The sequence below is a fragment of the Labrys sp. Lb11 genome, assembly GCF_057554225.1.
Window position 1 is genome coordinate 285,101 of sequence record NZ_BAAJOT010000007.1, and the last position, 56,823, is coordinate 341,923.

The 56,823-nt window shown below is 66.7% G+C and carries 51 protein-coding genes (2 of these 51 only partly in view); 30 read left to right on the forward strand and 21 right to left on the reverse strand.

The genetic code is table 11. The annotated features are described in order from the left end of the window. A protein-coding gene (locus AC27L4_RS26315) for a MarR family winged helix-turn-helix transcriptional regulator (protein WP_487145510.1) crosses the window boundary here: on the forward strand, positions 1 to 187 show its 3' portion. The gene continues 302 nt to the left of window position 1, outside the view; the window shows 187 of its 489 coding nt (coding positions 303–489); its start codon lies off the left edge, out of view; its stop codon occupies positions 185 to 187. Positions 188 to 508: 321 nt separating this feature from the next. Here AC27L4_RS26315 and AC27L4_RS26320 read toward each other — a convergent pair whose 3' ends face one another. Next, complete coding sequence (locus tag AC27L4_RS26320; RefSeq protein ID WP_487145513.1) at positions 509 to 916, reverse strand: cupin domain-containing protein; 408 nt, start codon at positions 914 to 916, stop codon at positions 509 to 511. A 47-nt stretch (positions 917 to 963) separates the two neighbouring features. Then, on the reverse strand, positions 964 to 2,061 hold the full coding sequence (locus tag AC27L4_RS26325) for an SDR family oxidoreductase (protein ID WP_487145514.1): 1,098 nt from the start codon (positions 2,059 to 2,061) through the stop codon (positions 964 to 966). Positions 2,062 to 2,469: 408 nt separating this feature from the next. On the opposite strand from AC27L4_RS26325, the gene AC27L4_RS26330 reads away from it, so the two are divergent. From AC27L4_RS26330 to AC27L4_RS26380, 11 genes are all read left to right on the forward strand, one after another. Further along, entirely contained in the window at positions 2,470 to 4,269 is a 1,800-nt protein-coding gene (locus AC27L4_RS26330) for a sigma-54-dependent Fis family transcriptional regulator (protein WP_487145516.1), read from the forward strand. 189 nt (positions 4,270 to 4,458) lie between these two features. Continuing rightward, positions 4,459 to 5,247 carry a glucose 1-dehydrogenase gene (locus tag AC27L4_RS26335; protein WP_487145517.1) on the forward strand — a complete coding sequence of 263 codons (789 nt, stop codon included), beginning with the start codon at positions 4,459 to 4,461 and terminating at the stop codon, positions 5,245 to 5,247. A 38-nt stretch (positions 5,248 to 5,285) separates the two neighbouring features. Further along, entirely contained in the window at positions 5,286 to 6,866 is a 1,581-nt protein-coding gene (locus AC27L4_RS26340) for a sugar ABC transporter ATP-binding protein (protein WP_487145518.1), read from the forward strand. Then, positions 6,802 to 7,794: an ABC transporter permease gene (locus AC27L4_RS26345; RefSeq protein WP_487145520.1), complete on the forward strand. Its 993-nt coding sequence runs from the start codon at positions 6,802 to 6,804 to the stop codon at positions 7,792 to 7,794. The genes AC27L4_RS26340 and AC27L4_RS26345 overlap by 65 nt, the downstream gene beginning before the upstream one ends. Positions 7,795 to 7,839: 45 nt before the next feature. Continuing rightward, on the forward strand, positions 7,840 to 8,811 hold the full coding sequence (locus AC27L4_RS26350) for a substrate-binding domain-containing protein (protein WP_487145521.1): 972 nt from the start codon (positions 7,840 to 7,842) through the stop codon (positions 8,809 to 8,811). A gap of 60 nt (positions 8,812 to 8,871) precedes the next feature. Next, positions 8,872 to 9,618 carry an SDR family NAD(P)-dependent oxidoreductase gene (locus AC27L4_RS26355; RefSeq protein WP_487145522.1) on the forward strand — a complete coding sequence of 249 codons (747 nt, stop codon included), beginning with the start codon at positions 8,872 to 8,874 and terminating at the stop codon, positions 9,616 to 9,618. 199 nt (positions 9,619 to 9,817) lie between these two features. Further along, positions 9,818 to 10,144: a hypothetical protein gene (locus AC27L4_RS26360; protein WP_487145524.1), complete on the forward strand. Its 327-nt coding sequence runs from the start codon at positions 9,818 to 9,820 to the stop codon at positions 10,142 to 10,144. Positions 10,145 to 10,508: 364 nt separating this feature from the next. Next, the gene (locus AC27L4_RS26365; RefSeq protein WP_487145526.1) at positions 10,509 to 10,820 is read left to right on the forward strand and encodes a hypothetical protein; all 312 of its coding nucleotides are present in this window, start codon (positions 10,509 to 10,511) and stop codon (positions 10,818 to 10,820) included. A 283-nt stretch (positions 10,821 to 11,103) separates the two neighbouring features. Further along, positions 11,104 to 11,409 carry a hypothetical protein gene (locus AC27L4_RS26370; RefSeq protein WP_487145527.1) on the forward strand — a complete coding sequence of 102 codons (306 nt, stop codon included), beginning with the start codon at positions 11,104 to 11,106 and terminating at the stop codon, positions 11,407 to 11,409. A 239-nt stretch (positions 11,410 to 11,648) separates the two neighbouring features. Continuing rightward, positions 11,649 to 12,380, forward strand: coding sequence for an META domain-containing protein (locus AC27L4_RS26375; protein ID WP_487145528.1), 732 nt, complete (start codon positions 11,649 to 11,651; stop codon positions 12,378 to 12,380). Between the two features lie 280 nt (positions 12,381 to 12,660). After that, positions 12,661 to 13,329, forward strand: coding sequence for a class I SAM-dependent methyltransferase (locus tag AC27L4_RS26380; RefSeq protein ID WP_487145530.1), 669 nt, complete (start codon positions 12,661 to 12,663; stop codon positions 13,327 to 13,329). Positions 13,330 to 13,386: 57 nt separating this feature from the next. Here AC27L4_RS26380 and AC27L4_RS26385 read toward each other — a convergent pair whose 3' ends face one another. Beyond that, positions 13,387 to 14,343: an NAD-dependent epimerase/dehydratase family protein gene (locus tag AC27L4_RS26385; RefSeq protein ID WP_487145531.1), complete on the reverse strand. Its 957-nt coding sequence runs from the start codon at positions 14,341 to 14,343 to the stop codon at positions 13,387 to 13,389. 64 nt (positions 14,344 to 14,407) lie between these two features. Between AC27L4_RS26385 and AC27L4_RS26390 the strand changes: the two genes are divergently transcribed. Continuing rightward, positions 14,408 to 15,004 (forward strand): TetR/AcrR family transcriptional regulator, encoded by a 597-nt coding sequence (locus AC27L4_RS26390; protein WP_487145532.1) that lies wholly within the window; start codon positions 14,408 to 14,410, stop codon positions 15,002 to 15,004. A 175-nt stretch (positions 15,005 to 15,179) separates the two neighbouring features. Here the strand turns inward: AC27L4_RS26390 and AC27L4_RS26395 are convergent, their stop codons facing one another. From AC27L4_RS26395 to AC27L4_RS26415, 5 genes are all read right to left on the reverse strand, one after another. Then, positions 15,180 to 15,935: an SDR family NAD(P)-dependent oxidoreductase gene (locus AC27L4_RS26395; RefSeq protein ID WP_487145533.1), complete on the reverse strand. Its 756-nt coding sequence runs from the start codon at positions 15,933 to 15,935 to the stop codon at positions 15,180 to 15,182. Positions 15,936 to 15,948: 13 nt separating this feature from the next. Continuing rightward, positions 15,949 to 17,034 (reverse strand): tartrate dehydrogenase, encoded by a 1,086-nt coding sequence (locus tag AC27L4_RS26400; protein WP_487145535.1) that lies wholly within the window; start codon positions 17,032 to 17,034, stop codon positions 15,949 to 15,951. A gap of 12 nt (positions 17,035 to 17,046) precedes the next feature. Then, entirely contained in the window at positions 17,047 to 18,018 is a 972-nt protein-coding gene (locus AC27L4_RS26405; RefSeq protein WP_487145537.1) for an ABC transporter permease, read from the reverse strand. 11 nt (positions 18,019 to 18,029) lie between these two features. Continuing rightward, positions 18,030 to 19,544 (reverse strand): sugar ABC transporter ATP-binding protein, encoded by a 1,515-nt coding sequence (locus AC27L4_RS26410; RefSeq protein ID WP_487145538.1) that lies wholly within the window; start codon positions 19,542 to 19,544, stop codon positions 18,030 to 18,032. A 65-nt stretch (positions 19,545 to 19,609) separates the two neighbouring features. Next, a complete protein-coding gene (locus AC27L4_RS26415; RefSeq protein ID WP_487145540.1) occupies positions 19,610 to 20,845 on the reverse strand; it encodes a sugar ABC transporter substrate-binding protein in 1,236 nt (411 codons plus the stop codon). A gap of 129 nt (positions 20,846 to 20,974) precedes the next feature. Between AC27L4_RS26415 and AC27L4_RS26420 the strand changes: the two genes are divergently transcribed. Together AC27L4_RS26420 and AC27L4_RS26425 are read left to right on the forward strand one after the other, a co-directional pair. Beyond that, the gene (locus tag AC27L4_RS26420) at positions 20,975 to 22,012 is read left to right on the forward strand and encodes a LacI family DNA-binding transcriptional regulator (RefSeq protein WP_487145542.1); all 1,038 of its coding nucleotides are present in this window, start codon (positions 20,975 to 20,977) and stop codon (positions 22,010 to 22,012) included. A 76-nt stretch (positions 22,013 to 22,088) separates the two neighbouring features. Continuing rightward, positions 22,089 to 23,066, forward strand: coding sequence for an asparaginase (locus AC27L4_RS26425; protein WP_487145543.1), 978 nt, complete (start codon positions 22,089 to 22,091; stop codon positions 23,064 to 23,066). Positions 23,067 to 23,184: 118 nt separating this feature from the next. Here AC27L4_RS26425 and AC27L4_RS26430 read toward each other — a convergent pair whose 3' ends face one another. Continuing rightward, entirely contained in the window at positions 23,185 to 27,135 is a 3,951-nt protein-coding gene (locus AC27L4_RS26430) for an AAA family ATPase (protein ID WP_487145544.1), read from the reverse strand. Between the two features lie 330 nt (positions 27,136 to 27,465). Between AC27L4_RS26430 and AC27L4_RS26435 the strand changes: the two genes are divergently transcribed. Together AC27L4_RS26435 and AC27L4_RS26440 are read left to right on the forward strand one after the other, a co-directional pair. Beyond that, on the forward strand, positions 27,466 to 28,719 hold the full coding sequence (locus AC27L4_RS26435; protein ID WP_487145546.1) for an IS256 family transposase: 1,254 nt from the start codon (positions 27,466 to 27,468) through the stop codon (positions 28,717 to 28,719). Between the two features lie 449 nt (positions 28,720 to 29,168). Then, on the forward strand, positions 29,169 to 29,870 hold the full coding sequence (locus tag AC27L4_RS26440) for an asparaginase (protein WP_487145548.1): 702 nt from the start codon (positions 29,169 to 29,171) through the stop codon (positions 29,868 to 29,870). On the opposite strand, the gene AC27L4_RS26445 is transcribed toward AC27L4_RS26440, so the two are convergent. Together AC27L4_RS26445 and AC27L4_RS26450 are read right to left on the reverse strand one after the other, a co-directional pair. After that, on the reverse strand, positions 29,855 to 31,429 hold the full coding sequence (locus AC27L4_RS26445; RefSeq protein WP_487145550.1) for an EAL domain-containing protein: 1,575 nt from the start codon (positions 31,427 to 31,429) through the stop codon (positions 29,855 to 29,857). The genes AC27L4_RS26440 and AC27L4_RS26445 overlap by 16 nt on opposite strands. Positions 31,430 to 31,717: 288 nt before the next feature. Further along, positions 31,718 to 32,002: a hypothetical protein gene (locus tag AC27L4_RS26450; RefSeq protein ID WP_487145552.1), complete on the reverse strand. Its 285-nt coding sequence runs from the start codon at positions 32,000 to 32,002 to the stop codon at positions 31,718 to 31,720. Between the two features lie 462 nt (positions 32,003 to 32,464). Here AC27L4_RS26450 and AC27L4_RS26455 point away from each other — a divergent pair, with 462 nt between their 5' ends. Continuing rightward, complete coding sequence (locus AC27L4_RS26455) at positions 32,465 to 34,786, forward strand: bifunctional diguanylate cyclase/phosphodiesterase (RefSeq protein ID WP_487145554.1); 2,322 nt, start codon at positions 32,465 to 32,467, stop codon at positions 34,784 to 34,786. A 204-nt stretch (positions 34,787 to 34,990) separates the two neighbouring features. Then, positions 34,991 to 37,561, forward strand: coding sequence for a magnesium-translocating P-type ATPase (gene mgtA, locus AC27L4_RS26460; RefSeq protein ID WP_487145556.1), 2,571 nt, complete (start codon positions 34,991 to 34,993; stop codon positions 37,559 to 37,561). Positions 37,562 to 37,703: 142 nt separating this feature from the next. On the opposite strand, the gene AC27L4_RS26465 is transcribed toward mgtA, so the two are convergent. After that, complete coding sequence (locus AC27L4_RS26465; RefSeq protein ID WP_487145558.1) at positions 37,704 to 38,222, reverse strand: DUF6428 family protein; 519 nt, start codon at positions 38,220 to 38,222, stop codon at positions 37,704 to 37,706. A gap of 42 nt (positions 38,223 to 38,264) precedes the next feature. Here AC27L4_RS26465 and AC27L4_RS26470 point away from each other — a divergent pair, with 42 nt between their 5' ends. Both AC27L4_RS26470 and arsK read left to right on the forward strand, forming a co-directional pair. Further along, on the forward strand, positions 38,265 to 38,633 hold the full coding sequence (locus AC27L4_RS26470; protein ID WP_487145559.1) for an ArsR/SmtB family transcription factor: 369 nt from the start codon (positions 38,265 to 38,267) through the stop codon (positions 38,631 to 38,633). After that, positions 38,602 to 39,819 (forward strand): arsenite efflux MFS transporter ArsK, encoded by a 1,218-nt coding sequence (gene arsK / locus AC27L4_RS26475; RefSeq protein WP_487145560.1) that lies wholly within the window; start codon positions 38,602 to 38,604, stop codon positions 39,817 to 39,819. Before AC27L4_RS26470 ends, arsK begins: the two co-directional genes overlap by 32 nt. 100 nt (positions 39,820 to 39,919) lie before the next feature. Here arsK and arsB read toward each other — a convergent pair whose 3' ends face one another. The 4 genes from arsB to AC27L4_RS26495 are packed head-to-tail and all read right to left on the reverse strand — an operon-like array spanning position 39,920 to position 42,311. Further along, the gene (gene arsB, locus AC27L4_RS26480; RefSeq protein ID WP_487145561.1) at positions 39,920 to 40,978 is read right to left on the reverse strand and encodes an ACR3 family arsenite efflux transporter; all 1,059 of its coding nucleotides are present in this window, start codon (positions 40,976 to 40,978) and stop codon (positions 39,920 to 39,922) included. Continuing rightward, the gene (locus AC27L4_RS26485; protein ID WP_487145562.1) at positions 40,978 to 41,505 is read right to left on the reverse strand and encodes an arsenate reductase ArsC; all 528 of its coding nucleotides are present in this window, start codon (positions 41,503 to 41,505) and stop codon (positions 40,978 to 40,980) included. Before AC27L4_RS26485 ends, arsB begins: the two co-directional genes overlap by 1 nt. Positions 41,506 to 41,520: 15 nt before the next feature. After that, positions 41,521 to 41,961, reverse strand: a complete 441-nt coding sequence (gene arsN2 / locus AC27L4_RS26490) for an arsenic resistance N-acetyltransferase ArsN2 (RefSeq protein ID WP_487145563.1) — start codon at positions 41,959 to 41,961, stop codon at positions 41,521 to 41,523. Further along, positions 41,958 to 42,311, reverse strand: a complete 354-nt coding sequence (locus AC27L4_RS26495; protein ID WP_487145564.1) for an ArsR/SmtB family transcription factor — start codon at positions 42,309 to 42,311, stop codon at positions 41,958 to 41,960. The genes arsN2 and AC27L4_RS26495 overlap by 4 nt, the downstream gene beginning before the upstream one ends. Before the next feature lie 49 nt (positions 42,312 to 42,360). Here AC27L4_RS26495 and AC27L4_RS26500 point away from each other — a divergent pair, with 49 nt between their 5' ends. The 7 genes from AC27L4_RS26500 to AC27L4_RS26530 all read left to right on the forward strand — a co-directional run bounded on the left by AC27L4_RS26500 (position 42,361) and on the right by AC27L4_RS26530 (position 48,441). Continuing rightward, entirely contained in the window at positions 42,361 to 43,125 is a 765-nt protein-coding gene (locus tag AC27L4_RS26500) for a hypothetical protein (RefSeq protein WP_487145676.1), read from the forward strand. After that, entirely contained in the window at positions 43,122 to 43,946 is an 825-nt protein-coding gene (locus tag AC27L4_RS26505) for a universal stress protein (protein WP_487145565.1), read from the forward strand. Before AC27L4_RS26500 ends, AC27L4_RS26505 begins: the two co-directional genes overlap by 4 nt. A gap of 214 nt (positions 43,947 to 44,160) precedes the next feature. Further along, positions 44,161 to 44,907: a CBS domain-containing protein gene (locus tag AC27L4_RS26510; RefSeq protein WP_487145566.1), complete on the forward strand. Its 747-nt coding sequence runs from the start codon at positions 44,161 to 44,163 to the stop codon at positions 44,905 to 44,907. A gap of 9 nt (positions 44,908 to 44,916) precedes the next feature. Beyond that, positions 44,917 to 45,771 carry a universal stress protein gene (locus AC27L4_RS26515; RefSeq protein WP_487145567.1) on the forward strand — a complete coding sequence of 285 codons (855 nt, stop codon included), beginning with the start codon at positions 44,917 to 44,919 and terminating at the stop codon, positions 45,769 to 45,771. Positions 45,772 to 45,839: 68 nt separating this feature from the next. Then, entirely contained in the window at positions 45,840 to 46,289 is a 450-nt protein-coding gene (locus tag AC27L4_RS26520; RefSeq protein ID WP_487145569.1) for a hypothetical protein, read from the forward strand. A 95-nt stretch (positions 46,290 to 46,384) separates the two neighbouring features. Next, on the forward strand, positions 46,385 to 47,368 hold the full coding sequence (locus tag AC27L4_RS26525; protein ID WP_487145570.1) for a zinc-dependent alcohol dehydrogenase family protein: 984 nt from the start codon (positions 46,385 to 46,387) through the stop codon (positions 47,366 to 47,368). Positions 47,369 to 47,607: 239 nt separating this feature from the next. Beyond that, positions 47,608 to 48,441 (forward strand): universal stress protein, encoded by an 834-nt coding sequence (locus AC27L4_RS26530; RefSeq protein WP_487145571.1) that lies wholly within the window; start codon positions 47,608 to 47,610, stop codon positions 48,439 to 48,441. Positions 48,442 to 48,539: 98 nt separating this feature from the next. On the opposite strand, the gene AC27L4_RS26535 is transcribed toward AC27L4_RS26530, so the two are convergent. Continuing rightward, complete coding sequence (locus AC27L4_RS26535; protein WP_487145572.1) at positions 48,540 to 49,607, reverse strand: calcium-binding protein; 1,068 nt, start codon at positions 49,605 to 49,607, stop codon at positions 48,540 to 48,542. Between the two features lie 700 nt (positions 49,608 to 50,307). Here AC27L4_RS26535 and AC27L4_RS26540 point away from each other — a divergent pair. Both AC27L4_RS26540 and AC27L4_RS26545 read left to right on the forward strand, forming a co-directional pair. Next, positions 50,308 to 51,285, forward strand: a complete 978-nt coding sequence (locus AC27L4_RS26540) for a helix-turn-helix domain-containing protein (protein WP_487145573.1) — start codon at positions 50,308 to 50,310, stop codon at positions 51,283 to 51,285. 363 nt (positions 51,286 to 51,648) lie between these two features. Further along, complete coding sequence (locus tag AC27L4_RS26545; RefSeq protein ID WP_487145574.1) at positions 51,649 to 52,668, forward strand: NAD(P)H-dependent flavin oxidoreductase; 1,020 nt, start codon at positions 51,649 to 51,651, stop codon at positions 52,666 to 52,668. A 444-nt stretch (positions 52,669 to 53,112) separates the two neighbouring features. On the opposite strand, the gene AC27L4_RS26550 is transcribed toward AC27L4_RS26545, so the two are convergent. The 4 genes from AC27L4_RS26550 to AC27L4_RS26565 all read right to left on the reverse strand — a co-directional run. Then, a complete protein-coding gene (locus AC27L4_RS26550) occupies positions 53,113 to 54,039 on the reverse strand; it encodes a calcium-binding protein (RefSeq protein WP_487145575.1) in 927 nt (308 codons plus the stop codon). Positions 54,040 to 54,610: 571 nt separating this feature from the next. Then, a complete protein-coding gene (locus tag AC27L4_RS26555) occupies positions 54,611 to 54,913 on the reverse strand; it encodes a hypothetical protein (protein WP_487145576.1) in 303 nt (100 codons plus the stop codon). Between the two features lie 157 nt (positions 54,914 to 55,070). After that, positions 55,071 to 56,603, reverse strand: a complete 1,533-nt coding sequence (locus tag AC27L4_RS26560; RefSeq protein ID WP_487145577.1) for a sugar ABC transporter ATP-binding protein — start codon at positions 56,601 to 56,603, stop codon at positions 55,071 to 55,073. 54 nt (positions 56,604 to 56,657) lie between these two features. Continuing rightward, positions 56,658 to 56,823, reverse strand: partial view of a sugar-binding protein gene (locus tag AC27L4_RS26565; protein WP_487145578.1) — the 3' portion only. 776 nt of this gene lie beyond the right edge of the window; only the last 166 of its 942 coding nucleotides appear in the window; the start codon falls outside the window, past its right edge; it ends in the stop codon at positions 56,658 to 56,660.

Below are 56,823 nucleotides of genomic sequence, written 5' to 3' on the forward strand. Positions count from 1 at the left end.
CGTCCTGACCGAGCGCGGCCGGCAGGCCTACGACGCCGCCCTGCGCCTGCAGGCCCCCTGGGCGGACGCGCTCGCGGAGGGCCTCGCGGCCGGGGACATCGAAGCGGCACGCCGCGTCATGGGCGTGCTGCGCCGCCGGCTGGAGGGCGACGATCCGCCGGAGAGGCAGGAAGCCGCGAGCGGCTGATCCCGCGCCCGCCCCGCCGCAGGACGGAGCAGGCCGCGGCGCGGCGTACATGCCGGGAGTGCGACCGCTCGGGAACGGGACGGATCCGGCGAAGGGAACGCCAGCCCGCCCCGGACGTTTCCCATGGGAGAGCGGCGGCGCGTCAACCGGACGCGGTGGCATAGGGAACGGGTCGGTTTTTCCGGTTTCCCGGCCCGGCCGACGAAATGGCAGCCGAGCCCTTGTCCCACCCGCCCCGCATCTCGCCCGCTTCGGCGCAGGGCGCGCCATGCGGCGGGGCTCGGGACGACACCGTCCCGGGCCCCGTCGCCCCACCGCGCTTCAGACGTCGAGAGGCGCGTTGGCTCCCGTCTTCGTCTCGACCGTCACGAAGACGAGGGGTTCGGTGCCGACATTCTCCAGGTCGTGGATCATCGACTCGCCCGCCCCGAACCTGAAATGCCTGGTGTCGCCGGCCGCATAGGTCGCATCGGCGATGCGGCCGTCGCCGTAATGGCTGCGGGCGCGTCCGGCCGACAGCGCCGTCCAGAAATAGTCCAGCACATGCCGGTGGAAAGGCAGACGGGCGCCGGGCGGGATGTTCAGGTGCCATACCCGCAGCGTGTCGGTTTCCGAGACGAGCGCGTTGCCGACGCGCCCGTTCCGTTGATTGGCCAGGAGTTCGCCGTAGCGCTCGTCCGTCCAGTCGCTGAACGGCGCCGGCCGTCGGGTGTCGGGCTGCGATGTCATTCGGGTGTCTCCTTCAACAGATGCTTGCATTGCCTTCCCTCCCCGGCTCAAACGCCGAGCGGGGCCGTGGGCCGGACAGCGGCGTGGAGCGGCGGAATCAGCCGCCTGGCCTGGAGCTGCCCGAGCTTCTCGATGAACACTTCGTCGGTGGAGCGGAGCTCGTGGCAGCCGTGCAGCCTGAGCTTCGTCAGGTCCGAGACGACGTCGAAGCCCGTGTGGAACACCCAGTCGCCGAAGCCCCACGCGACGGCGTCGCGATAATCCCTCGTGACGAGGCCGTGACGGTCCGCGAGATCGGCCCACATCGCCTCCTTGTCGCGCATGTGGTCGGCGAGCCGGATCGACATCGGCGGGCCGATCTCCAGGCCGAGATGGTCGCCGAGCGCCGGCCACAGGGTCTCCCAGCGGAAGAGATCGCCGTTGGTGACGTTGTAGGCCTGCCCCGCCGCGATGGATGCGACGGCGGCCCAGGCGCTGATACGGGCCAGCAGATCCGCGTCGGTCGCCTGCATCAGCACGCGGTAGCCCGTCGCCGACCCCGGAAAACGGAACGGGACCCTCAATTCGCGGCAAAGCGCCGCGTAGGCGCCGATGACCATGGCGAGATTCAGCGGTTGGCCGGCGATGGCGCCGAGCACGATGTCGGGCCGCAGCAGGGTGTAGGTCCAGTCGTTCGCCGCCGCCCGGGCCGCCAGCAGGTCCTCGAGATCGTAATAGAAGTTCGGTGGCATGTGGCGCGGGTCGCTCTCGCGCATCGGCGTCTTCACCGGCCCGAGATGCAGGCCGTAGACCTTGCCGCCCTGGAACAGGACGACCCGTTCGACAGAGGACTTGCAGGCCTGCAGGCCGTCGAGAAGCCCGCGCAGCATCGACGCGTTGAGGCTCGCTTCACGGGCGAGGTCGCCGTCGGGAACATAGGCCGCGTAGAAGACATGGGTGACATCGGCCAGCAACGCCCGCTGCGCCTCGATCGCCCGCGCGTCCCGGATGTCGGCCGCGACCCAGGGCACGTCGGCCATCGCCGCGGGCGCGGGGCGGCGTCCCATGCCGACCACGCTCCAGTCCGCAGACGTCTCCAGATGGCGCACGATCGCGTGACCGATGACGCCGGCGGCGCCGACGACGAGTGCCTTCCTCTTCGCCATGTGCTGCATTCCTTCCTTGCGCATCGGCTGCCCGTTGCCGGCAGCCTCCCGCCGGCCGCGTCGCATGATCCATGCCATGCACGAAGGTGAAGGACTTCAAAGAGTTGGCGAGCTCGCCGTTGTCTCAAGGGCGCGCGGCTGAAACAAGCTGCTGTCTCAGCTGCGACACCGGGATGCCCCGATGGAACGGCCGTGGCGCCCATGATAGTGTCTGCGCCGCTGCCGTCGCCATTCGACGTCGCCGCCCCCGATCGGTCGCAAGCAGCCGGGACGGGCGATGACCGGGGAGGAGTCATGAACGCGAGGAGCCATGCGGACGCGATCCTGTCCGCTGTCGCTCGTGGCCCAGCAAAGACCGCACAAGGTCAAGGCCGCCAGTCGAGCATCGTGGCGTCGTGGGAGCGATGCGTGGAGAAGTACGGACTGGAGCCGTACAAGGTCGCGTTTCCCACCATCGTCACGAGGAGCGAGCTCAACACCTACCGCCAGTCGATCGAAGAGCTGATCGCCCTTGCCATGCCCGAGGTCGAGCGGCTGTTCACGCGCTTCGTCGAGCACGACTACATCGTGTCGATGACGGACGACAACGGCGTGACGGTGCTGTTCCGCTCGCAGGATCCGTTTGCCGGCAAGTGCGCGACATCGGGCCTGCAACTCGGGGCCATATGGTCGGAGGAGCTCCAGGGCACCAACGGCATCGGCACCTGCATCAAGGAATCCAGGCCGATCTCCATCGTCATGGACAATCATTTCGATCCGCGCCTGGTCGAGCTGAGCTGCACGGTCGCGCCGATCTTCGGCAACGGCGGCAAGCTGGCGGCGGCGCTGAACGTCAGCACCTACCGTCCCAGCGATCACACGACGCAGTCGATCGTGCGCGAGGTCGTCCGTCGCTCGGCGCGACGCATCGAGAACCGATACTTCGCCCGCCGCCATGCCGGGCGCGAATTGCTGCGCCTCTCCCAGTACGAGGATTTTTCCGACAGCGGCGACGAGATGCGGATGGCCGTGGACCCATCCGGCCGGATCATCGATGCGACGCCGGACGTGATCCGCTTCATGTCCAGGCGCAACGCTCCCCTCATCGGCCGGTCCCTGGACGAAGTCGGGGCCTCGACGCGGGACATCCTGTCGGCGACCGGCGAGAGCGGCGTCGCCATCGACATCAACGGCAGCCGCCTGTTCGTCCAGCGCGTCCTCGCTTCGGGCGGGCGTTCGGTCGCCGTCACCCCGGCTCCGCGCACGGTGTCGAAGCCGCGCCCCCAGTTGGCGGACATCAAGCTGCTGGTCGGCGACGATCCGTCGATCAATGCGCAGGTGGCGCGGGCGCAGAAGCTCGTCAACCGGCGCCTGCCGATCCTGCTGCAGGGAGAGACCGGCGCCGGCAAGACCGCGCTCGCAAAGGCGCTGCATGCGGCGAGCGACCATGCCGGCGGGCCGTTCGTCTCGATCAACTGCGCCGCGATCCCGCCCGAGCTGATCGAAAGCGAGCTGTTCGGCTATCGGCCCGGCGCCTTCACCGGGGCCTCGAAGCAGGGCTCGAAAGGCCGGATCGCCGAGGCTGACGGCGGCACCCTGTTCCTGGACGAGATCGGCGACATGCCGATCGCCCTGCAGACGCGCCTGCTCCAGGTCCTGTCCGACGGCGAGTTCGTCGCCGTGGGGGCGACCGAGCACACGAAGGTGCGGTTCGCGCTGATTTCGGCCAGCCTGCACGACGTCCCTGCCCTCGTGACCCAGGGCCGCTTCCGCCAGGACCTCTATTTCCGCCTCAACGGCGCCAGCCTGACCATGCCGCCGCTGCGCGAGCGGGCGGACCGCCGCCTCGTGATCGAACGCGTCTTCAAGGAGGAAGGCGCCGAGGCCGGCCTCGCCGACATGACCCTCGACCCCGCCGCCCGCAAGCTGCTGTTTTCCTACCACTGGCCGGGCAACATGCGCGAGCTGCGGCATGTGGCGCGCTTCGCCACCACCCTGGCCGAGGGCGCGACCATCGCACCGGGCGACCTGCCGGCCCCGTTCTCGGCCGCCGGTGCGATTGGGCCCGCCGGCAACGCCGACGGCAAGCGCCTCGCCGTCGAGCTCGCGTTGCAGCAGAGCGGCTGGAACGTCAAGCTCGCCGCGCAAAGGCTCGGGATCTCGCGCGCGACCCTGCACCGGCGCATTGCCGCGCTCGGGCTCGCCCGGATCAACACTGCCTGCCAGTAGCGGGGGCGACGGCCGGCCGCGCTTCGCCCGTGTCGCAGCTGCGACACGGGCCTGGCGCGGCGGGGCTGCGTTGCGACACGACGGGGACCGTCAATCATTTGAAATAAAACTGTTTTTTAGATTGGCACGCGTTCTGCTCTCCCGATGCCAAGGCCGGCGGTTGGTCCGGCAGCAAGGGAGAGACACCAGATGTCAAGCAACGGCAAATCCGCGAACGGCGCGGCTGGCGGCAGGGTCGAGGGGAAGGTCGCCGTGGTCACCGGAGGCGCCCTGGGCATGGGCCGGGCCTTCTCGCAGCGCCTGGCTTCCGAAGGTGCCGTCGTCGTCGTCACCGACATCAATGCCGAGGAGGGCGGCAAGGTCGTCGCGGAGATCGAGGCTGCCGGCGGAGCGGCGGAGTTCGTCGCGCTCGACGTCGCCTCCGAGGAGGGGTGGGCCGCTCTCGCCGCCCATGTCTCCGGCAAGTTCGGCAAGGCCGACATCCTCGTCAACAATGCCGGCATCTACCTGTCGGGGACGACCGAGAGCACCGACAGTGCGGCCTGGGACAAGACCTTCGCCATCAACGCCAAGGGCGTGTTTCTCGGCTCGCGCGCCATCATCCCGCTGATGCGCAAGGCCGGCGGCGGCTCGATCATCAACATCAGCTCCAACTGGGGCATCGTCGGCTTCCCCGACGCCGCAGCCTATGTCGCCTCGAAGGGCGCGGTGCGCCTGCTGACCAAGGCCACCGCGTCCGAGGTCGCCAAGGACGGCATCAGGGTCAACTCGGTCCACCCGAGCCTCACCATCACCCATCTGTCGAAGGACATCGTCACCGACCCCGTCGCCACCAAGGCCCTGCTCGGCCCGTCGCTGCTCGGCCGGCCCGCCAAGGCCGACGAGATCGCCAACGGCGTGCTGTTCCTGGCTTCGGACGAGTCCGCCTACATGACCGGCAGCGAGCTGGTCATGGACGGCGGCTACCTCGCGACCTGAGCCGCGTCTGGTTCCACCCGAGATCCGGAGGCAGGCAGATGGCCGAGGTCCTGGTCGAGGCGACCGGTGTCGCCAAATCCTTCGACGGCGTGCCGGCGCTCGTCGAAGGCAGGCTGACGCTGGCCGCAGGCGAAATCCACGCGCTCTGCGGCGGCAACGGCGCCGGCAAGTCGACGTTCCTCAACATCCTGATGGGATTGCTCCAGCGCGATGCCGGAACGATCCGCGTGCACGGCCGGGAGGCGCATTTCAGGTCGCCGGCCGAGGCGCTGGCCGAGCGCATCGCCATCATCACGCAGGAGCTTTCGCCCGTCCGCGACATGAGCGTGGCCGAGAACATCTTTCTCGGCCGCGAGCCGCGCCGCATCGCCGGGCTCGTCGACCACGGGGCCATGGTGCGCCAGGCGCGCCGGCTCCTGGCCGAGCTCCAGTTCGACGTGGACGCGACCCGCCGGATGTCGCAGCTGTCGCTGGCCCAGACCCAGCTCGTCGAGATCGCCCGCGCCATCAGCCAGGACGCGCGCATCCTGATCATGGACGAGCCGACGTCGGCGATCGGCGAGCAGGAGACGCAAACCCTGTTCAACGCGATCCGGCGACTGACGGCGAACGGCGTCGGCATCATCTATGTCAGCCATCGGCTGGAGGAGCTCTTCGAGATCGCCGACCGCTATACCGTCTTCCGGGACGGGCGCTTCGTCGAGACCGGGAGCATGGCCGACATCGATCGCGCCCATCTCGTCCATCAGATCGTCGGCCACGAGTTGCTCGAGCAGCGCCGGCAGGACGCCGCGGTCGACATGGCCGCCCCGATCCTCCTGGAGGTCGAGGGCCTGTCGCACGGCGAGCAGTTCAGGGACATCTCGATCGCGCTGCGCCAGGGCGAAATCCTCGGCCTCTACGGCCTGATGGGATCGGGGCGCAGCGAGTTCCTGAACGCGGTCTACGGCATCGGTCCGCGCAATGCCGGCACCGTCCGGCTCCGCGGCGAGATCCTGCCGCCCCGACAGCCGGGGACCGCGATCCGGCAGGGCCTCGCCATGGTCACCGAGGACCGCAAAGACACCGGCCTGGTGCTCGGCGCGCCGATCCGCCACAACATCTCCCTGCCGATCCTCGGCCGCCTCGCCAGCCTCGGGGTCGTCAGGCAGCGCCTGGAGAAGGCGCTCAGCGCACGATTGATGCGGCATCTCTCGGTCCGCGCCGCCAGCGACCGCCTGGCCGTCGGCTCGCTGAGCGGCGGCAACCAGCAGAAGGTGGTCGTCGCCCGCTGCCTCGCCTCGGAGCCGCGCGTCCTGATCTGCGACGAGCCGACGCGAGGCATCGACGAGGGCGCCAAGCAGGAGATCTACCAGCTGCTGCGGGACTTCGCCGCCCGGGGCGGCGCGGTGCTCGTCTGCTCCTCCGAGGCGCCCGAGCTGCTGCAGCTGTGCAGCCGCATCGCGATCTTCAAGAAGGGCCGGCTCAAGGGGTTCGTCCGCGCCGCGGACGCCGACCAGAAGACATTGCTGCATGAAGCATCCCTGAACGACATCGTCCAGGCACGGGAGGAGAATGTCGATGAACAGCCCAAGCATCCGCACGGCGGACAGCCCGGCCTTGCCCCAAGCTACTGCTAATCTGCGTGGCATCCTGCAGACTCAAGGCATTCTTCTTGCCTTCATCCTGCTCTGCGTGGTGTTGAGCCTGTCCAGCGAGGTCTTCCTCACCTGGAACAACTGGACGAACATCATCCGGCAGACCGCCATCAACGGCATCCTGGCGATCGGAGTGACCTTCGTCATCCTCGGCGGGGGCATCGATCTCTCGGTCGGCTCGGTTATGGCGCTGTGCGGCGCCGTCGCCGCCAGCCTGTCGACGACGGCGAGCGAGTCCTTCATCGGCCTGGCGCTTCTCGCCGGGCTGGTCACCGGCCTCGCAGCCGGCCTGGTCAACGGCATCCTCGTCGCCCGCCTGCGCATCCCGGCCTTCGTGGCGACTCTGGGCATGCTGAGCGTCGCACGCGGCCTGACCTTCATCTACACGGACGGACGCCCCATCTCCAACCTGTCCAAGCCGTTCCTCTGGTTCGGGAACGGCACGATCCTCGGTGTTCCCGTCCCGATCGTCGCTCTGCTCCTCGTCTTCGCGCTCTGCTGGTTCACCCTGCGCCACACCGTCTTCGGCCGGCACGTCTACGCCGTGGGCGGCAGCGAGCGCGCCGCCATCACCAACGGGGTCCGGACCAGGCACGTCACGGCACTGACCTACGCCATCTCCGGCGCGCTGGCCGCGCTGGCGGGCGTGATCCTGACCGCCCGCTCCACGGCCGCCCTGCCCCAGGCCGGCGTCGCCTACGAACTCGATGCCATCGCCGCCGTCGTCATCGGCGGCACCAGCCTCAGCGGCGGCCGGGGCACGCTGATCGGCACCGTCTTCGGAGCCCTGATCATCGGCACCATCAACAACGGCCTCGATCTTCTAGGTATATCTTCCTATTACCAGCAGATCGTCAAGGGCACGATCATCGTCGGCGCCGTGCTGCTCGACGTCAGCCGCCGTCCCTGACGGCCCCCGCCGCCTCATCGCCAAGAAACCTGGGAGGACCCACTCGTGAAACACGGACTTGCAATGCTGGCCGCCGCCGCGGCGCTCCTGGCCTCCACCGCCGCATCATGGGCGGCGGAATACAAGATCGCACTGATGCCCTTCGGGCTGCCGGAATACATGTCGACCTTCGTCAATCAGATCCAGCAGCACCCGCTGGTCAAGGATGGCACGGTCAAGATCACCGTGCTCGACGGGCGCTTCGATGCCAGCGTGCAGAGCAACCAGATGGACACGCTGATCACCCAGAAGGTCGATGCCATCATCTTCTCGCCGATCGACGCCGACGCCGCGGCCGCGCCGGTGGGCCGGGCGGCGGCGGCCGGCATCCCCGTGATCGGCGCCGTGACGCGGGCCAACTCCGACCAGCTCTTCGCCTATGTCGGCACCAACGACGTGGAAGGCGGCCGCAACATCACCGAGCATCTGGTCAAGGAGCTCGGCGGCAAGGGCAACGTCGTGATCCTCGAAGGCCCGATCGGCAATTCGCCCCAGCTCCTGCGCCGCGAAGGCATCGATTCCGTTCTCAAGCAGAACCCCGGCATCAAGCTGCTGGCGTCCAAGTCGGCCAACTGGTCGCGCGCCGAAGGACTCGCGGTCATGGAGAACTGGCTCTCGCTCTATGGCGACCAGATCAACGGCGTCATCGCCCAGAACGACGAGATGGCTCTGGGCGCGATCCAGGCGCTCGAAGCCAAGGGCATGACCACCGCGCAGGTGAAGGTCGTCTCCATCGACGGCATCCAGGATGCGCTGCGCGCCGTCAAGACGCACGGCCTCTACACGCTCTACAAGTCCGCCCATCATGAGGGCCTGGGCGCGCTCGATCTCGCGGTGCGCGCGATCGCCGGCGAAGCCTATCAGCCCAAGGCCGACATCTGGCAGCAGGACATGAAGTGGCAGGCCGGCACGGCCAGGCAATACGACGTGCCCTGGATCGAGATCACGCCGGACAATGCCGACAAATTCCTGAAGTGAGCGATCATCGGGCAGGCCGCGAGCCTGCCCCCCAACGGACAGGCGGGAAAGGGAACGGCCGTGCTGAACGACAAAGTCATTCTGATCACCGGCGGAGCGAAGGGCATGGGCGAAGCCCATGCCAGGCTCTGCGCCGAGCGCGGGGCCACGGTCCTCGTCACCGACTTCGACGATCGTGGCGCGGCGATCGCCGACGCCATCAACGCCGAGGGCGGCAAGGCGCGCTTCCGCCGCCTCGACGTGACGAGCGAGGCCCAGTGGCAGGACTGCATCGACTGGGCGATCAGGAGCTTCGGCAAGGTGGACGGGCTCGTCAACAATGCCGGCATCCTCATCCGCAAGCCGGTGCCCGACATCACCATGGACGACTGGAATGCCCTGTTCGACATCAACGTCAAGGGCACCTTCCTCGGCTGCAAGCATGTGCTGCCCGCCATGCGGGCATCCGGCGCCGGCTCGATCGTCAACGTCTCCTCGATCTCCGGCTACGTCGCCAACATGGAAGGCATGAGCGCCTACTGCGCGACCAAGGGGGCGATCCGGCTGCTCACCAAGGGCGTGGCTGTCGACTATGCCCGGCATGGCATCCGCTGCAACTCCATCCATCCGGGCACCATATCCACGCCGATGACGGCGGAGTTCGAAGCCGATCCCGACAAGCACCAGATGCTGGTCGGCGTCACGGTGATGGGCCGCATCGGCCGGCCGAGGGAGGTCTCCGAGGCCGTGGCGTTCCTCCTCTCGGATGCCGCATCCTACATGACCGGCTCGGAGATGACCGTCGACGGCGGCTTCACGGCGGTCTGACGCCCCTGCCCCGCGGCGACCGGACGCCCGGGTGAAACGCCGGAAACATCCGGGGCAACCGAGACGCGCTTTGCTGCCGGCAATCCCATTCGGCATCGGGCCGGTGGCGCAGGGGCTCGGGGATGCATCGATTGTTCCGGTTCTGGGCGGCCCGTCTCGCCGGCCTCTCCTTCGCGGCTCCGGCTGCCGCGACGAGTGGATGTTCTGCGCCGACCGGGGCTCGACCGCCACGGTCGGGCTGCTTCTGGGACAGGCCGACGCGCTTTCGGCCGTCGAGGCGACGCTCGAGCACCGCTCGGTCCGATACACGACGAACACGGTCCACGGAGAGGGAAGGCTCTTCAGGCTGAGAAACGTCGCGGCGGGACCGTCCGGCCTGCGGGTGGAGTTCCTCGATGCCGCCGGCGACGCGCCCCTCGGCGATCTGCGCCTGGCCGAGACCAAGACGGGCAACTCGACCGCCTATCGCGGCAAGCTGCGCCTGGCCGGGCGAGGCGAGTGGCGCGTGTCCTGCGACCCTGACTGACGCCGGCGGAGCATGCCTTGCCGGACCGACGGAGCGGCATGGGTGCGGACATCTGATGGCAAGGCCGGGAGAAAACGGCAGGCAGTCCGCAAGCGCGCCCCGCCTCGCTGGCACAGGCCGCCGGAAGCGAAGCTCGCGGCCGCCCGCCCGAGCACCGGTGCCTCGGCCGCGCAGCCGACATGATCGAGGCAGCCGAGGCCGGCCGCTTCTCCACCGTCTCGATGTGAAGCGCCGGCGGCATCGAGGAACGCATGCCGCTCCCGGGTGTTAACGAGTCGTGAAGACCCCGTTCAGGTGTCATTCAGTGACGAATCAGGAATATCCAACCTAACAGGGGCCTGGGCGCAACAATCTGGAGATATGAATGCGATTTGTATCCACCATCTTTGCCGCAACGGTAGTCATAGGCACATCTCTGATTACTACCGCACCAACCGTCGCCGCGCCGATTCAACCCACAATCGGCACGAACGTCATTGGAATCCAGGCCGAGCCTGTGGGGTATTATTATCACGGCCGCTACTACTACGGACGACCTTACCAGTATCACAGCCCGGAATATCGCTACCGGAAGCGGTACGGCCTGCATTCCAAGGAATACAAGCGTAACGTGTATCGCCGAAAGTATTACCCGGAATACTATTATCGTCAGCCGCCGCCGCGTTACGGCTACTGACGGCCTTCGCGAACGAGACAGCTCCGGCGCGGCGGGCGGCGCGTGCCGCCCGCCGCCCTGTCCGGTCCTCACATCCCCGAAAGCATGTCCCTGCTCGCCGGAGCGGCAAGCGCCGAGCCTTCGTCCCGAAGGATAGGCCAGCCGGCGGCCACGGATGCTGGGCATTGAATGCAAACCCTGGGCCCTGCGTCCCGAACGCGCCGGCCTCCCCCCTCGCTCTCTTGACAATGCACGCGTCGACCACTTGATCTAGAATCCAGGCAATCGAGCATCGAGGAACGCCATGCGCAAACATCTGTTAGCAGCTTGGGCTCTCGCTTTCGGCCTTGCCTTGCCGCTGGGAGCGGCCGTGCCGGCCCAGGCCGTTACCGTCAACATCTCGGTCGGCTCCAGCCTCAACGGCGGCCGGGCGATCTCCTGCCGGCAAGGCCAGATCCTGCTGCAAAACCGCGGCTTCCGGGATGTCCGCCGGATCGACTGCAGGGGGCGGCATTTCGTGTATCACGCACGCCGTGGCGGCAGCCGATTTGAAGTGACGCTCAACTCGCGCACCGGCCGCGTCACGGATGTCCACCGCATCCGTCGATGAAGCGGGACGCATCGCCCGGCGTGGCGGACACCTGACCGCCCCTCGACCACCCCGCGTTTCGTCTTCCTTCGGATGACGAGGCCACATGGGAACGGTTGGCTCCTCCGCAGGGCATCCGAGCTCCGGAAGACAACCTGCTTGCCGCGCTGCGACCGGGCACCGGTCGTGGGAACGGTGCCGGCCCGAAAGCTCGGCGCCCCACCGATGACGATCGGACGCCGCGCGTCGGGAGACCAGCCGTGCTGACGACCACCTCGATCCGGACTTGCCGTGGCTTGCGCGCCCGTTCCGGCGCCGGCGTTGCCGCGCCATTGGCAGCACTGCTGGTTGCCGCGCCACACTTCGCGCAGGCTGCAAGCCTGAGGCTGCGCGGAAACGAACCCGGCTGGCACATCGAGATGTCCGACAAGGCCATGACGTTCCGCATGCTGGACGGCGAGGCCTTCACCATCGAGCCGCCGCCGCAGGCGACGACCGCTGATGGCGTCGACACCTACTCGGCCACGGTCGACGGACGCCGTTTCATCCTGACGGTCGCGGCCACGCTGTGCGCCGACACGATGACGGGAATGCCTTACCCGCAGACCGCAACCGTGGTCGTCGGCGAGCGCAAGCTCACGGGGTGCGGCGGGGAACCGGCGAGCCTCCTTCACGGCGACTGGCAGGTGGAGGAGATCGGCGGCAAGGCGATCGTCGCAGGCTCGAAGCCGACCGTCGCCTTCGAGCCCGACGGACGCATCCATGGAAACGGATCCTGCAACAGGTTCTTCGGCGGCTTCCAACTGACCGGCGAAGGGCTGAAGATTGCGGACACCGGCGCGTCCATGATGATGTGCGAGCAACCGCTCATGGACCAGGAGCGCGCCCTGTTGAAGGCTCTCACGTCAGCCCACCGGTTCGCGATCACGCCGGAGGGAGGGCTGCGCCTCCTCGGGCAGGATGACCGCTCGGTCGCAAGCCTGCGGAAATAGCCTTTCGGACGCCAGCCGGAGGACGACGGCCCGGAGCACCAACGGCACCCGCGCGGAACGCGGCCGATTTGCGACCCGGTGGATGCCCGGCATTGGAAGCCTTGGCTTGCCGCCCGGCCACGCCGGGTCATGCCGCGGCTGAGCCGGTGCGCCACGCAGCACCGGCTTGATATTCAGTCGATTTCGTAACATATGAAGTTCCATGATGAGGAACAGCCGATCATCGGACGTGCTTCGCGTCCCCCGCCTTGCGTCCATGCCGGGCTGAGCGATGGAGCCGATGCGACCTTTCACCGATGCTGCTGTCGTGGCGGACTATGCGGCAGGCACGCCACAGAAGGTACCCGGCTTCGCCGATCTCCATCGCATGGCGATGCTCCTGTTGGCGGAGCAAGTGCCGGAGGCGGCGAACATTCTGGTCCTTGGCGCAGGCGGCGGCCTCGAGCTGAAGGCCTTCGCCGAAGCGCAGCCGCATTGGCGCTTCGTCGGCGTTGATCCCTCGGCCGAGATGCTCGATCTGGCGAGGCGCGTCCTGGGGCCGCTGCAGACGCGCGCCCGGTTCGAGCAAGCCTATGTCGACACTGCCTCGCCGGGGCCGTTCGATGGCGCGACCTGCCTGCTCACGCTGCACTTCCTTGCCAGGGACGAGCGACTGGGCACATTGCGGGAGCTGCACCGGCGCCTGAAGCCGCGCGCCCCGCTCGTCGTCGCGCATCACAGCTGTCCCGACAACGACGAGCCTGATCGCTGGCTGTCGCGCTCCGCGGCATTCGCCGGCAGGCCCGGCGTCGATTTCGCGCAGGCGTCCGCCTCCGCCGCCGCCATGGCGGCACGCCTGTCCATCCTGCAGGCCGGCGAGGACGAAGCGCTTCTCCTTGACGCCGGCTTTTCCGACGTGGCGCTGTTCTACGCCGGGTTTTCGTTCCGCGGCTGGGTCGCCGTCGCATGAAGCCGGACAGGTCTCGGCGCCGCCATACCGACGCGGTCGCGGCAGGCCGCCGTGCCATCAGGCCGCCGCCCGCGCCTCCTGCTCGATGATTTCGGCAAATCCCTGCCGCCAGGAAGGATGACGCGGCTGCCATCCCAGCTCGCGCTTTGCCTTGGCGTTCGATCCGGCCCGCAGATCCGTCATCATCACCACGAGATGGTCCGCGACGACCAGGCGGGCGAGCCATGCCGGCAGGCGCAGGGGCGGCCTGGCGCCGAGCATGGCGGCTGTCGCGGTCAGCCACTCGCGCACGGGCGCCGGATCGTCGTCGACGATGTTGTAGACGCCGCGGCCGCGCTCGACCGCCAGCGCGGTGGCATCCGCCGCATCGTCGATGTGCAGGAACGACCACCACGCCGTGCCGCCGCCGAGGATCGGCATGCGGCGCTTGCGAATCTGCCCGATCAGGCCCGGGTCGAAAACGCCGGTATCGGGACCGTAGAAGCCGCCGTAGCGCAGCGCGACCCCTTCCAGGTCGGTCGCAGCGGCGACGGCGCTCTCCACATGGATCAGGGCCTCGAGCGTGCGCCGCATCTGGCGCGGCGGGTCCGGATCGAGCGGGGCGTCCTCGGCCTTGACGGGTCCGCCCGTGCGCGCATAGGGCCAGCCACAGAAGCTCTGCGCCACCACGCGCTTCACGCCGCTGGCGCGCGCGGCGGCAAGCAGATGATCGGTTCCCGCGGTGCGCAGGCGATTGCTGCCGGCGAAGACATGGTCGAACCGGGCGAGGTCCGACGCGCCCGTCAGATCGGTCATTTCATGCACGATCACATCCGGGCGCGCGGTCGCGACCGCGGCATGGACGGCCTCCCGGTCGAGCGCGTCGGCCACGACCGGCTCCGCCCCCAGCTCTCGAAGCAGCCCGGCCTTGGCCGACGTGCGGGTCAATCCGACGATCGCATGGCCGGCCCGGACCAGGCGCGGAACCAGCCGGCGCCCGACCGCGCCCGTCGCCCCGGCAACGAAAATGCGCATGGCGTCACCTCGTGCTTGATAACCTACTCACGGGTAGGTAATGCTGCGCCTCATGATGTCAAGGGTGCGCAGGCGGCTGAGCGGCGAGGAGCGGAAAGCCAGGATCCTGTCGGCGGCGGTGCGCGTCTTCGCGGCCGACGGCTACGACGGCGCGAGAATGGACGCCATCGCCGCCGGTGCCGGCATCACCAAGCCCGTGCTCTATGACCACTTCCCGTCAAAGCAGGCGCTGTTCTCGGGCGTCCTGGAAGCGATCCGCGACGGGCTGATCGCCAGGGGCCGGTCGATCGTGGCGGACGGGGCGGAGCCGGAGCGGACATTCCGTCGCGCCGTCGAGGCATTCCTCCTGTTCGTCGAGCAGGATCCGCAGGCCGCCCGGGTGCTGCTGGCCGTCCCGTCCGGCGATCCCGTGGCGGCCGGACTGTCGCGCGAGGTGCAGGCCGGCGCGTCCGCGCGCCTGGCAGTGCTGCTCGCCGCAGTCTTGCAGGGCTGCGCTCCGTTCCAAGTGCAGGCCGCCACGGAATTTCTCAAGAACGGCCTTCACGCGCTCGCCCTGTGGTGGCTCGACCGCCCCGACGTCGCGCGGGAGGACCTCGTCGACCTCGTCATGCGCATCGCATGGCGCGGGCTTCGGCCGGACGATCCCGCTGAGCGCGCGTAGTCCCCGCCGCCGATCGAGCCTGCGGACGGGGATTGGGCGACCATCCTGTGTGCAAGGCACGCGTCGCGTCGGCGGTGCCGCGACGCCTGCATCCTTCCTCCACGCATGTCGGATGTTTCCGACTTGCCCGCAGGAGGGGCTCGGCAGGCGCCGGGTCTGATCCGCGAACGATACCTCAGAACCGCCCGACCAGCAGGCCGCCGTCGACGGTGATGATCTGCCCGGTGACGTAGCGCGCCTGCTCCGAGGCCAGGAACAGGGCCACGTCGGCGACGTCGGCCGGCTCGCCCACGCGCCGCATCGGAATATAGCTCGCGGCCGCCTCCAGGCCCTTCGGGCCGAGCGAGTGGTCGACGGACAGGGCCTGCGCGGTCCGGATATAGCCGGGCGCGATGCCGTTGACCCGGACGCCCTCGGGCGCCAGCTCCACGGCCAGGCCGCGGACGAGGCCGATCACGCCGGCCTTGGCGGCGGAATAGTGCACGTGCTCGTCCCAGCCATAGGCCACGCCCATGATCGACGACATGGCGATCATGCTGCCGCGCCCGGCGGCCCGCATGCTCGGCGCCGCGGCCCGGAAGACGCGCATGACGCCGTTGAGGTCGACGTCCAGCGTGCGCTGCCAGCCCTTGTCCGTCATCGCCGAGAACGGCTCGCGCAGCGCGATGCCGGCATTGGCGACGACCGCATGCGGTGCGCCGAATTCGCCGATCACCTCGCCCACCACCGCATCGACATCGTCGGTGCTGGTGACGTCCAGCCGATGGAAGCGAGCCGACCCGCCGGCCTCGGCGATTTCAACGGCGGCCCTGCGTCCGTCATCCTCCAGAACATCGGTGACGGCCACGTGGAACCCGGCCCTGGCGAAGGCCAGCGCCGTCGCCCGGCCAATTCCGATTCCGGCTCCCGTGATGATCACAGCCTGTTTCATCAGCCTCTTCCTCCTATGATCCGCGACGGGCGTCGAGGCTGGCCCCGACGCCGAGGCGGGATTTGATCTCCTGGGCGAATTCCCGGGTCGAGGCCTGCCCGCCCAGATCCCGCGTGCGCGCCGGGGACAGCGCCAGCGCCGCCTCCAGGGCGCGCATGATGTCGGCCGCTGCAGCCGTCTCGCCGAGATGATCGAGCATCATGGCGGCGGACCAGATCTGCCCGATCGGATTGGCGATGCCCTGCCCGGCAATGTCGGGCGCCGATCCGTGGACCGGCTCGAACATCGACGGGAACTGGCCTTCCGGATTGAGGTTTGCCGAGGGCGCGATGCCGATGCTGCCGGCGACGGCAGCGCCGAGGTCGCTCAGGATGTCGCCGAACAGGTTGGAGGCGACCACCACGTCGAGGCGCTCGGGATGCAGCACGAAGTCCGCGGCCAGGGCATCGATATGCCGGAATCCGATGCCGACCCCCTCTTCCCCGGCGACCTCGCCGCACACTTCGTCCCAGAACGGCATGGTATGGATGATGCCGTTGGACTTGGTGGCGGCGACCATGGCGCCCGAGCGGGTCTTGGCCAGGCCCGCGGCATAGCGGGCGGCGCGCTCGATGCCGCGGCGGGTGAACAGCGCCTCCTGGATCGCGATCTCGTCGGGCGTCCCGCGATAGAGGCGCCCGCCGGCCTCGGAATACTCGCCCTCGTTGTTCTCGCGGACGATGAGGATGTCGATCTTGCCGGCCGTGTTCGCCAGGGGCCCGTTCACGCCCTCCAGCAGGCGGATCGGACGCAGGTTGATGTACTGGCGAAAGGCCCGGCGGATCGGGATGAGCAGGCCCCAGAGCGAGACGTGGTCCGGCACGCCGGGATAGCCGACGGCTCCCAGCAGGATGGCGTCGAAGCGGCCGAGCGTCTCCAGCCCGTCCTCGTCCATCATGCGCCCGTGGCGGGCATAGAACTCGCACCCCCAGGGGAGCTGCGTGCAGGAAAGGCTGAACCCGTGCCGTCCGGCGACGACGTCCAGGACGTCGAGCGCCGGCGGCATCACCTCCATGCCGATCCCGTCGCCGGGGATGACTGCAATGGAATAGCTGCGCATGTCGTTTCCGTCCTACTTGATGATGCCGATCTTCTTGCGGTCGAGGGAAACGAGCACCGCCGCGACCAGCACGAGGCCCTGGGCGATGATCTGCAGTTCGGCGCCGATCCCGACGATGATCAGGCCGTTCAGGAGAATATTGATGATGAGCGCGCCGACGATCGTGTTCACCAGGCTGCCCATGCCGCCGGTGAGCGGAGTGCCGCCGAGCACGACCGCGGCGATCACCGTCAGCTCCATGCCGGTTCCGGCGGTCGGCGTGGCCGCGCCGACGCGCGAGGCCAGGACGACGCCGCCGATGGCCGCCGTGATCCCGGAGATGACGAAGACCATGAGCTTCACCCGGGCGACATTGACGCCCGACATGGCCGCGACCTTCTCCTGGCCGCCGACGGCCGAGATGTAGCGGCCGAACGCCGTGAACTTGAACAGGCAGAACGTCAGGATGAAGACCACCAGGCCGGGGACGAAGATGCCCGGCGCCACGCCCATCCAGTCCCATTCGCCGGGGGTCATGATCGGCTGCGTGCCGGAGTAGAGCAGCGTCAGCCCACGCCCCACCGACAGCATGCCGAGCGTCATGATGAACGAGGGAATCTTCAGCCAGGCCAGGCCCGCGCCGTTGGCCGCTCCGGCGAGCATGCCCACGGCGATGGCCGCGGCCAGCCCGAGAAAGCCGTTGGAATCCTGCGCGACGCTGGCGCCGACCATGCTGGCGAGGGCCGCGACCGACCCCACCGACAGATCGATCGACCCTGCTATGATCACCAGGGTGGAGCCGAAGGCGACGACGGCCAGCACCACGGTCTGGACGAAGACGGTCCTGGCGTTGTCGAAGGTCGCGAACCGATCCGGCGCGGCGATGCTGAAGATGGCGATGAGAAGAAGCAGCGCCACGAAGGGAATGAATTTGCGCGCAATCTCGCGCCCGCTGCGCTTCAACACTTTGCGCGGCCCCAGATCCTGTTCGGCTGTCTGCAACATGTCGCCTTCCTTCAAACCATGCTCGCGACGAGGTCTTCCTCGCTCGGGTTCGCGGAGCTTTCGAACCTTCCGGCGATCACGCCCCGCCGCATGATCACGATGCGGTCGCTCATCCCGCGCAATTCGTTCAGTTCGTCGCTGATCAGCAGGATGGCGGTCCCCAGGCCCGCCAGGTCCCGCAAGGTGCGGTATATGAGGGACTTGGCGCCGACATCGACGCCGCGCGTCGGGTTCTGCAGGACCAGAAGGCTCGGGCGCCGCAGCATCCACTTGCCGAGAACGACCTTCTGCCGGTTGCCGCCGCTGAGATTGGCCGGGGAGTCCGCCGGGCCGCGGCAGGCGATCGCCAGCTGCCGGATGACCTTGTCGGCCTCAGCGGCGTCCTCCCGCCTGGACGTGACGCCGTACCGCGAGCGCATCGGCAGGGTGGGCAGGGCGATGTTGTCCTGGATCGTCTCCTGCAGGATGAGGTCGTTCGCTTCGCGGTCGCCGGACACGAAGCCGACGCCGCTGTCGATGGCTTCCCGGGAGCTTCGGGGCCGGTACGGCTTGCCCGAGAGCGTCATCCCGCCGCCGGTCATGCGGCCCACGCCGAAGATGGCGTGCGCGATGTCTTCGCTGCCGCAGCCGACCAGGCCGCCGAGGCCGACGATCTCCCCCGCCCGCACCTCGAGGCTGAAATCGCGCACGATGTCGCCGGCGACGAGGTCGGTGAGGCTCAGCACCGGGCCTGCCGCGGTCGTCGACCGGGCGCGCGCCTCCTCATGATAGAGCTCGCTGACCAGGGAGCGCCCGACCATCAGGGTCTGCAGCTGGCTTTCGTCCAGCTCCTTCGTCGCCAGGGTCTGGACATGCCGCCCGTCCTTGAGGACGGTGACGCGCTGGCACAGGTCGAAGGTCTCTTCGAGATAGTGGGAGATGAACAGGATGGTCGTGCCGCCGGCGGCCGCTTCGCGCAGGACGCGCGACATGAGCCCGACTCCCTGCTTCGTCAGGCTGGCCGACATCTCGTCGATCACCAGCACGCGGGGCTCGAACGCCAACGCGCGGGCCAGTTCCACGAATTTCTGCGATTCGAGATCGAGGTCGCCGGCGCGCGCACCCGGCGATATTTCGGCGCCGACGCGCTGCAGCGCCTCGCGGGCGAGCTCGTCCCGGCGGCGGCCGCTCAGGAATCCGATGCTGGAGTAGAGGCGCTCGCGCCCGAGGAACAGGTTGTCGGCCACCGTCAGCCCGGGAACCAGCCCCGGCTCCTGGAGCACGATTTCCACACCTGCCGCCCGCGCTTCGGCGAGGTTGGCCGGCGCATAAGGCTTGCCGTCGAGCACCATCGACCCTTCGGTCGGCGGCACCAGGCCGCACACCACCTTCACCAGGGTGGACTTGCCCGCGCCGTTCTCGCCGGCGAGCGCGTGGATTTCGCCGCGGCGAAAGGCGACCTCGCCGCAATCGGCGAGATCCAGGACGGTCGAGGCATCGTAAGTCTTGCGTATGGCCCTCAAGGCCAGACGGACCTCATCCGACATCCTTGCCTCCCTTGTCTCCTTGCAGGGCGATCCGGCCGGTGGCGCCGGATCGCCCGGGATCGCCGTTACTGAATTGCGATCTTGTAGTCGTCGGTCGACGCGCTCGGATTGTAGGTCACGGACATCTTCTTGACGTCGTAGGGCGGGAAGCCGGAGCCGAACTGCTCGATGTACTTGTCGACGTTGGCCTTGGTGACCAGCAGATAGTCCATCACCACATACGGGTTCTTCGGCTTGTGGCCGTTGAGATAGTCGAAGGCCATGATGTAGGCGAAGCCGCCGTCGATGAACTGGCCGCCCGAATCCGCAAGGATGTCCCCGGCCTTGATCGCCTGCGCGCCGTCGGCCTCCGCGTCGAAACCGGTGACCTGCACCTTGCCGGTCAGATTGGCCTGCCTGAGGGCCGCCGCCGCGCCGATCGCCGCGCCGTCGTCATAGTTCCAGATGCCGTCGAAACCGGGGCCCGGATAGGCCGACAGATAGTTCTCGGTGGCCTTGATGCCGTCCTCGCGCAGCTCGACGCCGTACTGGATCTGCAGCACCTTGAAATCGGGGTGCTTGTCGGCGAACTCCTTCAGGCCGCCGATCCGGTCTTCGGCGATGGAGCTGCCCTTCGTGCCGGTCGTGGCGACGATCTTGCGGGCACCGGCGTCGTAGAGGGCCTTGGCCGTCGCCAGCGCACCCTGATGGCTGTCGGCGCCGACGAACCCGATATACTGCGGATACTTGCTCGGATCAGGTTTGAAGCCGGGGGTGCGCTCGGCAAAGAAGATCGGAATATTGGCGCGGCCGGCCGCCTTGATGAGAGCCGGCGCCACGGCGGTCGTCACCGGCGCCGTGATGATCGCGTCGACCTTGCGGGACGCGAAGTTGTCCATGATCTGCAGCTGCTTGGCTTCGTCCTGGTTCGCGTCCTCGACGATGAGGTCGCCGCCGAGCTCGTCGGCCACGCGCTTGGCGAAGTCGACTTCCTGCTTCCAGAACGGGTTTGCCAGGACGGGCACGGCAAATCCGATCACCTTCTTCTCGGCGGCCGCCGCCTGTTCGACCAAGCCGAGCGCCGTCGAACAGGTCAAGGCAAAGAACACCATTGCGATAGTGTGACGCTGGCGCATCAGCTTTCCCCTCATTTGTAGCCGACCTCTTCGGCGGCTTTTGGATGACCAAGTCAACAAACGATTGCGCAACCGTTTGCATACTTCTAACATCACGGTTGGATTATCCGTGTCAAGGGGGTGTTCGAGTGGGCCGCAGCGCTGACCGCAGACGATTCGAGGGCCGGCCGGGACCGTCGCGCGCAAGTCGGCGGCGGCGGGAGCGGACGCCGTGCGGAATCCATGGACCTCAACCTATTGCCGCGGGGACCGGCCGGTAGTTTGCTGGCTGCGGCTGCTTGGCGGAGCACCCAGGACAAGGGCGCGGAGAACGACATGTCGACGGACAAGACCAAACTCAGGCGCGAGCGGACGACGATGCGGTCGATCGCAGACATGGCGGGCGTCAACGTCTCGACCGTGTCGCGCGTCCTGCGGCAACGTCCCACGGACTTCGACAGCGACGCCGCGCAGCAGATCAGGCGGCTGGCCGACGAGCTGGGCTATCGTCCCGACCTGTGGGCGGCCAGCCTGCGCGGCCGCCGCACCCACGCGCTCGGCGTCGTCGTGACCCGCCTCACCGACGTCGTCATGGCGGCCGTGTACGAGGCGATCGAACGGCATGCGCAGGCGCGCGGCTATCTGGCCGTCGGCGGCTCGTCCGGCGACGATCCCGAGCAGCAGCGCAGCAGGGTCGAGCACTACCTCGACCGCCGGTTCGACGGCCTGCTGATCGGCGACGCGCATCTCGAGGCGCCGTTCCTCGACGAGCTTTCGGACAGGGAGGTCCCGTTCATCCTGTTCAACCGCTCCTCGGGCGGGCACCCGTCGGTGACCTGGGACGACGAGGTCGGCGGAGCGATCGTCGCGCGCCACTTCCTCGATCTCGGCCATGAACGCATCGCCATCGTCAACGGACCGACCTATGCCAGCTCCGGCGTCGTGCGCGCGAAGGGCTTCCTGGATGCCCTGGCCCGGGAAGGCATGGTCCTTCCGCCCGAAAGGGTCATCAACGCCGGCTTCGATGCCGCGGCAGGCCGCAGGGCCGCGAAGGAGCTGCTCGCGCTGCGGCCCCGGCCGACGGCGATCTTCGCCGTGAACGACTATTCCGCCATCGGCGTGATGGGCGTCATTCGCGACGAGGGCCTGGAGGTCGGCCGGGACGTGGCGGTGGTCGGCTACAACGACATCACCATCGCCGACGACCTCCTCGTTCCGCTCTCGAGCGTGCGGGTCCCCATCGACGTCATGGGGCGCACGGCCGTTGAGATGATCCTGGCCCGGATGGACGGACAGCCCGTCGCGTCCCAGCGGCTCACCCCCTACCTGGTCGTCCGCGATTCATCGCGGAGCCGCCCCCACGGATCGTCCTGACTCGCGCCCGTACGACCCTGGCCGGCCGCACGCCGTCGCCGACACAATCAGCCAAGAACTTCGACGAGGCCTTTGAATGCGGAAAATCTGCCTGATCACGACCGGAGGCACCATCGCGTCGCGGCGGGAGCCGGGCAGCGGGCACGTGACGGCGAGCATAGCCGGCTCCGAGTTGCAGGCCATGCTGCCCTATCCGGTGGCCGGACTGGACGTCGCCATCGACGACTTCTGCAATGTCGGCAGCTACGCCATGGACCTGCCGACCAGCTTCCTGCTCGCCCGGCATGTTTCCGGCCGCCTTCGGGAAGGCTTCGACGGCGTCGTCGTGACGCACGGCACGGACACGATGGAGGAGAGCGCCTTCATGGCCGACCTCGTCGTCGACTCCGACAAGCCGGTCGTCTTCACCGGCGCCCAGCATGCCTCCGACGAACCGAACCCCGACGGTCCCCGGAACCTGGCCGACTCCCTCCGCCTGGCCGCGTCCGACGAAGCCCGGGGCCTGGGCACCGTGATCTGCTTCGACCAGGAGTTCCATGCCGCGCGCGACGTCACCAAATCCCACACCTCGCGGACCGATACGTTCCTGTCGGCCGAGCATGGCAAGCTGGGCGAGGTCGACGGCGACCGCGTCGTGCTCCATCGCAGGCCGGTGCTGCGGCGCCACTATGATGCGGACCGGATCGCAGCGAATGTCGAGCTGATCAAGCTCGCCATGGGCACCGATGGCCGCTATGTGCGCTTCGCCGCCGAGAACGGGGCGCAGGCGCTGGTCCTGGAAGGCTTCGGGCGCGGCAACGCGCCGCCGGCGGTCACGGCGGCAGCAATCGACGTCGTCCGGCGGGGCATTCCCGTCATCATGACCAGCCGCTGCCAGCGCGGACGCGTGAGGCCCATCTACGGCAATGGCGGCGGCAAGGTGCTGGCGGAGGGGGGAATCGTCTTCGCCGGCGACCTCAGCGGCCAGAAGGCACGCGTGCTCCTGTCGGTCCTGCTCGGAATGGGGCTGGACAACGAGCGGCTGCGCGCGGAGATCGACTATCTCGGCGGATGAGGCGTAGTCGGTCCGTCGATGTCACCGGCAACGGCCCGGGATCGGGCCGTTGCCGGCGGCCTGTGCTTGCCCTCTGCCGACTTGCTGACCTTGCGGCCCACCGGATAAGTGCGCCCAGTCAGAAAATCGTTCCGTGTACCTTCCACAAATCGTCGACAATGGAGATGCCGGCGATCGCCTCACCTGACCCCAGAAATTGTACAAACTCGCCCTCACCTGTCTGGCCAACATTTTCTAGATAGTAGACTGACGAATTTCCGGGCATCTTTTTCCCTAGTCGTTTGAGATAAGCGAAGTGCTCCGACGAATGGGCGTCCTGTCGCGTCGCGATAGCGAGAATTCTACCTGCTAATTGGGAGATGTCAGGCGCCCGTCCAAGCAGCACGCGCCCTCGGTCAGGCGCTACAGGGAAAGCGCTGTCGCCTGCAACGACCGCCGCTGCAATCACCTGTGACAGAGCGGCTGAAGTTATCGCTGGGACTGCCTCGTCCTGGGATCTCGCTGGCACCGTCTCGTCGAATAAGACGCCGATGACCTTATTGAGCGTCGCGCTGCTCCGCGGGATGAAGTGTGTCGGCGGAACGCGTGAACTGGTTGACGGCATGCTTTCCAAGGCAATCCGCGACTGATCGGCTTTGTCGATACCGATGCGGCGCGCATAGGTTCTACTGGGCGTTTGAACAACTGCGAAGTCACCATTGCGGACCTCCGCGGTCAGCGACACAATCAGCGTCTGCCCGGGAAATGCCACCAGCCCCAGCGTTGACGCTCGCAGAGTGAAGAGCGAAACGTCGCCCAGCGCAGCGAAATCGAACTTCTCCTGTGCATCCTCGATGGTGCTGAGCGGAGCCCCGCTCTCGTGCGCAGCGAGCCGCCCAATTACAGATATGGGCCTAGCCGAAAACGATACGATATTCGGCCTGGTCGGAGCCCTAGTAGCTTCCGCTACGGCTTGTTCGGGGGGCAGACGACCCATGAACCGGGCATACGCAAGCCAACAGGCGTCAATCGCGGCAAAGACGTTCTCGTAGCCCTCGTGCACGTCTTCCGCTTCGGCGGGCGTGAGCTGGTCCGCCTTGCCATGATGCGCCTTGTTGATCGCTTTTCGGAACGGAGCGTTTACCTTTAGTTGAGGCAAGTCAAGAAGTTCTCGGAATGGCTCCTCGTTAAAGGGGCGCACGCCTCGGTTTCCCGCGCTCGCTATTCTACCGAGGAGTTTTTCCAGAGTCGGATCTTTCAGCACATCGGGATCGGACGCAAGCAGATCCCAGAGCTTCGTCTCGATACGGACCCGCACCGGGTGAACGAACGCCCGCGCAAGAGCAACATCGTTCACGTCTGTATCTTTCCAGTGCTTGCCGCGTAGCCGCCCCTCATCCGCGACAGGTGCAAGACTCGCAGTACATTTCGAAGTCGAAATAGCTGAAAACTCCCATACCTCCGTCCGCCGCCCCTGGCCCGCAGTAGCACGCGCTGAGACGAAAGCCTCAACGGCTGATATGAAATTGAAATCATTGCTCACGATCAGTGGATTCATCTCCGCCTCGATCAGGCGCGGAACAGTTGCCGCTAGATTGGCGACATTGCCAGGATCGAGCAGATCCTGCGGATCATCCATCAGGATCGTCGATATCCCGCCGGATCTCGCCCAAACTTGCTGCCATAATGCAAGGACAAACGACGAGAGGTAAGCGCGTAACGCCGAGGCATTCATTACATGATGAGCTTCAACTAGATGCTGTCCCTGCTTCGCCAAAAACGAGAAGCCATCGCTCTTGGTAGAATCCAGCCCGGCATAGGATGGCGCTTGTAGGAACTGCGCCTTATACATTCGCTGCGACCAAGCTGTCGCCTGCGAATCCAGGCTACGAATGAGACCCGCAACTTGATCATGAACAAGATCTGGAAAGCGCGTAAACGGCTCGACCGCCTTGGCCGCTCGATCAAGATTTTCTATCCGCTCACATGCAGATTTCCACTGCCCGCACGTCTTTCTGAACTGGTTAAGTTGATGTCTCACGCCAGCGAATGTTGTCGCTGATTCAAGGTAAGAATTAAGCGTGCTTAGCTGCCCCATGACTGAGCGTCTGTTTGCCGCAATCTCTGTTTCCGCGGCTTCCGAGCGCAAGACACCGACAATAGCCGATTTTGCGAATTCCGCATTTTCGATGCGGTACCTGGCAAGGTTAATCGCGCGTCGCACCTTCGCAATAGCGGCTCGCAAGCCTTCGTTATCTGGAATCGTCGGTGGCAACATTGCGCTCGGCAGCGGCGCGCGCTCGGGACCGTTAGCCCATGCACGACGGCAGAGCTCCGCTACGTTCGGAGCCATTTTGCGAAGGGCTTGTGGAAAATCGGGCTGCTCGAAGACCTCTTTCGATAGAGCTGTAGTGTAGATCGCAGCCAAATCATCCGGAACCTTATCAGACACGAAGGGCTGTAGCGCTTCAGGCAGTTGCCCTCGGAGCGCACGCATGGCGTCGCGCTCCCATTCGGCCGCGGTTTTTATGAATGCGACATCCGCTCTTCGGGCCTCCTCCAAGGCCTCCGCCACCGATTGATTGAGCAGAGCGTCCTTGGGGATGGCGCCCGGTTGGGTGAGGTCGCGGTCGCAGACCGGACAGGCTGAGAAGGGATGTCCTGGGTGCACGGTTTCGTGCCATTTGGCCACCAGACCGTAGAGGCGCAGTCGATCTGAACGACCGGTGTTCGACAGGCGTTCGGTGAGCCTCCTCGCCTCGGCTTCGATCCCTTCCAAAACGCGCGAACCAGCTTCAAGATCTGCCTCCTGCAGCTCGCTCAGTTTCCTTGCGAGCTGCATCGAAGGCAATCCCCTCAAGGAACTGCTACTGAAACTGGTTTGTGTGACCGTCAGAGCATTTTCGAAGCGCTTAATCTCCGCGTTGGAGGTAAGGGATGGTAAGGTGCCTAGGATTAATGCCGCCTCTTCCGCAGACTTTTCTTCGGCTGTTTTTAGGCGCTTTTCAGCTTCCTCAAGGCCGCTGATCCACGTCTCAGGGTCGCTGTCATCTGGAAGGACGATGCAATCGAGGCTCGGCAAGCCCGGGCCTTCCTTCAGCAGATCGTGGAGAGTCCGCTTCTGCGCCTCCGCTGCCTCTTTGCTGACTTTCTTCTCCTGTTGCGCCAACTTCGGATACTTGTCGGTCAGTCGATCGTACAGCCGCGCACTCCGCGCACCAAAATGTGCTAAGGGCCGCAAGCCGGTCAGTATCGAAACGGCCTGCGATAACGTGGTTTTGTCGTCAAACCGGGTCGCCGCCGCAATGCCGGGCATCAGGACCCCAACTTGGAGCGCTAGGTCTGACAGGCCCAACTTGTCAAGGCCGATCGGAACCGTTTTGAAAGCCTTTTTCCCATCTCTTTGGAGATGGCGCTCGACAACGACATCCCTGCCATCGATTAGTGAGTGAAACGAGAGTCTGACCCAAGTGTCAACCTTCGGCGCGCCATCGACTGCCGCCAACTCTTGCTCTGTGGGGACCGGAACAATTGCCGGGAGGTCGAATTCACTCGTTTCTGCCTCATCACCGACAACTTGCACCGCAATGCGCTCATGCAACGTTGCCGGCAGCCCCTGCGAGCGATGCCCGTATCCTGTCAGGCACCAGCAAATCGCACTCACTAGCGAGGTCTTACCTGCTCCGTTAAATCCACGAAGCAGTGTGGTGGGGGCAGTAAGTTCAAGCTCAAAAGCCTTTGGGTCGGCTCCACCTTCAGCGCAATGACGATGCAGCCCGCGAAAACGGTGCGCTTCAATCTTGATGAGTTGCCACTTCTGGCGCTCTGCGGTCGCCCTGTTCGACGAGACGGCAGCTTTGGGCGTCTTGTTGAGCGCGGCAAGAACTCGATCAACCTCTCCGTCTTGAATTGCCGGATTTTTGTCTGGATTCCAGTATGATTGACGATCTTTATTGTAAAAATCAAGAATAGATCGACTATCATTCAATGGAATTGAAAACTCTTTTCCGTTTGATGCATGCACGACACCTCCAGAAATGAGGTGAGACACAATTTCGTCGAGAGACATTTCGGAAATATTTTGTGTCATCTGCAATATCCGCGAATCTTCTTGATTAAGGCATCTAGGCATATTCTAATGAGGAATATACTCTTCTGATATGATTCTCACCTAGCAATCGTACTCCGTACCCATCACTCAAGTGAATTCCTGCGGCAGTGGGACGGGTATGATCATTTCCCTTTCCTGTGAGTGAGACTGCGGCGCAGCAGCCGCTCCTTTGTCCGCCACGAGTGAGTTCCGGACCGAGCATTTGCCTCGAGGTGCTGTCGCGGGAGTGGTTGGAATTTGAGGGTGGCGTAATCTCCGGCTTGTTCAACCAAGCAGATTCGGCGTTGGAGCGCCGATGGAGATCACGCCATGGAAAGCCATAGCACGAAGCCGGCGCCGGTTGCGGCAGATGCGGCACTTTTCGCTGGGGACGCGTGGTTCGATCCGGTGGAGGCCGGGGTTCGGCTGCGCATCCGCGGTTTCATCGAGGCGATGCTGGAGAGTGAGCTGGATGCCGCGCTTTTGCGTGGGCGCTACGAGCGGCGCGCCGGCGAGGCCGGCGAGGACCGCTGCGGGGCCGGCGGGCACCGGCACGGCCATCGCGAGCGTGGCCTGACAGGGACCTTCGGACCAATGCGGCTGCGGGTGCCGCGGGCTCGGCTGGAGGCGGCGGACGGCACGAGGGCCGAGTGGCAGAACGCGACGATCCCGGCCTATCCGCGGCGCACCCGGCAAGCGGACGCGCTGATCGCCGGCGCCTATCTGGCCGGCGCCAACACCCGCCGTGTGCGCCGCGCCCTGGCGCCCGTGTTCGGCGGCGCCGTCGGCAAGGACACGGTGAGCCGGGCCTGGCGCAAGGCGAAGACCGACCGGGACGCCTGGAACCGGCGCGACCTCTCCAACGAGCCGATCGCGCGGCTGGTCCTCGACGGCACGGTGGTGCGCGTGCGGCTCGACCGCAAGGCGACGTCGATCTCGCTGCTGGGCGTGCTCGGGGTACGCGAGGATGGGCAGAAGGTGCTGCTGGCGGCCAAGAGCATGGGCGGGGAGAGCGAGGCGGCCTGGCGCAGCGGGCTCGACGATCTCGTGCGGCGCGGCCTGCGGACGCCCAAGCTCGTCATCGTCGACGGCGGGTCCGGCCTCGACAAGGCGCTGGCCGCGCTGTGGACCGACGTGCCGGTGCAGCGCTGCACGGTGCACAAGCACCTTCTCGCCCATGCGCCCGATCGGCTGCACGAGGAACTCACGGCCGACTATACCGACATGATTTACGCCGTGACGAAGCCGGAGGTCGAGGCCAGGCGCAAGGCCTTCCTTCGCAAGTGGCGGCTGAAATGCCGGGCCGTCGCCGACAGCCTGGAGGAGGCCGGCGAGCGGCTGATCACCTTCACGCTGTTCCCGCCAAGCCAATGGCGCTCGATCCGCACCACCAACGCGATCGAGCGGCTGCATGAGGAGTTCAAGCGCCGGATCAAGACGCAGACCGTGCTGCCCTGCGCCGAGACCGCCGCGATGCTGTTCTGGGCGCTGCTCGCCGCCGGCCAGATCAGCATGCGCAAAGTCGACGGCTGGCAGAGCCTCGCCGAAAAGCCTTCCAATCAGCCGATTGACCTGGCCGCATGAAACGATAACCTAACCCAGCTGGAGGCCGCCAGAATCAATTCCAACACAAATTGCGACGGCACCTGCCTCGAAACCGCAAATCTCAAACTAACTGCCCCCCATCGTGTCTGCCCGCGACACTGAATCCGCTGGTCTGAATAGAGATTTTGTTCGACGAGGAGATTCCGATGCTCGAGCCTGCACAAACTCGGTCCGCTCCAGCCTGTCAGGCTTGAGGCGGCGAAAGCAGCCTGATTGTCGCGGCTTCATGGCAGCCGCCAAGACCGAGTCCCTCATCGCCTTCGATACAAAGTCCTGGAATACGCGCTCGCGAAGGTCGCGCTGGAAGACGACTCTGGGGCCAGGCTCGTGTGTCGCAAGGGGCATGTCGCGAAAGGCGCCGACCTTAAGTTTTGATCTCGTGCGTCGCAGCGGATCAAACCGCAGCGCGTCACGGGCGCCCTCCCGCGATGCTCCATCACCGCTTCAGTTCGTTGAGATGTGCGCCTTCGCCGGCCAGGAGCTCCGGCGCCCAGCATGCCTCCGACGAACCGAACCCCGACGGTCCCCGGAACCTGGCTGACTCCCTCCGCCTGGCCGCGTCCGGCGAAGCCCGGGGCCTGGGCACCGTGATCTGCTTCGACCAGGAGTTCCATGCCGCGCGCGACGTTACGAAATCCCACACCTCGCGGACCGATACGTTCCTGTCCGCCGAGCATGGCAAGCTGGGCGAGGTCGACGGCGACCGTGTCGTGCTCCATCGCAGGCCGGTGCTGCGGCGCCACTATGATGCGGACCGGATCGCAGCGAATGTCGAGTTGATCAAGCTCGCCATGGGCACCGACGGCCGCTATGTGCGCTTCGCCGCCGAGAACGGGGCGCAGGCGCTGGTCCTGGAAGGCTTCGGGCGCGGCAACGCGCCGCCGGCGGTCACGGCGGCAGCAATCGACGTCGTCCGGCGGGGCATTCCCGTCGTCATGACCAGCCGCTGCCAGCGCGGACGCGTGAGGCCCATCTACGGCAATGGCGGCGGCAAGGTGCTGGCGGAGGGGGGAATCGTCTTCGCCGGCGACCTCAGCGGCCAGAAGGCACGCGTGCTCCTGTCGGTCCTGCTGGGAATGGGGCTGGACGACGAGCGGCTGCGCGCAGAGATCGATTATCTCGGCGGATAGGGAGCTAGCGGCGCCGGCATGGCCTGGTCGGCCATGCCGTCGCGGTGGTGGAATGCCTGGAATTGCTCGAAGGGAATCGCCTTCGAATAGAGCCACCCCTGCCCGAGCTGGACATTGGCGTTCCTGAGGTACGCCTCCTGCTCGGGCGTCTCGATGCCCTCGGCGATCATGCAAAGCTTCAGCTCATGCGCCATGGCGATGATGTGGGGCGCCACCACGCTGTTCGCCGCATCGCGGCCGATCGCATCGACGAAGGCCTTGTCGATCTTGAGAGCATCGAGGGGGAGCCCTTCGAGCAGCGACAGGCTGGAATAGCCCGTCCCGAAATCGTCGATCGTGATCCGATAGCCGGCGGTGCGCGCGGCTTCGATCGCGTTCGTCACGGCGGCGGCATTGATGAAGCCGCGCTCCGTCACCTCGAGCCAGACCTGCGCAGGGCCGATCCCGGCCTTGCCGATGGCCGCGGCGAGGCTGGGCAGGAAACGTCCGCTCTCCATGTCGCCCGCGGGAATATTGATGGAGATATGGAGGTGCCTGTCGCTTCGGAGGAGCGGGCCCATCTCCTCCATGACGATCTCGATCATCACGCTCGTGAGTTGCGATATCAGGCCGGTCGCTTCCGCCAGGGGGATGAAAAGGTCGGGAGGCACCATGGCGCCTCCGCGCTGGCGCCACCGCAGCAAGGCCTCGGCCGCGACGCAGCGCCCCGTCGAAAGCTCGATGATCGGCTGATAGTGGACCACGAAGTCCCGCTTGCGGATCGCCAGCTCCAGGGTCTTCTCCGGCGACAATTGCTGGCGCGAAACCCAGATCACGATGCCGATCAGGGCGAGTGAAATGACGAGGCTGAGCGGCAGGATGTCCCGCCAGTCGCCGGCGGCTGCGATCCGCGCCTGGTCGCGGTCGACGAACGCGAACGTCACCAGCCCCGCCGCGCGGCGCGACGCCAGCACATAGCGGTCGTCCATGCCGGCGCGTCGACGGAACACCAGCCCGGGAACCAGCTTCGGATCGGCCGGCCCGGACAGTTCCAGCACATGCCCCTGGTCGGTCGCCACGCCGAGCGTCATGCCGGCATCGGCCACCAGATCGGTCAGCCGCCCGGATCTGATCAGCGCGTCGTAGCGTCCGCGATGGAGCGCGATCAGGGGCTTGCTCCGGAAGAGTTCCGGCTGCACGGCAAAGGTGAGAGAGTAGCCCCGGCCCAGATCCATGTCGGCTGCAGGTTGGGCCGTCGGCTTCGCAATGACCCCGAGGGTGGTGCAGGCAAGCTCGCCGTTGCGGAAATAGCCGATGTCCTGGATGCTGTGTGCGTCCAGGACGATCTGCCCCATTTGCCGGATGTGCTCGAGCGAGCAGTCCCCCTTGCCTTCCGTCTCGGCGCGGGCGAGCGCCTGCTTCGCATCGTCGAGCGTCCGGTTCACGCGGATCGCGATCCAGCCGGCATAGTCGTCGACCTGCTTGCGTTCGGCCCCGAGGACACGCATCTGCTGCACATGGGACAGCACGATCATCGGCAGGACGCCGGCCAGCACCGCCAGGCACGTGGCAATGGTCAATATCGTCCGTCTGTGCATCCGGCCTCGTCACGTCGTTCCGGCGGCTTGGTAAGTTGCCGTTGGTAAAACCATGATGAACCTTCACAAGGTTGCAGCAACGGGAAGCCGCGCGCCCGCATGCAACTGGACAACACGCCGGGATGGCGGGACAGCAACCGAAGCCTGCAGGCGGCCTCGCCGACCCGCGGCTGGCGTGAAGCGTGTTCTGGTGGAAACGCGCTTTGCTTCAAAGCTTCGTTTCGAGGCGTCTTTGCGACTTGACGCGATTCCGTCAAATCGCCAAACGCTTCAGGCGCCGCCGTCGGACGACTTGAGATAGATCGCCGCGACGTCCCGTTCGATCGCGGCGGCGACGGCCCGAAACTCCTCCACGCGCACCGCGGCCTCGGGGCTGGTGGAATGCACCCAATGCTCGGCGGCCGTATGCGCGGCATGGTAGGCGGCGCACAGCAGCATGAACCCGTGCCGGCTGCGCAGCTGCTGAAGCGCCGGCCGCCGATCCGGCCAGCGCATCATCAGCCGGGAGAGGCCGCGCTCTTCGTAATCCTCCGGCCAGGGATCGTGTTTCGACATCGGCCTGACTGTTTCGTGCTCTGCGGGGAGTTGCTCGCGAAGGGCGGACTGCGCCGGCTCGCCGGCCGACCGAGGATGCTGCGGCCGCGCCTCGCGGCGACGCAGGTCGCGGGCGATGTCCCGCGAACGCCGAACCGCCTTGGTCGAGGATGAGGTCGTCTCGGGATGGGTCATCGGTGGCGCGGGCATTGACACAGCGATGCGCCGCACGAGCCGGGAACAGGCGCTCACGAGACACATGAGCGCAAGCGTAAGGTGCCGTGCAATTGTTGATAACTGTCTAACAAGACAGGCGAATCAAGAAAAGAAACCCGCTATGCTCCGAGCGGAGCTCGTACGCGCGGTGACGGTCGGTAAACGCTGATGATGACGGTTTTGGGGTGCGTACGCGACAATCACGAGTTGTGGCTGGTGCTCTTTGCGGCAATTGTCTGCGGCGCGGGCTCATGGAGCACGATCAGCTTGTTCGACCGTGCGGCAGCGACCTCGGGCAAGCGGCGGATGGGCTGGACCGTGCTCACGGCCGTGGCGGCCGGCGCGGCGATCTGGTGCACGCATTTCATCGCGATGCTCGGGTTCGATCCCGGCGTTCCCGTCAGCTTCGACCCATCGACGACGGTGGCCTCCCTGTTCGTCGCCATCCTCGGAGCCGCGTCGGGCGTCGCGATCGCCACCCGCCGAACGATGCGCCATGCTCCGCTCCTCGGCGGCGCGATCACGGGGCTGGCCATCGTCGTCATGCACTATACCGGCATGGCGGCCTATCGCGTGCAGGGCATCGTCTCCTGGGACACGTCCTACCTCGTGGCCTCCATCGTGCTGTCGGTCGCGTTCTCCGCCATTGCCCTCCAGGTGGCCATGGACCGGTCTCTTCGAGCCCACCGGCCCATTGCGGCCGCGATGCTCATCCTCGCCATCGTCAGTCTCCATTTCACCGGAATGACGGCCTTCCGGGTCGAGCCGATGCTGATCGAGGGCTCCTACTCCAATCCGCAGGCCCTCCGCTCGCTGGCCTTTGCCGTCGCGGCGGTCGCCCTAATCATATTCGGGCCCGGCTTCGCCATTCAGCTGATCGACGATCATACCCGCGCCGAAGCCGTCGAGGCGCTGCGCAACATGTCGAGCGGCCTCCTGATGCTGGCGCGGGACGGCACGGTGCGCCTGTTCAACGCCCGTGTTTCGGAGCTGTTCGGTCTCGAGAAGGATGCGCTGCGCACCGGAATGCCGGTGAGAGAATACCTCGGCCGCCTTGGCTCGGCCGTCGGCGGCGACGAGGCCCGGTTGCAGCGGATCATCGACAATCACGACCTCGGCGAGGCCGGACCCGCCAGGGCGAAGGTCGAGCACCACCTCAACGACGGCCGGATCGTGAGCATGTCTCGTCATCGCATGCCGGACGGGGGCGTGATCGTCACCTATGACGACGTCACGGAGGCGCGCGAAGGCCAGAGGAAGATCGCGCACATGGCGTTCCACGATGTGCTCACGGGCCTGCCCAACCGGCGCAGCTTTGCCGAGACGGTGGACCGCATGGCGCAGCGTTCCCCGTTCGTGATGCTGATGATCGACCTCGACCGTTTCAAGGCGGTCAACGACACGCTCGGCCACGCGGCCGGCGACCAGCTCCTGATCGAAGTGGCGCAACGCATGCGCGACATCTGCGCCCCCACGGACCTGGTGTTCCGGCTCGGCGGCGACGAGTTCGCCGTGCTCGCCGAGCGGAGCCTGGCCGGTGGCCATGCGCTGGCGTCCGACATCGTCGCGGCGTTGACCCGCCCCTTCGCCATCGGCGACCACACGGTTTCGGTCGGCGGCAGCGCCGGCGTGGCCGAGCGGCTGCCGGGCGACGATCCGGAGCGCCTGCAGCGCATGACCGACCTTGCCCTCTACAAGGCGAAAGAGCGCGGCCGCGGCCGGGTGGAGACCTATCGCGAGGGCATGATCGAGGACGCCGAACGGCGCCGGATGTTCGACGCGGATCTGGCGCGCGCGATCGCAGCCAGGCAGTTCGAGCTGCGTTACCAGCCGCTCTACGGCCTTCCCGGGCGCGAGCTCACCGGCTTCGAAGCATTGCTGCGCTGGCATCATCCGGAACGCGGCCTGGTGCCGCCGGCGGAGTTCATCCCCGCCGCGGAACGGAGCGGCGCGATCGTCGACATCGGCGCCTGGGTGATCGACGAGGCCTGCCGGCAGGTCGCGCAATGGCCGCAGCATCTCTACGTCTCGATCAACGTCTCGCCGGTGCAGTTGCGGGGAGCGGACATCCTGCGTCACCTGGCCCAGGTCCTCGACAAATATCGATTGCTGCCGCGGCGCGTGGAGATCGAGATCGCCGAGACCGCGATGCTCGACAACAGCGAGCCGATGGCCGCAGCCCTGGCGGGCCTGCGCGCCCTCGGGGTCCGCATCGCCATGGACGACTTCGGCACCGGCTACTCCTCGCTCGCCCATCTGCGCCAGTTCGAGCTCGATCGCATCAAGATCGATCGGAGCTTCATCAATGCGTCCCGCACCGACCCCGGCTCGGCGGCGGTGGTCCGGGCCGTCATTTCGATGGCGCGCGACCTGCACATCGCGACGACCGGCGAAGGTGTCGAGAGCCAGCATCAGCTCGACGCCCTCGCCAAGCTCGGCTGCGGATCGGTGCAGGGTTTCCTGCTCGGCGAGCCGCTCGGCGCCGATGCCGCCAGGGCCCTCGCCGCCGGGCACGGCCAGGATGACGAGCGCCGGACGCGGCCGCACCATGTCGGGGGCGACGAGGCGGTCTCCGCCGCCGGCTCCTAGCCGCCCCCCGGCGATCGCGGATTGATCTGGCGCAAGGCCTTCATGCCGCGGGTTGGTCCATCCTGGGCGGGTCTCGACGCATCCGCTCCGGGAGCAGGCGATGAGGACGACGAAGAAGCCGCCCGCCCGACTGCCCGCGGCTGCCTTGCGGGAATGCGAGGCCGATCCTCGGCGGTCCCGCGGCATCGAGCCGGGCGCCCGGCGATGAATCCGCGGCCGCAGGATGCCGGCGAGGGCATGGCGTTCTGGCGCGACGGCGCCGTGGCGCTCCTTGACCGCCTGTCGAGCAGGCCGGAGGGCCTGACGGCGGCCGAGGCGGCGCGGCGCAGACAGGTCCATGGCCCCAACAGCGTCACGCAGACGGTATCTTTCGTCTTCCTGAAGCGGCTGGGCCGCAAGCTCGTCGAACCGCTTGTCGCCATTCTGCTCGCCGCCGCGATCGTCACCGGCTTCACCGGGGATGCCGCCGGCGCCGCGACCATCGTGCTGATCGTCGTCGTCTCCATCGCGCTGGATATCCTGCAGGAACAGCACGCCGAGCGCGCGGCCGCCGCGCTGCGCCGGAGCGTCGCCGTCCGCGTCGACGTGCGCCGGAACGGCGCCGTGATCCAGCTCGCGGCTGCGGATCTCGTTCCGGGGGACGTGGTCGAGCTGCGTGCCGGCGACCTGGTGCCGGCCGACGGCGTCTGCATCGAAGCGCGCGACCTTTATGCCAACCAGGCCCTGCTCACCGGCGAGCCCTACCCGGCCGCCAAGCAGACCACGGCCGCACAGACCGACGATCCCGCCGAGGCGCAGAACGCCCTGTTCATGGGTTCGTCGATCGTCAGTGGCGCCGGCATCATGCTGGTGGCGGCGACGGGGCGCGCCACCCGTTTCGGAACGATCGTGGCGGCCCTGGCGGAGACCGAGCCGCCGACGGCATTCGAGCGCGAGATGCGCCGATTCGGCCTGCTGGTCCTGCGGCTCACCGCCTTTCTCGTGCTGTTCGTGCTTCTCGCCCATGTCGCCGTGGCGCGGCCGTTCGTCGACTCCTTCCTGTTCGCGGTCGCCCTCGCCGTCGGCCTGACGCCCGAGCTCCTGCCGATGATCATGACCGTCACCCTCGCACGCGGCGCACTCCGCCTCGCCAAGGGCGGCGTGATCGTCAAGCGCCTGGCGGCGCTGCACGATCTCGGCGCCATGGACGTGCTGTGCACCGACAAGACCGGAACCTTGACGGAGGCCCGCATCGCCCTGGTCGGACACGTGCGGCTCGACGGCGGGGACGACGACGCCGTCTTCCGCCTGGCTTGGCTGAACGCGCATTTCGAGACCGGCGTGCGCAGCCCCCTTGACGAGGCCATCCTCGCGCGGCCGGCTCCCCCCGACGGCGATCGCTGGACGAAGCGTGACGAGGTTCCCTTCGACTTCGCCCGCCGGCGGCTCTCCGTGCTGGTCTGCGACGGAACCGACTGCCTCCTGGTGGTCAAGGGCGCGCCGGAAGAGCTCCTCGCCCGATCGGAGCGGTTCGAACGGCGGGACGGGTCCGTCTGCGATCTCGACGCCGCGTCCCGCGAGCGGTTTCTCAGGCTGCATGACGATTTCGCCCGAAGCGGCCAGCGCCTGCTCGGCATCGCCTGGCGGCGGATGCCGGCCGGGACGAGCGCCGTGACGGCCGGGGACGAGGAGGGGCTCGTCTTCGCCGGCTTCGCCGTGTTCGTGGACCCGCCCAAGGCAGGCGCCGCCCAGGCCTTGCAGACATTGGCGGCACAGGGCGTCGCCGTCAAAATCCTGTCGGGCGACAACGACCTGGTGGTCCGCCACCTCGCCGAGACGCTCGGCATCGGCAGCGGCGAGGTCCTCACCGGGCAGGAGGTCGCGACCCTGTCCGACGAAGCCCTGTTCGCCCGTGTCGACGAGGTTTCGCTGTTCTGCCGCGTCGACCCGAACCAGAAGATGCGGATCATCCGGGCGCTCAAGACCCGACGGCGCACGGTCGGCTTCCTCGGCGACGGCGTCAACGATGCGCCTGCGCTGAAGGCCGCCGACGTCGGCATCTCCGTCGAGACGGCGGTGGACGTGGCCAAGCAGGCCGCCGATCTCGTCCTGACGCGTCCGGACCTCGCCATGATCTGCCGCGGCGTCGAGGAGGGCCGGCGGACCTTCGCCAATATTCTCAAATACGTGCTGATGGGCACCAGCTCCAACTTCGGCAACATGCTGTCGATGGCGGCGGCGTCGCTGTTCCTGCCGTTCCTGCCGATGCTGCCCATCCAGATCCTGCTCAACAACCTCCTCTACGACATCTCCGAAATCGGCATCCCGTTCGACCGGATCGAGCCGGACGAGACACGCCGACCTCGGCGCTGGGACCTGGCGATGCTCCGGCGTTTCACCATCGTCATGGGGCTGCTGAGCTCGGTCTTCGACCTCGTGACGTTCTTCGTGCTCTATCACGTGTTCCAGGCCGATCCGGCAACGTTCCGGACAGCCTGGTTCATGGAGTCGATGGCGACGCAGATCCTCGTGATCTTCATCCTTCGCAGCCGGCGCTTTCCGCCGGCGAGCCGCGCCCATGCGGTGCTCGTGTCGTCCTCGCTGGCGGCCCTCGCTGTGGCGCTGCTCCTGCCGCTGACCGGGTTCGGGACCGTCTTCGGATTCACCGCGCCGCCGCCGGCCATGGTCCTGGTGCTGGGCCTGATCGTGGCCGCCTATCTGGCGGCGGCAGCCGGCCTGCAATTCTCCGGCCTGAACTGGCCGGGCGGGGTGTCCCGCGCCCCGTCCCGGCGCTGACCGGGCTATCGCGACGACCGGCGTTTCCCCAAGGCTTGCACCGTCGATCGGCCATTCCCCGGCATGTGCAGCAAACCCGAAATGCGCAGCGGACCGGGACGGTTACCCCTGACGGGCCTCCGCGGCAGCGCAGGGCGGTCGCTCAGGCGGAGCACGTCGACCTGCTCGCCGCCGGCCCGCAGCATGAGACTTCCATCGCCGTATTCTCCGCAAGCCAGCGATCGCGCGGCTTGCAGCTCGATGGCCGGGCCACGAGCGCCACCTCGAGGGCATGACCGTTCCGGCGTGGCGCGGATGCACTGTAGAGCGCCATCGGTCGCTCTCCGTCGCTCACTTCGAACGTCAGCCTGGCCGAAGAATCGAGCCGCACATGCTCCGACACCTTGCGGATGATCGCCGAGAACTTGCCCGCCGGCATGTGGGTCCGCCCGGCTTCGTCGATATCCCAGAGCTGGATGAACATTTCCGACCAGGCTTCCGGGTTGGCGCCGCAGTCGAGCGCCGAGAACTCACCCGCCTTGACCTCGGTGACATGGTATCCAGCCTTCACCGCCCGCCCCTCGTAGAGAAACACGAGCGGGGCCTCCGGCGCGTCTGCGAGCGCATCGAGGAGGTGGCCAAGCGTCATGTCTGAAGAAACGATCTTGCCGATCGCGTTCATGTGCGCTACTCCTATATTCAACGATTCAATGATTATTGAAACATGGACGAACGTCAAGCCCTCGCATCGTTCGCGGCGCTTTCCCAGGAAACACGCCTCGCAATCGTCCGCATCCTGGTCATCGCTGGCCCCGATGGGCTTGCCGCCGGCCTGATCGCGGATCGAGTGGGAGTCTCGCCCTCGAACGTCTCGTTCCACCTGAAGGAGCTGGAGCGGTCGGGCCTGATCTCGCAGCGACGCGCAGCGCGCTCGATCGTCTATAGCGCCAGCTATGGGACCCTGGCCGAACTCGTGAAATTCCTGATGGAAGACTGCTGCGCGGGACATCCCACCGTCCGCGAAAGCGTCGAACGGCCTGATGCCTGCTGCGCGAGCGGCAATGCCGCGAACGAGGGCGACGCCGTTGCGTGATGCGAAAGTACCCGTCGGCATCGTCGCCGCGCTCGGCCTGACCCAGATCATCGGCTACGGCAGCCTCTATTACAGCTTCAGCATCCTGGCGCCCGGAATGGCGAAGGACCTTGGCCTTACCGTCGCCCAGGTCTTCGCCGTTTTCTCCGCCTCGCTGTTCGTCGGCGGCCTGTCGGCGCCGTATATCGGCAGGCAGATGGACCGCGTCGGCGCGGCAATGGTGATGGCGATCGGCTCGGCCCTGTCTGCACTGACCCTGATCCTCTGCGCATGGTCGCCGTCCGTGGCGGTCTTCGCGCTTGCCATCGTCCTGCTGGAGATATCGTCCGGTATGGTCCAGTATCAGGCCGCCTTCACGGCGCTGGTCGAAGCCGACCCCCGATCCGCCTCGAGGAGCATCACCTACCTCACGCTCATCGCCGGCTTCGCCTCCACCATCTTCTGGCCGATCTCCACGGCGCTGCTGGGCTACCTGTCCTGGCGCGAGGTCTATCTCGTCTATGCTGCGCTCAACCTCTCCGTCTGCATGCCGCTGCACGTCTGGATCATGCGGAAGGGGAAACTTGTCACGGCCGGCCGGAGGTCGGTGCGCGAGCCGGTCATTGGCGCGATCCCGCGCGAACGCCGCCGCGACGCCATGCTCGTCGTTTCGGCCGCATTCGCGCTTCTGAGCTTCACCTTGGGCGCGATGCTCGCGCATATGGTGCCGATGCTTGGCGCGCTCGGTCTTGGAAGCGCGGCGGTCGTCATCGGTTCGCTGTTCGGCCCGGCGCAGGTCCTCAGCCGACTGATCAACATGATCTTCGGCACGCGGCTGGCCCCACCGGGCCTCGCCGTCATGTCCGCGACCCTCATGGTCCTCAGCGTCGTCATCCTGGCGCTGTCCGGAGACTGGCTTCCGGGCGCGGTCGCCTTCTCGATTTGCCTGGGTCTCGGATCGGGTATCAACAGCATCGCCCAGGGCAGCCTGCCCCTCTATCTGTTCGGATCGGACGGATACGGCACTCTCACCGGCAAGATGACGGCCGCGAGGCTGGCCGCCGGCGCCACAGCGCCCTTCGCGTTCGCGGCCACGATGGAGCGATTTGGAATAGGCGCTTCGCTCGCCGTGAGCGCCACCCTCGGCGCGCTCGGGATCGGGGCGTTTGCCGCCATCGCCGTGGCGACGAAGCAGACGTCGGATTGACCGCAGCGACACGCGCCTTTCGAGCTCGGTCGCGCGGATCGGCGCCAGCGTGTTGCGAGACGTCCCGCGGGACAAGTTGGGGAGATGGCGGCGTCCACGCTCATTGCCTTTCGGCGATAGTGGGCCGGGAGACGACCGGGGCGGCCTCGTACCAGTCCTTCGAGCGGTTCACGATCCAGACGACGGAGAGCATCACCGGGACCTCGATGAGCACGCCGACGACGGTTGCCAGTGCGGCGCCGGACCGGAATCCGAAGAGGCTGATGGCGGCCGCGACCGCGAGTTCGAAGAAGTTGCTGGCCCCGATCAGAGCCGAGGGACCGGCAACACAATGTCGTTCGCCCGACAGTCGGTTCAGAAGATAGGCAAGACCGGAGTTCAAGTAGACCTGGATCAGGATCGGGACAGCCAGCAGGCCGATCACGACCGGCTGAGCGATGATCTGCTCGCCCTGAAAGGCGAAGAGAAGAGCCAGCGTGGCGAGGAGCGCCGCCAGAGAAATCGACTGCAGCTTTGCGAGCACGCCGTCCAGCACCCGTGTCGTTCCGTCGGACGTAAGGCGATGCCTGACGATCTGCGCGATGATGACGGGCACGACGATGTAAAGGGCGACCGAGAGAACAAGCGTGTCCCAGGGCACGGTGATGGCGGAGAGGCCGAGCAGCAGGCCGACGATCGGGGCGAAGGCGACGACCATGATCGCGTCGTTGAGCGCGACCTGTGACAACGTGAACAACGGTTCGCCGCGCGTCAGGTTGCTCCAGACGAACACCATGGCCGTGCATGGGGCGGCCGCGAGGATGATCAGGCCGGCAATGTAGGAGTCGATCTGATCAGCGGGAAGATAGGGACGGAACAGCCAGCCGATGAAGAGCCAGCCCAGCAACGCCATGGAGAACGGCTTGACGGCCCAGTTGATGATCAGGGTCACGCCAATGCCGCGCCAGTAGGTTCCGACCCGCGCCAGTGCGCGAAAATCGATCTTCAGCAGCATCGGAACGATCATCAGCCAGATCAGAATGGCAACGGGAATGTTCACCTTGGCGACCTCGGCCGCGCCGATGACCCGGAAAACCCCGGGCATCATGTGGCCGAGAGCCACGCCGACGATGATGCAGAGGAAGACCCAGATGGTAAGGTAGCGTTCGAATGTGGACATCAGGCCGGCTTTCCTTCGAGGCTTGCCGAGCCCTCCATCGCACCGATCCGCCGCAGCCTGGTCTCGATGGCCATCCGGTCAATCGAGGCGAGCGGGAGGCTGATGAAAGCCGTGATGCGGTTCTTGAGGAAGCGAGCCGCCTGCGCGAAGGCGCGCTGAATCTCGACCTCGGAACCCACGGCGGCGGCCGGGTCTTCGATACCCCAATGGGCGGTCATCGGATGGCCGATCCAGACAGGGCAGGCTTCGCCGGCGGCGCTGTCGCAGACGGTGAAGATGAAATCCATCTCCGGTGCACCAGGCTGTGCGAACACGTCCCAGCTCTTCGAGGCGAACCCCGTCGACGGGTAGCCCGACGCTTCGAGTTCCTTCAGGGTGTGCGGGTTGACTTCGCCCTTTGGCTGGCTGCCGGCCGAGTAGGCTTTGAACCGCCCGCCCCCCTCCTTGTTCAGGATGGATTCGGCGAGAATAGAGCGAGCGGAATTGCCCGTGCACAGGAAGAGCACGTTGTAAGTCTTGTCGGTCATGGTGTTGGTCCGTGGCTAGCTCGGCGGCCGGGCAAGCTTCATGACGGTCGCCGAGAATGGGCAGATGGACGAAAGTCGGCGGGTCTCGCGCACCGCGGCGGGCGCGCTGTCCCGCTGGACTTCGGAAAATCCGAGGCTCGCGAAAAACCGCGCCGCGCTCGTCATCGCGAGAAAGACGTCACTCGCGCTCTCCACGTTTGCCAGGGTCGCCTCGACGACGGCCCGGCCGAGACCGCTTCCGCGGTTCTCGGGAAGCACGACCACGGACCTGAGAAGATAGTCGCTGCCGCAGCGCTCGATGCCGGAGAACCCGACGATCCGATCATCCTCCGACAAGGCCTTGAAGAAGATCCGGCCGTGGTCCTCGATATCACCCGTCGGAAGGTCCGCTCCCTTCAGCGCCGCCTCCAGGTCAAGGTCGCCGCCCGCGACCTGCTCCAGTCTGATGGCGCTCATGGCAGTTTCGCAGCCGGGCTGCAGCAGGGTGTCAGTTCCGCGACGAGCGGGGCGCAAAGCTCGGTTGAGCCGCCGCAGCAATCCTTCAGCAGGAACAGCGTCAGCTCGCGCAGCCCCTCGAGGTCCGCGCGATAAATGATCGACCGACCCTGTCGCTCGCTCGTGACCAGCCCCGCCCGCGAAAGCGTGGCGAGATGCGCGGACATCGTATTCTGCGGCACGTCGATGAGGCGGGCGAGTTCGCCGGCCGGAATCCCATCGGGCTCGTGTCGGACCAGGAGCCGAAAGGTCTCCAGCCGCGTGGTCTGAGCCAAGGCGCCGAGCCCCGCTATCGCTGTATTTATATCCATATATCCAGAATATTAGATATATTGTCTGCAGTCAATGACATCCGTGCAGATGGAGGAATGCGCGCAGCATTCGGTGTTCCGCCGATCGAGCGGCCGATCGACGGGCTTCCTCGCCCATTGTTCGGAGCGAACCGGATGTTCGCAGGCGCTGCCGTGCTCGAGCCAGATCAACGACGGCGCGCTTGAACGGCGCCATGGTCCGGCCAGCGACGGCGGATCGTCCGCCCGTCGAACCGGGAGAGCACCATGCGGGTCGGAGACTCATGTCGAAGCCGATGATCGCGGTCGAGCGAATCGCCATGATCGCCGATGCGGCGGGGACGACGACGCCGTCTTCCGCCTGGCTTGGCTGAACGCGCATTTCGAGACCGGCGTGCGCAGCCCCCTTGACGAGGCCATCCTCGCGCGGCCGGCTCCCCCCGACGGCGATCGCTGGACGAAGCGTGACGAGGTTCCCTTCGACTTCGCCCGCCGGCGGCTCTCCGTGCTGATCTGCGACGGAACCGACTGCCTCCTGGTGGTCAAGGGCGCGCCGGAAGAGCTCCTCGCCCGATCGGAGCGGTTCGAACGGCGGGACGGGTCCGTCTGCGATCTCGACGCCGCGTCCCGCGAGCGGTTTCTCAGGCTGCATGACGGTTTCGCCCGAAGCGGCCAGCGCCTGCTCGGCATCGCCTGGCGGCGGATGCCGGCCGGGACGGGCGCCGTGACGGCCGGGGACGAGGAGGGGCTCGTCTTCGCGCCAGGCCGGCTTGAGCCAGGTCAAGGCCCTTGCCGTGCCGCTCTGGTTGAATGGCGAAAAGGGGACGCCCCATGATCAAGACGATTCAGATTTATCTCGACGGGAGCCCGGACGACGAGACCCGCATCGCCCACGCCGAAACAGTGATGGGGAGCCGCGCCTGCCATCTCGTCGGCCTCTACCCGAATGTCCTGCCGACCTTCTCGCCGCTGCCCGGCGAGCCAGGAGCCGGGGCCATGGTGGTCTACGAGGAACGGTTGCGGCTGCAGGGCGCAGCGACCGCAGCCCGCCTGCGGGCCCGTCTCGACCGCGCCACACCGACATCGGAGCTGCGCAAGATCGAAGGGCCGACGCGACTGATCGCGCGCCGCTTCGCATCCGAAGCGAGGACCGGCGACATGCTGATCGCCCCCTGCCCATATCGAGGCAACGCCGACTGCGACGCGATCGTCGACTCGGTCCTGCTGGAGGGCGGCGGCTGCCTCTATCTCGTGCCGCCGGGCCGCCGTCCTGCCGCCTCGATCGGCACCGCCCTGGTCGCCTGGTCGGACGCGCGCGAAGCCGCCCGAGCCCTGCACGAGGCGTTGCCGCTGTTGCGGGCGGCCAGCCGGATCCAGCTCGTGCTCGTCGCGGACGAAGACGGGCAGGCGGAAACCTCGGCGGCGATGGCCGATCTCGCCGCCAGCCTCGACCGGCACGGGCTGGCCGTGGAAGTCGCGACGGTCGCCCCGGGCCCCTCCATCGCCCAGGCCCTGCTCGAGCAGGCGGGGCGCATCTGCGCCGATGTCCTGGTTGCCGGCGCCTACGGACACGCGCGCTGGCGCGAAAAGCTGGTCGGCGGCGTCACGCGCGAACTCTTGTCGCGCAGCCCCTGCCCCTTGTTGGTCGCCCACTGAAGGGGCCCGTTCGCAATGCCGCGCCGTCATCGGGACACCGTTCCCTGATCCGCGCCGTCGCGACCGGAGCGGCGGACCTTCGCTCCCGTTCGCAGCGAACCGGATGTTCGCAGGCGCGGCCGCGCTTGAGCCAGATCAACGACGGCGCGCTCGAACGGCGCCATGGTCGGGCCAGCAACGGCGGATCGTCCGCCCATCGAACCGGGAGAGCACCATGCGGGTCGGAGACATCATGTCGAAGCCGGTGATCACGGTCGAGCGAACCGCCACGATCGCCGATGCGATCCAGCGCATGCTGGGCGCCCATGTCAGCGGCCTCGCGGTCGTCGACGAAGCGGGCGCCCTGGTCGGCGTCATCAGCGAAGGCGATCTGCTGCGGCGCATCGAGGTCGGCACGCAGCCCAGGCACTCCCGCTGGCTGGAGTGGCTCATCCAGCCCGGCCGCCTCGCCTCCGAATATGTTCGCGCCAACGGGCGGCTGGTGGGCGAGCTGATGACCCCGGATCCGGTCACGGTCGACGACGAGGCCACGCTCGACGAGGCGGTCTCGCAGATGGAACGCCGGCAGGTGAAGCGGCTCCCGGTGCTGAGCCGGGGCAAGCTCGTCGGCATTCTCACCCGGGCCGACATCATCCGCGGCCTCGCCGGCGTCCTCGCCCCGGCTCGCGGGGACCAGGCCGCGAGCGACGCGGAGATCCGCAGCCGCATCCTGGCCGAGCTTGCGGCCCAGAGCTGGGCTCCCACATCCGCCCTCGACGTGGCGGTGGAGAACGGCGTCGTCCGGCTTCGCGGGGCCATCTTCGACGAGCGCGAACGCGATGCGATCCGCGTCGCCGCCGAGAACGTCGCCGGAGTGCGCCGGGTCGAGGACCATCTGGTCTGGGTGGAGCCCAATACCGGCATCGCAATCGCCTCGCCGCTCGACGAGACGCGGAACGCCACCCCCGACAAGGCTGCATAGGAACCGGCCATGCCACTCCGCGATGTTTGTCTCGTCCGCATGGACCCCGCGCTCGACGACTCCCATGAGGCCGCCGCGGCCTATGCGGTCGATCTCGCCGCCCGCCATTCGGCGCATCTGACGATCGCGGTCGGCGTCGCGCGGACGTCCATCGCCTCGCTGTCGCCGATGTTCGATCTCGCCGGCATCGAAGCGCAGGCCAATGCCGGCAGCCGCGAACGGGCCGAGGCTCTCGGCGAACGCCTGCGCGAGCTCGCCGCGGTGGCCGGAGTGTCGGCCAGCGTGGAGGTCCGGCAGGAGCCCCTGTTCCCTCTCTATGAGGCGATTGCCCGCGTGGCGCGCGTGCACGACCTCGCCGTGGTCGATGCCCCGCATCCGGGCTTCGAGCTGCACCGCGAATTCGCGGAGGATCTGATCGAGTCGTCGGGCGTGGCGACGCTGCTTGTGCCCGCCGGCTGGACGGCCGGCGCCGATATCCGCCGGGCCCTGCTCGCCTGGGACGGCGGCCGGGAAGCGGCCCGGGCCATGCATCTGGCCGCCCCGATCCTCGGCGCATGCCGCAGCATCGACGTGGTCGGCGTTTCCGGCGAGTCGCCGCGGGCCAGACGCGCCGCGGCCGAGGCCGTGGGCGGCGCCGACGCCGCGCGCCATCTCGCCCGCCGCTGCGCCGAGGTCTCGGTCTCCGATCGGCCGGCGCATAACGGGCGTGTGTTCGACACGCTGCAGCTGCATGCCGGGCTGACCGGCGCCGACCTCGTCGTCATGGGCTTCTATGGCCACTCGCGCTTGCGCGAAACCATCCTGGGCGGCGCGACGCGGGACGCCTTGTCGTCGGCGACGGTTCCCGTCCTTCTCGCCGCCTGATCCGACGGCCGGAGTGGGCAGGCAAGACGCACGGCGCCGCTTCGACCACTCGCCACCGAGACATCGCCATGCTCCATCGCATCACCCTCCACCTCGCCCGCACGCCCGATCATCCCGACGGCAGCGATCTCATCGGATACGATCTGATCGCGCCTCTCGACCGCAGCGGCCATCTCGATCCGATCGCCTGGCAGCACCTGCGCCCCCTGTGCCAGGTGCGGCGCTTCGTTCCGGGCGAGCCCGAACGCCATGGCCGGCTTATCCACCGCGCCGGCGGTGCCGGCGGCGCGACCTGGCTGTTCGATTTCGATCCGGACACCACCAGCGACGACGAGGGCGGCCACCGGCTGGAGACCCATGCCTTCCGCGCCGGCGACTATGTCTCGATCGGCAATTCCAGGCGTTGCCTCAGGACGTTCCGGATCGTCGACGTGCACCCGATCCGCGAGCGTCTCGGGCGGCCGCCCCAGGTCGCCGGCGAAACGCCGGGCCGGCAGCGGGTCCGCGTGCCGAGGTGACGAGGCGGGCCGGTTGCAGGCCGCGCCCGCGGGATCGAGAGTCGGCCTGCGGTCCGGCCGGCGCAGGGGGCGATGTCCACTGAAGGAGCAAACCCGTGTACGCGATGGTCCTGAAGCAGCTGCGTCGCCCGCTCGAGCGCGTCGAGCGCCCGGACCCGATCCCGAGGGCCGGCGAGATCCGCGTGCGGGTGGAAGCCTGCGGGGTCTGCCGGACCGATCTGCACATTGTCGACGGCGACCTGCGCAGTCCCCGCCTGCCGCTGGTGCCGGGCCATGAGATCATCGGCCGGATCGACGCCATCGGCCCCTCCGTCCACGGCTTCGGGCTGGAGCAGAGGGTCGGCATTCCCTGGCTCGGCCACACCTGCGGACACTGCGCCTATTGCGCCGGAGGTCGTGAGAACCTGTGCGATGCGCCGCTGTTCACCGGCTACACCCGCGACGGCGGCTTCGCCTCTCACGCCGTCGCCGATGCAGACTTCGCCTTCCCGCTCGACGAGCATGCCGACCCGGTCGCCCTTGCGCCGCTGCTCTGCGCCGGCCTGATCGGCTGGCGCAGCCTCAAGCTTTCGGGACCGGCCGAGGCCATCGGCCTCTACGGCTTTGGCGCCGCGGCGCACATCCTCGCCCAGATCTGCGCCTACAACGGCTGCCGCGTCCATGCGTTCACCAGGCCGGGGGATGTCGCAGCCCAGGCCTTCGCGCGCTCGCTCGGCGCCACATGGGCGGGTGGCTCCGACCAGCCGGCCACGGAACCGCTCGATGCCGCGATCATCTTCGCACCCGTCGGCGATCTCGTGCCGGCCGCCCTGCGCGCGGTCCGCAAGGGCGGAAGGGTGGTGTGCGGCGGGATCCACATGACGGATATCCCGGCATTTCCGTATCGGCTGCTGTGGGAGGAGCGCCGGTTGCTGTCGGTCGCCAACCTGACCCGGGCCGATGCCGTCGAATTCCTCGCCGCGATCGCCGCCATTCCGGTCCGGACCGAAACGACCCGCTACGGGCTGGAGCAGGCCAATACCGCCCTCTCCGACCTCAGGCAGGGGCGGCTGCAAGGAGCGGCCGTGCTGGTGCCCTGACCCGCGATCGCGATGCCGGCCCGCCCCGCCAGGGTGTCCGGGCCGTGTCGTGCGAACCTGATCCCACAGGTGCTGGGATCAGGCCCGACCATGCCGCTCCGGGAGAGGCGGCGTCCTCTCAGCCGTCATGGCCGGCCCCGGGGCAGCCCGGCGCGGCGCCGGCTTGAGGGACATCAAGGCGCGGCGGCTTCCGCCCTGGCACCATGCGGGATCAGGGCGGCGTTCGGAGGAGGCGTGCGATGATCCGCGACATTCTGGTCCATCTCGACGGCACGGGCTCCGACGAAGTTCGGCTCGCCCATGCCGAACATCTCGCCGTCCTGTTCCGTGCCCATCTCACCGGCCTCTACACGAACCCCGTCGCAATGCCGTTCGTGCCGGCCGACGGCGGCTTTGCCGCCGCCGATGCGATCGAGGCGATCGAGGCCGAGGCGCGGAGCAAGGGCGACAAGGACGAGGTGCGGCTCAGGCGCCGGCTGGGCGACCTGCCGGTGCCGGCCGAGCTGCGCCGCCACGACGTCCACGGCGACGTCATCCGGGAGATCGTGGCGCAGCACGCCCGCACCTGCGACATGTTCGTGGCGCTGCGTCCCTACGGAGCGGATCTGCCGGACTGGCCGGACGCCCTGGAGGGAGCCCTCTTCGGCTCGGGCCGCGGCGTCTACGTCGCGCCCCCCCGCACCGGGCCGTCCGAGCTGAAACGCATCCTGATCGCCTGGAGCGATACGCGCGAGGCCGCCCGTGCCGTGGCCGAGGCCATGCCGCTCCTGCGGCGGGCGGATCAGGTTGTGCTCGTGACCGTCGGCCGCGACGGCCCGGCCGAGGAGAACCGGCAGGAACCGAGCGCCGACATTGCCCGCCACCTCGACCGCCATGGCGTCAAGCCGGAGCTGCGGCACCTTCCGCGCTGGGACAGCGTCTGCGACGCCATCCTCGACGAGGCCGGGAAGCTCGAGGCGGACCTCCTCGTCCTCGGCGCCTACGGGCATTCGCGGCTGCGGGAATGGGTGTTCGGCGGCGCCACCCGCGACATGCTCGCGCGATCTCCCATCCCGATGCTCATGGCCCACTGAGCCTGCGCCGGGTCCCAACCTGCCCGGCCGCCGGGGACCGCGCCGCGCCGGGCGCTCCATGACGGGCGCCCGAAGCCGGGGCCGGGCGGCCTTGCCCCCTAAAGAAGGAAGGCCCCGGCGACGAGCGTGGAGACATGCGCAAACTCGATGGAGAAATCCGCCTTGCCGTCGCCGTTGATGTCGCCGGAGACGATGACGCCGGTGCCGGCGGCCTCATAGCGCAGCTCGCCCGCATGGCTGGTGAACGCGCCGGTGCCGATGAAGTGGAAGGCCTGGTTGCCGGCGACCGTTGTGTCGGCGTCGATGCCGCGGATGTCGATCCTGTCGCCCTGTGCAGAGCTGAAGTCCTCGATCACGTCGCGCCTGGCGGAGGCCGGGCTCTCGATCGTCGACTTGAAGATGAAGGTGTCGGCGCCCGTGCCGCCCCACAGACGGTCGAGGCCGGTGCCGCCGGTGAGCAGGTCATTGCCGGCGCCGCCCTTGATCGTGTCGTTGCCGCTGCCGCCGAGGATCGTGTCGGCATAGGCGCTGCCGGTGATCGTGTCGTCGCCGGCGCCGCCGTCGATGACGCCGTTGATCCGGCCGGCGCCGGTGTCGAGCCGGTCGTTGCCGCCGCCGAGGTCGACGGCGCCGTTCATCGTGCCCTTGTTGACGATGATGTCCACGGCGACGCTGTCGCCGAAATATTGGCCGTAGGAGAATTTTCCGCCGGTGATCGTGCCGGCGTTGGTCAGCGATACCGTCTCCGTGCTGTTGGTAAATCGAGCAACGCCGTACTCCCCACCCTCGATCGTTCCATCGTTGTCGGCAGTAGAGGTCGTCGCACTGCTATTCACAGAGAATATAATCCCGTATCGTCCCCCGATATATCCGTGATTTGTTATTGTCGTTTGGTAGAATTGCGTTGTGATTCCGGCTCCGGAAAATCCGCGCACGACACCGGAACTGGAAACAACGACGCTGTCGTCATGCCCGGCCGGGCCGCCGCCGCGATTGAACGAGATGCCCTGATTGTTATCCGCGATCGTGCCATCGACGAGAATCTGCTGGTTGGCTCCGTAGGCACTGACGTTGCCGATGACGATGGGCTTGGAGACGTACAGGCTGTCCTGCAAGCCGAGATCCGTGATCCCGTTGGTATTGGCGATCGGAATTTGCCAGGTCATGGTCTTGCTCCGGTTGACGTTACGGGAGGTTAGCCAGACGCGCGATGGCGCGGCAAGGTGCCGTTCCTTGCTGCAATGCCTCCGCCGGCAGGCCGGTCGCCGGAGCCATGCGGTCGCACAGGGGGCTCTTGCGTATCAGCTCAAGGTATTCGGCCCGATCGACGCTATCGAGCCACGCCTAGGGCCGGCCCGTCCTTGAAGCCGTCGACACCGCTATCGAGGGGCACGGCCGCGCTTCCTCTGCCCGGCGGCAGCAGCACACCGGATCGGACGCGGCCACGAGAAAAGCGCAGATGGACTGGGTGGCCGGACATGGACATGGCCCGTCTCTATGGGCGCTGCGAAAACCATCTGACGATCTCCTGAGATCGAGGACGTCGGTCGACCGCCGGAGCAGGGTCGCATCGCAACGACGCCAAGTCCCGGGAAGCGGACGAAGTCGCGCCGAGATTTGCCTGAAAGCCGACGGAGCACGGATAGGCCTCCCCCGTGTTCCGACACCCTCGACGACGGCGCGCCGCCGAGCGAACGGCATGGTCGTCGTCCTGCTTCGGATGCGAATATCACCTCAGGTTGGGCCGGCTCGTCTTGGGCTGAAGGGAAGTGTTTCCGGCCCGGAGCGAAATCCACGGCGTCCCGGCTTGTTCTTGTGTTACCCTGGGGCCGTCAGATCCGGGAATTCGACCTGCCGGGGTCGCAGATGACGCAATCGACGAAACCGACGCCGCTTCGTGTCTCGACCGCCGCCTTGCCGGTGCGGGAGCGCCTGGCTTTCTTCCGCGAAGAGTTCTCGCGCCAGGCGCTGCGTGTCGATGTCGAGACGATAGGCGATCAGCCCTTCCACGCCGAGTTGAGCACCTTCGCCATGGAGGATGTCCGGTTGCTTCATTACCGGAGTTCGCCTCTCCGCTTCGAGCGAACGAGATCGCTCCTTTCTCCGGACGAGGATTCGATCGGCCTGGTCATTGTGCTGGAGGGGACAGCCACGCTGTCGCAGCATCGGCGGGAGGTCGAGATCGGCACCGGCGACGCCGTCGTGATCTCGCATCACGACCCGGCGCGGCTGATCCGTTCGACCGGACAACACTGCGGCATGATCGCCTCGTCCGCCCGGCTCGCCCCCATGGTCGGGGATATCGAGGCGGCGTATGGGCGTCGAATTCCCCGGGACGATCAGGCGTTGCGGCTTCTCACCCGGTATCTGGGCGGCCTGCGCGATGGGATGGCGGAAGCCTCGCCGGAGCTTCAGCACGCCGTCGCCACCCATCTCCTCGACCTGGCCGCCGTCGCCATCGGCGCCAACCGCGACGGCGGCGAATTCGCGACCGCCCGCGGCATGCGGGCAGCGCGGCTGCGGGCTGTCAGGAGCGATATTCTCGTCAACCTGGCGAACCCGCGTTTGTCCGTAGCCTCGGTCGCCGCCAGGCAGGGCATCACGCCGCGCTACCTGCACATGCTTTTCGAGCCCACGGGGACCAGCTTCTCGCAGTTCGTGCTTCACGAGCGCCTTGCATCCGCCCGGCGCATGCTTGCCGATCCTCGCCGGGATCGCATGACCATCACGGCGGTCGCATGGGCCGCCGGATTCTCCGACCTGTCCTATTTCAATCGGGCCTTTCGTGCGCGCTACGGCATGACGCCCCGCGAGATCAGACGGAATAGAGCCGGTCGGACGTAGCGCAAGAACGAACGGCCCGCTGCCGTCGTCACCGTCGGCGTCGCCGCGATCGCCGACCTGCCCCGGTGCCCCCGTCCGCCCCAGCCTCCGCCGATCCCGGGCGAGGCGGATGTGGCGCGCGGCGACATCGCCGCCCGGGTCGACGGCCATCCCCTCGCCAGGCTCGGCGAACGCCCGCCGTGGACGTGGAAAGCCCTGCCGGCCCGAGCCATCGCGGCCTGGACTCTCCCCGCGGCGCCGCGCCGGACGGGGTCCGAAATTTCAGGCGGCGATCCGGACTTCCGATACGGTTTCCCGCGATCGGTTTGCCATGGCCCTGTTTGGGAATATCGTCGGTCTGCGAACTCCGGCCGGAGCCCACTCATGACCAATTCCTCTTCAGGACTGCGCACCCGTCTGACGGACTTGCTCGGCTGCGACTATCCGATCGTCCAATCCGGAATGGGTGGGCCCGGCCGCTCCGAACTCTGTGCCGCGGTCAGCGCCGCGGGTGCGTTCGGCTGCATCGGCATGGTCATGGAGAGACCCGAATTGATCCGGAGCGAAATCGAAGCGGTCAGAGCCAGAACCGATCGTCCTTTCGGGGTCAACCTTATTCCATCCATCACCGATCCCGCTCTCCTTGAGGAACAGCTGGATGTCTGCTTCTCCACCCAGGTAAAAGTCATGGTCTTCTTCTGGGATGTGCGGCAGGACATGATTGACCGCGCGCACAAGGCGGGGAGCATCGTCCTGTACCAAGTCGGAAACATCGCCGATGCGATAGCGGCCGAGCGTGCCGGCGCCGACGCGATCATCTGCCAGGGGTTCGAGGCCGGCGGACATGTCCGAGGCAAGGTGACGTCCATGGTTCTCCTTCCGCAGGTGGTCTCTGCCGTGAGCGTGCCGGTCATCGGTTCCGGCGGTTTCGGCTCCGGAGCGAGCCTGGTTGCGGCGCTTGCCTTGGGCGCGGAAGGCATCCATTGCGGAACGGCGTTTCTGGCGACGAACGAGTGCTATGCGCACGACTACCACAAGCAGCGAATTGTCGACGCCAGGTCCGAGGACGCCATCTATTCCGACGTTTTCGCCATAGGCTGGCCGCCGCGGTCGCCCGTGAGGACGCTGGAGAACAGCATCACCAGGCTTTATTCCGATAACTTGCTCGGGCATGGACCGGACGAGTTTCCACTTGAGGTGATCGCCGAGGATCAGGGCGAACCTGTCTACCGCTTCAGCACCTGCTCACCCCTGCGGACCATGACAGGCGACATGGAGGCGCTGGCACTCTATGCCGGCCAGATCAGCGGCGAGATCAAGGATATCCGCCCGGCCGCTGATGTCGTGCTCGACATGGTCGGTGACGCCAGACGCGTGTTCGACAGGCTGCGTTCGTTTTCCTAGAACCTGCTTGGCATTTTTCATTAGAGCACAGCGGTTTTGGTGGAAACGCGCTTTGCTCCAGCTCCTTGTTTCGACGCGTCTTTGCGACTTGACGCGAGTCCGTCAAATCGCAAAACGCTCCAGGTATTCGTCCCGGTGCAATGCCGCCGCGCCCGCCCCCTTGAGCAACACAGCGCCGCTCGTTGCCAGGCCGAACACCCAGCGCTTGCAAGTATAGCCAACTGAAACACTTCATATTGGCGGGAGAAGCGGCATTTTGACATGGCCGACCAGGGCGTCCCGACGCACACCCTACGGACGATCGGCCAATCCAGGAAAGTATGGCGGCAGTTGCCGGACAAGACTCCGTCGACGCACTGTCGAAATAGGCCAGCCGCTACGCGGCTGGCCAGGTCTTCAACGTCTTTCCGCCTCGGTCTCCCGAGCCGAGGCAGGCCACGCGACCTACAAGATGAACTGCGTGTCCGACAGGATATGGTGACCGGTCAGCTCGATCTGGAAGTTTCCATTGGGACCGGATCCCGTATTGCCGACGATGTATGTGTTGCTACCATAATAATAATACTTGACGTGCCCCTGGCCGACATGCCGGTCCGCCGACCCGAGCCCGTCGAAGATGAAGTCCTGGTTGTTGGGGATGCTCCCATTGGCGTCGATCGCGCTGAGGTCGATCTTGTCGGAGCTCGCGAAGTCGGTGATGACGTCGCGGCCGGACCCGGCAATGCTCTCGTTCACCGCGTTGAAGACGAAGGTGTCGGGGCCGAAGCCGCCGGTCATGACGTCCTTGCCCCGGCCGCCGATCAGGGTGTCCGCCCCGTCGCCACCGTTCAGCTTGTCGTTGCCATCATAGCCGTGCAGGATGTCCGCGCCGATGCCGCCGGTGATGGTGTCGTGCCCCGAATAGGCGATAGCCGGCAGGTTCGGCGTCGCGTCGGTGTTGAGGTTCCCGAAGGCGCCGGAACCGGACGACGGGTTGTGGATCAGCAGGTCGAGGACGAGACCGACGATGTTGAGGAGCGGGACGTTCGCACGCGAGCCGAGATCGACGTCGATGCCGGCGCTGTTGCTGTAGGATTGGACCTGCTGGTTGCCGGAGTCGACGTTGACGGTCTTGTAGGTTCCCGAAGCGCTGACCGAGCCGGTCAGGAGGCTGCGGTCGATCGTGACGGTCCAGTCTCCGAGGTAAGAGTAATGCTGGCCGTTATAGTCGAAGACAAGTTTCTGGTAAACGATCGTTTGCTGACCGATCAGTACAAAACCGGTATCCGACTTCGTGTTCTCGAAGTGGACGTTGGTCGCGTCGTTCAGGTTGGGAACCCAGAACGTATCGTTATCGAATGAGGTAGCGACGTTCGTCTTTGCTAGAGCCATCTTAACCTCCAAATTCTCGTATCAGTGCACACGCTTTCGGCACCAATCAAAATATATCACTGCATTATAATACCATCAATATCCCTATAGTAGTACCGTTAGTCAATTATACAACCGCAAGATACTGGCATTTCGTTAGGACGTCAGAATAATATACCGTTGGCGAAGCGCCCGGATCGCGGTCGTTAATATTCTATGCTTATAAGATAGCCGGCTTACTAATTGTCGAAAACCTGGCTATACCGAGCATGAACTGAGTGGGCCGTTGGCACGATGTAGCCTCCCCCCGGACTGAGGGGACGGAACTGGCGGCTTCTCGTTCTCAGAGAACCCGCTCTCGGCCCCATCGAATGAAGTCGTGCGCGCAGCCTTCGATCACGTTTCGACCAGATCGCTGCTTGCACCGCTCGCGGGGAGCCGGACAGCACCGTCGGCACGAAGGGGTCTGCCGAGAAGGAAACCCTGCGCAGTTCCGCAGCCAAGGACCGCCAGACTCTCGAATTGCCCCTCATCCTCGACGCCCTCCCCCCTCGTTTCGATCGCCGCATCCCGGGCCAGAGGCGGCCCCCTTTCAATTCGTCCTCGTGCCTCCGCAATCCGCGGCGGAAGAGCTCAAGAAAATAGCCTCGATGTCGTGCTCGATGGTGGACGCGAGCGTGCGGAATTCATCCACGCGCAGCGACGCATGCTCGTCGTCGGCGTGCGACCACTGCTCGGCTGCCGAGTGCGCGGCGTGATATGCGGCGCACAGCAGCATGAATGCCGACCGGTCGCGCTGCCCGCGAAGCTCCACGCGCCGGCCGGGCCAACGCAACATCAAGCGGCAGAGACCTCGCTCCTCATATTCCGGCGGCCAGGGATCGTCGTCCATCATCCGCTCGACTCCGGTGATGCGGCCCTGCCTCCCGGAAGGTCCGCCGTTGACCGTGACTGGTGACGCCTTCCCTCTGCCCTCATCGCCCGGGCGCACGGCACCTGACGGCGTCCAGCCAGATCGAGGCCGCAGGACGACGCCGGCCCAAGGAACGCCGCTATCCACCTGCCCTCGCTTCATTACCACCGGCCCCGGCCTGCTCGAGCGCAGCAAGGGCCATGATCCGTTCCTCCGAGGCTTCCTCGAAGCTTATTTCCCCCGCAAGCCGGCCCGAGCGCATGACCAATATCCTGTCGGAGATCGTCAGCACCTCGGGAAGGTCGCTGGAAATCACCAGGACGGCCAGTCCGTCGCGCGCGAGTTCTCGCAACAACGTGTAAATCTCCGCCTTGGTGCCGACATCGACACCGCGCGTCGGCTCGTCGACGATCAGCACCCGTGGGTTGGACGCAAGCCACTTCGCCAGCACGACCTTCTGCTGATTGCCGCCGCTCAACAATCCGACCAACTGTTCGATGGTCGGGGTCTTGATGCGGAAGCGACCGACATAACCGGAGATCATCCGGCTCTCATCGCTCGCCTTGACGAATCCGGACTGCGATATTCGGCCAAGCCCGAGCGCTGCAAGCGACAGGTTGTCGCCGACGCCGAGGCCGAGAACCAGCCCCTGGCCCTTCCGGTCCTCCGGGACCAAGCCGATGCCAAGGTTCATCGCTTCACGCGGCTTGGTGATCGTCGCGACCTTGCCGTCGATGGTGATGGTGCCGCTCTTCGGCGGCGGGGATCCGAAAATTCCAAGCGCGACTTCCGATCGTCCGGCGCCGACCAGGCCGGCCAGGCCGACGATCTCGCCCTTGCGGAGCACGAAGGAAACGTCCCTGTAGCGGGCGTCGTCGCTGAGGCGATCGACGGAAAGCACGATCGGACGCTCGCGATCCTGGGGCGCCACGCGCTGGATCTCGGCCAGATCGCGCCCCACCATCAATCGCACGACCTCTTCGGGAGAGGTCTCGGCCAACTGCATGGTTCTTACATGCTGCCCGTCGCGGAGCACGGTGACGACGTCGCAATTGTCGAACACCTCGCGCATGCGATGCGAAATGTAGAGGATGGTTACGCCCCTTGCCTTGAGATCATGAACGACCTTGAACAGGGCCAGAGAATCGGCCTCGGACAGGCTGGAGGTCGGCTCGTCGAGGATGAGGAGCCTCGGCTCGTGCACCAGCGCCTTGGCAATCTCGACCAATTGCTGCTGCGCAATCGTCAGCTCGCCGAGCCGCGTGTCGGGGTCGAACCTCACGCCCAGCACGCCCAGGGCGGCGCGGGCCTTTTCCAGCAATCGCGAGCGGTCGACGAAAACACCGCCCTTGCGCGGCTCCATGCCGAGGAAGATGTTTTCGGCAACCGTCATGTTCGGCACGAGCATCAGTTCCTGGAAGACGATGGAAATGCCCGCATGCACGGCGTCCCTGGTGCCGTTGAGGTGCAGTTCCTTGCCGGCAAAAATCAGCTTGCCGGCGGTTGGCGGATGCACGCCGGCAATGACCTGCATCAAGGTCGACTTGCCCGCGCCGTTCTCGCCCATGATCGCATGGATCGTGCCCTCCTCGATGGAGAAGGACACGTTCTTCAGCGCCTGAACGCCCGGAAAGCTCTTGGAAATGTTCTCGACGCTGAGAAGGACCGCCATGCCCATGCTCCCCTCGAGAAACGGGCGGCCCCTGCGGGCCGCCCGTTCCGTCGATCATTCGCTCTTGAACTGGGCGACGTTGGAGGCGTCGACGATGTCGACGCCGGTGTCCGTCACGGGCGGAATCTTTTCCCCCTTCGACAGCTTCTCGAGCTGCTCGATGGACAGGGCGCCCATCGCCAGCGGCCGCTGGCCGATCAGCGTGGTCGCATAGCCGTCC

What these genes read in the sequence shown, in the direction of transcription:
- AC27L4_RS26320 (WP_487145513.1), bottom strand. Translation starts at nt 916, where the DNA reads ATGACATCGCAGCCCGACACCCGACGGCCGGCGCCGTTCAGCGACTGG.
- AC27L4_RS26325 (WP_487145514.1), bottom strand. Translation starts at nt 2,061, where the DNA reads ATGGCGAAGAGGAAGGCACTCGTCGTCGGCGCCGCCGGCGTCATCGGT.
- AC27L4_RS26335 (WP_487145517.1), top strand. Translation starts at nt 4,459, where the DNA reads ATGTCAAGCAACGGCAAATCCGCGAACGGCGCGGCTGGCGGCAGGGTC.
- AC27L4_RS26340 (WP_487145518.1), top strand. Translation starts at nt 5,286, where the DNA reads ATGGCCGAGGTCCTGGTCGAGGCGACCGGTGTCGCCAAATCCTTCGAC.
- AC27L4_RS26345 (WP_487145520.1), top strand. Translation starts at nt 6,802, where the DNA reads ATGTCGATGAACAGCCCAAGCATCCGCACGGCGGACAGCCCGGCCTTG.
- AC27L4_RS26360 (WP_487145524.1), top strand. Translation starts at nt 9,818, where the DNA reads ATGTTCTGCGCCGACCGGGGCTCGACCGCCACGGTCGGGCTGCTTCTG.
- AC27L4_RS26365 (WP_487145526.1), top strand. Translation starts at nt 10,509, where the DNA reads ATGCGATTTGTATCCACCATCTTTGCCGCAACGGTAGTCATAGGCACA.
- AC27L4_RS26370 (WP_487145527.1), top strand. Translation starts at nt 11,104, where the DNA reads ATGCGCAAACATCTGTTAGCAGCTTGGGCTCTCGCTTTCGGCCTTGCC.
- AC27L4_RS26380 (WP_487145530.1), top strand. Translation starts at nt 12,661, where the DNA reads ATGCGACCTTTCACCGATGCTGCTGTCGTGGCGGACTATGCGGCAGGC.
- AC27L4_RS26385 (WP_487145531.1), bottom strand. Translation starts at nt 14,343, where the DNA reads ATGCGCATTTTCGTTGCCGGGGCGACGGGCGCGGTCGGGCGCCGGCTG.
- AC27L4_RS26395 (WP_487145533.1), bottom strand. Translation starts at nt 15,935, where the DNA reads ATGAAACAGGCTGTGATCATCACGGGAGCCGGAATCGGAATTGGCCGG.
- AC27L4_RS26400 (WP_487145535.1), bottom strand. Translation starts at nt 17,034, where the DNA reads ATGCGCAGCTATTCCATTGCAGTCATCCCCGGCGACGGGATCGGCATG.
- AC27L4_RS26405 (WP_487145537.1), bottom strand. Translation starts at nt 18,018, where the DNA reads ATGTTGCAGACAGCCGAACAGGATCTGGGGCCGCGCAAAGTGTTGAAG.
- AC27L4_RS26410 (WP_487145538.1), bottom strand. Translation starts at nt 19,544, where the DNA reads ATGTCGGATGAGGTCCGTCTGGCCTTGAGGGCCATACGCAAGACTTAC.
- AC27L4_RS26420 (WP_487145542.1), top strand. Translation starts at nt 20,975, where the DNA reads ATGTCGACGGACAAGACCAAACTCAGGCGCGAGCGGACGACGATGCGG.
- AC27L4_RS26425 (WP_487145543.1), top strand. Translation starts at nt 22,089, where the DNA reads ATGCGGAAAATCTGCCTGATCACGACCGGAGGCACCATCGCGTCGCGG.
- AC27L4_RS26430 (WP_487145544.1), bottom strand. Translation starts at nt 27,135, where the DNA reads ATGACACAAAATATTTCCGAAATGTCTCTCGACGAAATTGTGTCTCAC.
- AC27L4_RS26435 (WP_487145546.1), top strand. Translation starts at nt 27,466, where the DNA reads ATGGAAAGCCATAGCACGAAGCCGGCGCCGGTTGCGGCAGATGCGGCA.
- AC27L4_RS26440 (WP_487145548.1), top strand. Translation starts at nt 29,169, where the DNA reads ATGCTCCATCACCGCTTCAGTTCGTTGAGATGTGCGCCTTCGCCGGCC.
- AC27L4_RS26450 (WP_487145552.1), bottom strand. Translation starts at nt 32,002, where the DNA reads ATGTCGAAACACGATCCCTGGCCGGAGGATTACGAAGAGCGCGGCCTC.
- mgtA (WP_487145556.1), top strand. Translation starts at nt 34,991, where the DNA reads ATGAATCCGCGGCCGCAGGATGCCGGCGAGGGCATGGCGTTCTGGCGC.
- AC27L4_RS26465 (WP_487145558.1), bottom strand. Translation starts at nt 38,222, where the DNA reads ATGAACGCGATCGGCAAGATCGTTTCTTCAGACATGACGCTTGGCCAC.
- AC27L4_RS26470 (WP_487145559.1), top strand. Translation starts at nt 38,265, where the DNA reads ATGGACGAACGTCAAGCCCTCGCATCGTTCGCGGCGCTTTCCCAGGAA.
- arsK (WP_487145560.1), top strand. Translation starts at nt 38,602, where the DNA reads ATGCCGCGAACGAGGGCGACGCCGTTGCGTGATGCGAAAGTACCCGTC.
- arsB (WP_487145561.1), bottom strand. Translation starts at nt 40,978, where the DNA reads ATGTCCACATTCGAACGCTACCTTACCATCTGGGTCTTCCTCTGCATC.
- AC27L4_RS26485 (WP_487145562.1), bottom strand. Translation starts at nt 41,505, where the DNA reads ATGACCGACAAGACTTACAACGTGCTCTTCCTGTGCACGGGCAATTCC.
- arsN2 (WP_487145563.1), bottom strand. Translation starts at nt 41,961, where the DNA reads ATGAGCGCCATCAGACTGGAGCAGGTCGCGGGCGGCGACCTTGACCTG.
- AC27L4_RS26495 (WP_487145564.1), bottom strand. Translation starts at nt 42,311, where the DNA reads ATGGATATAAATACAGCGATAGCGGGGCTCGGCGCCTTGGCTCAGACC.
- AC27L4_RS26500 (WP_487145676.1), top strand. Translation starts at nt 42,361, where the DNA reads ATGGAGGAATGCGCGCAGCATTCGGTGTTCCGCCGATCGAGCGGCCGA.
- AC27L4_RS26505 (WP_487145565.1), top strand. Translation starts at nt 43,122, where the DNA reads ATGATCAAGACGATTCAGATTTATCTCGACGGGAGCCCGGACGACGAG.
- AC27L4_RS26510 (WP_487145566.1), top strand. Translation starts at nt 44,161, where the DNA reads ATGCGGGTCGGAGACATCATGTCGAAGCCGGTGATCACGGTCGAGCGA.
- AC27L4_RS26515 (WP_487145567.1), top strand. Translation starts at nt 44,917, where the DNA reads ATGCCACTCCGCGATGTTTGTCTCGTCCGCATGGACCCCGCGCTCGAC.
- AC27L4_RS26520 (WP_487145569.1), top strand. Translation starts at nt 45,840, where the DNA reads ATGCTCCATCGCATCACCCTCCACCTCGCCCGCACGCCCGATCATCCC.
- AC27L4_RS26530 (WP_487145571.1), top strand. Translation starts at nt 47,608, where the DNA reads ATGATCCGCGACATTCTGGTCCATCTCGACGGCACGGGCTCCGACGAA.
- AC27L4_RS26535 (WP_487145572.1), bottom strand. Translation starts at nt 49,607, where the DNA reads ATGACCTGGCAAATTCCGATCGCCAATACCAACGGGATCACGGATCTC.
- AC27L4_RS26540 (WP_487145573.1), top strand. Translation starts at nt 50,308, where the DNA reads ATGACGCAATCGACGAAACCGACGCCGCTTCGTGTCTCGACCGCCGCC.
- AC27L4_RS26545 (WP_487145574.1), top strand. Translation starts at nt 51,649, where the DNA reads ATGACCAATTCCTCTTCAGGACTGCGCACCCGTCTGACGGACTTGCTC.
- AC27L4_RS26550 (WP_487145575.1), bottom strand. Translation starts at nt 54,039, where the DNA reads ATGGCTCTAGCAAAGACGAACGTCGCTACCTCATTCGATAACGATACG.
- AC27L4_RS26555 (WP_487145576.1), bottom strand. Translation starts at nt 54,913, where the DNA reads ATGATGGACGACGATCCCTGGCCGCCGGAATATGAGGAGCGAGGTCTC.
- AC27L4_RS26560 (WP_487145577.1), bottom strand. Translation starts at nt 56,603, where the DNA reads ATGGCGGTCCTTCTCAGCGTCGAGAACATTTCCAAGAGCTTTCCGGGC.